The following is a 54,888-nucleotide window of genomic DNA, read 5'->3' as shown; positions in this document are numbered from 1 at the left end:
CGGACGTGATCGCCCCGGATGACTTCACCTCCGGCGGGCCTTACGACGTGATCCTCGAACTCGTCGGCGGCCCGAACATCGCCACCGACCTGCAGTCGCTGGCCACCGGCGGCCGCATCGTCGTGATCGGGGTCGGCGGCGGCTTCAACGCCGACCTCGATCTCATCGACCTGGTGTACCGGCGCGCCAGCATCGTCGGGACCAACCTGCGCACCCGTTCCCTGGAGGAGAAGGCGCTGCTGGCCCGGCAGGTCGAACGGCATGTGCTGCCGGCCGTGAGCGCGGGACGCGTTCACGTGCCACTGGCCGCGGCCTACCCGCTGGACCAGGTCGCCGATGCCTACGAGTACTTCGCCGGCGGCGGCAAGGTCGGCAAGATCGTCCTCACCTTCTGAGGCTTACCCGTCCGATGGCAAGACGCAGGATCGACAAGGGAAACCACTCATGAGCGTTCGCAAGCGCATACTCATCACCGGCGCCAGTTCCGGGCTCGGGGAGCAGATGGCCCGGGACTTCGCCGCCAAGGGACGCGACCTGGCTTTGTGCGCGCGCCGTACCGACCGCCTGGACCTGCTGCGCGAAGAACTCCTCGCCGCGCACCCGGGGATCAAGGTCGCGGTCCGGGCTCTGGACGTCAACGACCACGCGCGGGTCTTCGAGGTCTTCCAAGCCTTCCGCGACGACTTCGGCGGGCTGGACCGGGTCGTCGTCAACGCCGGAGTCGGCAAGGGGCGGCCGATCGGCACCGGCGGCTTCGAGGCCAATGTGCAGACCGCCCAGACCAACTTCGTCGCCGCGCTGGCGCAGTGCGAGGCCGCGCTGGAGATCTTCCGGTTTCAGCAGGCCGGCCACCTCGTGGTCGTCTCGTCCATGACCGCCGTAAGGGGCCTGCCCCGCAATCTGACGACCTATGCCGCCAGCAAGGCCGGGATCTCGGCGCTGGCCGAGGGGATCCGCGCGGACCTGGTCGGCACCCCGATCAAGGTGTCGACGATCCTGCCCGGTTACATAGCCTCCGAACTGAGTTCCCGCTCGGCGGACATGCCGCTCACGGTGTCGACCGAGAAGGGTGTGCGGGCGATGGTCAAGGCGATCGAGGCCGAGCGTGCGGAGGCGAAGGTCCCCGGCTGGCCCTGGATCCCCCTCGGCTTCGTCATCCGCCACGTTCCGCTGCGCTTCGTGGCCAAGATGGGCTGAGCCGGACCCCGGCGTGCAAGGACTTGTGGCTCGCCGTGGCCTACCTTGAACACCGGTGCCGTGCGGTCCTCAATGCCGCTTGACGCCCACCTACCGACAGGACGGATCCGAAGTATGCGCGCTGCACAGGTCACCCGGCTCGACGGCCCCGGCTCGATCGTCATCGCCGAGGTCGACGATCCCCGGCCGAACGACACCGAAGTCCTCATCGACGTGCACGCGGCCGGGGTCACCTTCCCGGACGTGCTCCTGACCCGAGGCGAGTATCAGATCAAGCCCGAGCCGCCGTTCACGCTGGGCTGCGAGGTGGCCGGGGTCGTCCGCCGCGCGCCGGCGGGATCCGGCTTCGGCGAAGGCGACCGGGTCGCCGCCTTTCCCGGCTTCGGCGGCTTCGCCGAACAGGTCGCCGTCGATCCCGGGTTCGTCTTCCCGCTGCCGGAGAACCTGTCGTTCACGGCCGGGGCCGGGCTCGCGATGAACTACCTCACCGTGCATTTCGCTCTGGTCCGCCGGGGCGGGTTGCGAGCCGGTGAATCAGTGCTCGTCCATGGAGCGGCCGGCGGCGTCGGAACCGCCGCCGTACAACTGGCCCGCGCGCTCGGGGCGCGGGTGATCGCCGTGGTGTCGACCGAGGCCAAGGCGGAGGCGGCCCGCCGGGCCGGAGCCCACCACACCGTTCCGGCCGACGGGTTCCGCGCGGCGGTGGCCGACCTCACCGGCGGCCGCGGCGTCGACGTCGTCGTGGACCCGGTCGGCGGCGAGCGTTTCACCGACTCGCTGCGCAGCCTCGCCGTCGAGGGGCGCCTGCTCGTCATCGGCTTCACCGGCGGCGAGATCCCCACCGTCAAGGTCAACCGGCTGCTGCTGAACAACATCAGCGTCGTCGGCGTCGGCTGGGGCGCGTACTGGATGGCGCGACCGGAATACCCGCGCGAGCAGTGGGACGAACTCCTCCCGCTGCTCGCGGACGGCTCGCTCGATCCGGTTCTGGGGTCGATCCACGACCTGGACAGCGCCTCGGCGGCCGTCCTGGAACTGGCCGAACGCGCCGCCGCGGGCAAGGTGGTCCTGCAGATCCGCTGATCGTCCCGCGGCGTCGGCGGTGAACGGATCGAGCGGGGCCGCCTACGTCCCCGAGGACGGTTTCGAGCCGTGGGCGATGACTTCTCGAAGCCTGGCCAGCACCGCGCCGGCTTCGGTCGGTTCCTCGCCGGTCCCGCGGATCGAGTCGGCCAGCCCGGCCAGTTGCTCGGACACGTCGCCCTCGTAGGCCTGTTCCTCGTCGATCGTGCCGCCGGGCAGGCGCAGCCCGACGGTCAGGTCGACGACCTTCCCGATGAGCGAGGTCATGACGAAGGAGAACAGGCCGATGGCGACGACGGCGGTCAGCTGCCGTCCGACCAGGGACCAGCCGCCGCCGGAGAACAGGCCCTTGTGTCCGGACAGCACGCCGGTGCCGGCCAGTCCGAGCATCACCATGCCGAACAGCCCGCCCCAGCCGTGGATGCCGACCACGTCCAGGGTGTCGTCCACACCCAGGCGGTACTTCCAGCTGACGGCGACGGCGCAGGTCAGGCCGGTCAGGAAGCCGATGATGACGGCCCAGGTCGGGGTCACGTCGCCGGCCGCCGGGGTCATCGCGACCATGCCGGTCACCGCACCCATGCACATGTCCAGCAGGCCGACCTCGCGCTTGCGCCACCAACTGGTGACCGCCCAGCCGATCATCGCCGCGCCCGCCGCCATCTGGGTGTTGACCAGGGCCATCGCCGCCCCGCCGGGGACCTCCAGCGAGGAGCCGGTGTTGAAGCCGAACCAGCCGAACCACAGCAGCGACAGCCCGATGACGACCAGCGGGAGGTTGTGCGGGCGGATGGGCTGTCGTTCGAAGTCCTCCCGCTTGCCCGCGACCGCGGCCAGGGCGAGTCCGGCGGCGCCGGAGCCGAGTTCCACGACGGTGCCGCCGGAGAAGTCGACCGCTCCGACCTGTTTGTGGATCCAGCCGTCGGGGTCGAACACCCAGTGCGCCATCGGGACGTAGACGAGCAGGGTCCAGAAGCAGACGAAGACCATCCAGCCGCGCATCGTCGCGCGGCCGGCGACCGATCCGCTGATCAGGGCGACGGTGACGATCGCGAACATCATGTGGAAGAGGGCGAACAAGATGGTCGGGACCGATCCGGTCCTGGTGGTCAGGCCGATGCCGATCATGAAGGAGTGGCTGAGGTCCCCGATCACCCCCGCGCCGCCGACGTCGGGGCCGAAGGCCAGGCTGTAGCCGATCGCGAACCAGATGACCGTGACGAACGCGACGCACCCGAAGCACATCTTGAGCATCGCGATGACCTGGCCGGTCTTGACCATGCCGCCGTAGAAGAACGCCAGACCGGGCGCCATCAGCAGCACCATGGCGGTGGCGACCATCAGCCACGCGGTGTTCCCGGTTCCGAAGTCACTGGTCATGAGCTGGCACCCTCATCCTCGTCCTTGTGCTTCGCTTCGTGGGTCACTTCTCCAGCTCCCGCTGGTCCAGGACCTTGACGACCTGTTCGAGCAGTTCGGCGTCGCCGGCCGCCGAACCGGTCCCGGTCCCGGCCCGGGCCGGTGCCGGTTCCGGCGGGCCCAGGCGCCGGCGGATCTGGTCGAGGGTCTCGGTGTCGTAGGCGATCTCCGCGTCCTGGCCGGGGACGTCCTGGTAGATCTCGCGGGTCCGGAACCCGATCGTCCGGTCGACGGCCTGCGCGATCAGCCAGGTCGCGAGGAACGAGAAGGCCCCGCAGGCCAGGACGGCCACGGCCTGCCGCCACAGCAGGTCCAGGCCGCCGCCGTAGAAGAGCCCCTTCTTGCCGCTGACCTGCGTGGTGGCGAACACGCCGATGGACAGGACGCCGACGATGCCGCCCCAGCCGTGCACGCCCACCACGTCCAGGGTGTCGTCGACGTGGATCTTGTACTTCATGTTGACGGCGAAGCAGCACACGACGCCGGCGGCGAAGCCGATGACCAGCGCTCCGACCGGGTCCACTTCCCCGCAGGACGGCGTGATCGCCACCATCCCGGCGACGGCGGCCGAGGCGACGCCGAGCATCTCCACCCGGCCCAGGCGCCACCGCTCGATCAGCGGCCAGCCGATCATCGCCCCGGCCGCCGCCAGCTGGGTGTTCAGGAACGCGACCGGGGCGACGCCGGCCGTTTGCAGGGCCGAGCCGGAGTTGAACCCGAACCAGCCGAACCACAGCAGGGCCAAGCCGATGACGACCAGCGGCAGGTTGTTCGGCCGCACCTGCCGGCGCTCGAAGTCCTTGCGCCTGCGCAGCGTGATGGCCACGGCCAGGCCGGCCGCACCGGAGTTGAGTTCCACCGGCAGGCCGCCGGCGAAGTCCAGCGCGCCCAGGTGTCCGGTGACCCAGCCGTCCGGGGCGAACACCCAGTGCGCCAGCGGCACGTAGACCAGCAGGGCCCAGATCACCGCGAACCACAGCCAGCCGCGCATCGTCGCCCGCCCGGCGATGGACCCGCTGATCAGCGCGACGGTGATGATCGCGAACGACATCTGGAAGCAGGAGAAGAGGATCGTGGGGACGCTGCCGTGCAGGGTGGTCAGGCCGATGCCGCGCAGGAAGGCGTGGTCCAGGTTGCCGATCAGGCCGACGCCGCCGACGTCGGTGCCGAAGGCGAGTGTGTAGCCGACCGCCAGCCACAGCACCGTGACGACCGCCAGACAGGCGAAGCTCATCTTGATCATCACCAGGACGTGCTTGGTCTGGACCATCCCGCCGTAGAAGAAGGCCAGGCCCGGGGTCATCAGCAGGACCATCGCGGTGCTGGCCAGCAGCCAGGCGGTGTCTCCCGAATCGAAGGCGCGCGGCATGTCAGGGCTGCTTCTCTCTGCTCGGGTCTACGATTTCCGGAGGTCCGGCGCGGGGGCACCGATCACCAGCTGGCGCACCGCGTCCCAGGCCCGGCGCGTCGCTTCGTTGACGGCCGGGGAGAGGTCGCCGAGAATCCGCACCCAGGCGCCGCAGTCGCCGGGCAGGACGCTGACGCCGTACCGGACATCCGCATCAGCCAGGGCATCGTGCAGGGTGTCGGCGACCGCCGCGGCGTCCGCGACCGCGGTGACGACGAAGAGCGTCGCCATGATGTCGTGCCCGCCGAGCACCGCGGGCCCGGTCACGCCGAGCCCGGCGGGCTCCAGGCGGACGGTGTCCAGAGCGAGGAGTTCACCGTCCGGGCGGCGGAATTCGAGGTCTGAGGCGAAGGCGTCGTAGCCGTGGCGCTCGCCCCGGGCGAGCCGTCCGGCCAGGACGGTCTCGCCGGCCAGGACCGTCGCGGACGGATCGGCGGTGATCACCGTGTGCTGATAGAAGCGGGATCCGCCGAACGGGATGATCGCCTCGGGCAGGTATTCGACGTAGGAGTTCGGTCCGGCCCGCAGGTTGACGATCTGCGTGGCGTAGTCGAAGTCCATGCGGTGGACCTTGGTCGCGGCCTGGGTGGTGAAGTGGACGGCGGTGTCCGCGCCGCAGTCCAGGTCGGTGCGCAGCCGGTCCGCTTGCAGGACCCCGCCGCCGGTCGACATCAGGTAGACGAACGCGAGGTCCGGGCGGGCCGGGTCGATGTACAGCGGCCTCATGATCTGCAGCGGCGACTTCTGGTAGTGCGTGACCAACTCGGAGCGTCCGCCGATCCGCTGGAAGCCGAGTTCCAGGACGCCGACCTTGCCCGGGCTTCCGACCGCCAGGGTGTCCGGGCGGCCGGCGTGGCGGAGCACCTCCGGCGGTACCCGCGCCGGTTCGTAGTGCTCGGGGCGGAGTCGGCGTTCGACGGACGGCGGCTGAGGCTGAGGCATCGGTGCCGCCTCCGGTCCGGCTTCGGCGGTCGCCGTCATGCCGGGACCTTGCGGAAGCTGTCGAGGAAGTCGGCGACGGCCTCCAGGCCCTGTCCGGTCAGGCAGTTGGTGAGCGCGACCGGTCGGCCGTCGCGGACCCGGTAGGCGTCGGACTCCATCACGGCCAGGTCGGTCCGTACGTACTGCGCGATGTCGACCTTGTTGATGACCAGCAGGTCGGACTCGGTGATGCCGGGTCCGCCCTTGCGCGGCATCTTCTCGCCCTCGGCGGTGTCCAGGACGAACAGGAACATGTCGACCAGGGCCGGGCTGAACGTCAGGGTCAGGTTGTCGCCGCCGGACTCGAACAGCAGGGTGTCGACGTCGGGGAAGCGGTCCAGCATCTCGGCGCCGGCGGCCAGGTTCATGGTCGGGTCGTCGCGCACCGCCGTGTGCGGGCACGCGCCGGTCTCCACACCGACGACCCGTTCGGGGTCCAGAACGCCGGCCAGCGTCCGGCGGACGTGTGCGGCGTCCTCTTGGGTGTAGATGTCGTTGGTGATGACCGCGGGCCGGTGCCCGCCGCCGATGAGCATCGGCACCAGGGCCTCGATGAGGGCTGTCTTGCCGGAGCCGACCGGGCCGCCGATGCCGACCCGCAGAACGCTGTCCGCCATGGGGATTGCCTTTCCTTGCTGGTTGCGATGGGTGGCCGGGTGCTGCTCAGCTGGCGAACAGCCGGGCCGGGGCTCGTTCGTGGCGTCCGGACATGACGTCGGCGACCGGGACACAGCCGCCGATGTCGGCCGGGTCGCGGCCGAGCGCGGCTCCGGCGACCTCCGCGATGACCGGCGCCATGGCGCGCAGCAGGACCTGCGCCTTGCGGAAGTCGGTCAGCCGCAGGCGCAGCGCCGCGCCGGCGAAACTCGACGAGAAGGCGAACAGATCGCCGGTCACCGCCTGCTCGACGGGGACTGCGGCCGCCGCGTAGGCGACGCCGAGCGCGACGGCCTGCGAACCCGGCGTGCGTTTGGCGGCGACCAGTTCGGCGTACCGGCTGATGCCGGCACCGTCGAGGACTTCCCCGGCCAGGTCCAGCAGCTGCCGTCCGGTGCGCGTCGAGGCCTGCCGCAGCTCCCGGTTCAGCTTGGTCGCGTGCAGCCGCCGGTCGGCGTCCATGACGAGGTCCCAGTCACCGCCGCGGACAGCCCGATGCGCCACCGCCAAAGCGGTGGCGTCGGCCGGGCCGACCGAGTGCCGCAGCAGATCGGCCAGCAGCGCCGGCAGCGATTCCGCCGTCACGGCCTTGGCCTGCGCGTAGCCCTCGAGCCCGTGCGAGAGCGTGTAGAAGCCGCTCGGGAACGCCGAGTCCGTGAGCTGGAGGCTCACCAGCAACGCGTCCAGGCCGGCCCGCGTTGTCGCCGTCGTCGTGACCATCGGGCTCAGGCCAGGAAGAACAGCTGGTTCAGCGGCAGCTCACGGGCCGGCTCGATGGTGGCGGGCACCCCGTCGAGCGTGACCTTGTAGTTCTCCGGGTCGACCACGATCTTCGGCAGCGCGTCGTTGCGGACCATGTGCTGTTTGCCGACCGAGCGGCAGTTCTGGACCGCCAGCACCTTGCTGTCCAGGCCGAGCCGCTGCGGCACGCCGAGCTCGATCGCGGCCTTGGACATGAACGAGACACGGGTGGCCTGCCTGGCCTTGCCGAAGGCGCCGAACATCGGCCGGTAGTAGACCGGCTGCGGCGTCGGCAGCGAGGCGTTGGGGTCGCCCATCAGCGCCCAGTTGATGGCGCCGCCCTTGATGACCATCTTGGGCTTGGCCGCGAAGGAGGTGATCGGCCACAGCACGATGTCGGCCAGCTTCCCGGTCTCCAGCGAGCCGATGTGCTGCGCGGTACCGGTCGCGATGGCGGGGTTGATGGTGATCTTCGCCAGGTAACGCAGGACCCGGTGATTGTCGTTGCGTTCGCTGTCGCCGTCGAGCTTGCCGCGCTTGTCCTTGCAGTGGTGCGCGGTCTGGAACGCGCGGGTCCAGGATTCCCCGACCCGGCCCATCGCCTGGGAGTCCGAGGAGAAGATCGAGATGACGCCTTCGTCGTGCAGGACCGTCTCGGCGGCGATGGTCTCGGCGCGCACCCGGGAGTCGGCGAAGGAGACGTCCTCGGGGATGTCGCGGGACAGGTGGTGGCAGACCATCACCATGTCCAGCAGCTCGTCCACGGAGTTGGCGGTGTACGGCAGCGTCGGGTTGGTGGAGGACGGCAGCACGTTCGGCTCGCCGGCCACCCGCATGATGTCCGGGGCGTGGCCGCCGCCGGCGCCCTCGGTGTGGAAGGTGTGGATGGTGCGGCCGTCGATCGCCGAGCGGGTGTCCTCGAAGAACCCTGATTCGTTCAGCGTGTCGGTGTGCACCGCCACCTGGACGTCGTACTCGTCGGCGACGTCCAGCGCGCACGACAGCGCGGCCGGGGTGGTGCCCCAGTCCTCGTGCACCTTCAGCCCGCACACCCCGGCCTCGACCTGCTCGCGCAACGAGAACGGCAGCGAGCCGTTGCCCTTGCCGAGCAGCCCGACGTTCACCGGCAGGCCCTCGACGGCCTGGTACATCCAGCCGATGTTGTACGGCCCCGGCGTGCAGGTGGTGCCGTTGGTGCCGTCCGAGGGGCCGGTACCGCCGCCGATCAGGGTCGTGATGCCGTTGGACAGGCCGGCCTCGGCCTGCTGCGGGGAGATGAAGTGGATGTGGGAGTCGATGCCGCCGGCGGTGGCGATCAGGTGCTCGCCGGAGATCACCTCGGTGCCCGGGCCGATCACCAGAGCCGGGTCCACACCGCTTTGGGTGTGCGGGTTCCCGGATTTGCCGATCCCGGCGATGAAGCCGTCCTTGATCCCGATGTCGCCCTTGACGACGCCCAGGATCGGGTCCATCACGACCACGTTCGTGATCACCGTGTCGAGCGCGCCGTTGGCGGCGGTGGCCAGCGGATCCTGGGCCATCCCGTCGCGGATGCTCTTCCCGCCGCCGTAGACGGCCTCATCCCCGTAGTGGCCGACGTTGTAGTCCTTCTCCACCTCGACGACCAGGTTCGTGTCGGCCAGGTGGAAGCGGTCTCCGACGGTCGGACCGAACAGGTCCGTGTACTGCTTGCGGGGCAGCGTGGCCATCAGCGCTCACCTTCCTGGTCTTCCAGCCGCGCGCCGCGGAAGCCGCGCTCGACGGCGTTGCGGAACGCCTTGCCACGGGTGTCGGTGGAGTTGACGCCGCCGTCGGTCAGACCGCTGAAGCCCACCAGCCGCTTGTGACCGCTGTATTCGGTGAGCGCCACCTCCTTGGTGTCGCCGGGCTCGAAGCGGACGGCGGTGCCGGCCGGCAGGTCCAGGTGCATGCCGAAGGCCTGGTCGCGATCGAAGTCCAGGGCGCGGTTGGCTTCGAAGAAGTGGTAGTGCGAACCGACCTGGACGGCCCGGTCGCCGGTGTTGTGGACGGTGAGCGAGGCCTTCCTGCGGCCCGCGTTGATCTCCACCGGCTCGTCGCCGTAGATGTATCTTGAGTCACCTGACATCGTGCTCGTCCCTTCCTGCGGTCGGTGGTCAGTGTCCTGATGCGTGGCTGTGGCTGTGGGTATGGCCGTGGGCGGCCGGTCCGTCGGTATGGGAGTGGGTGTGGCCGTGACCGTGCTCCGCGTCCAGTCCCGCGGCGATCCCGTCGTCACCGGCTCGCAGCCGGTCCACGGCGGCCTGGATCCGCGCGGCGAGCACGCCGGAGATCGCGGACGGTGCCAGGAGCGGACCGGCGTCGACCGCTCCGGCCGCCTCGGCCGCCGCCACCTCGGTCCCGCCCGCCGGAGCGAACCCGGCGGGCACCAAGGCGACCCGGCGCGCGCCGAGTCGCCGGCAACGATCGACGCCGGTCTGGACGTCTGGATCGCCCCCGTGGAACGCGACGTCCACCCACGGTGCCCGCCCTTGCACCTGGACCAGGCGCGCGATCCGGAACAGTTCGGCGTCGTCGAAGGGGTTCGCGGGGTTCGCGGTCACCAGAATCGCGACGTCGGCCGGGTCGGCCCCGGCGGCCCCGGCGGCCCCGGCGGCGCCGACGGCGGCCCGGCCCGCCGCGGCCCGAAGCCATCCGATGAGATGCTCCGCGGTCCCGAAGGGCTCAGCCAGCGCGATGCGCGGGGGCCCTGTGGTTCGGGCCACCCACGCCAGCGTCCTGGCGGTGTCCGCGACCAGCTCGGGGTCGCGGCCCAGCGTCATCGGCACGACGCAGACCGGCAGCTCAGAGGTGATGAGTGCGGCGCGGACAGCTTCTTCGAGCTCCTGACCGCAGGCGCGGGCCCGAGTCAGCGGACTGTCCTGGGCCAGCGCGTGCAGCGCCTCGCCACGGTCGCTCTCGTGTCCGCCGACGAGGACGACCGTGGCCTGCGCGGTGAGCTCCACGGCCGGGGCGCTCACCGTCAAGCACCGACCGGGTCGTGGCAGGAGACGAGCTTGGTGCCGTCCATGAACGCGGCCTCGACCTGCAGCAGCGGGAGCATCTCCCGCACGCCGTCCATGACGTCGCCAGCCGAGACGACCTGTTTGCCGATCTCCATGCACTGCGCGACGCTCTTCCCGTCCCGGGCGCCCTCCAAGATGGCCTCGCTGATCAGCGCGCACGCCTCGCTGTAGTTCAGCTTCACACCGCGGGCCCGGCGCTTGGCCGCGAGGTCTGCCACGACGTAGATGTAGAGCTTGTCGATCTCGCGGGGGGACAGGTTCATGCTCGCCTCACATTCGGGGGTGGTCCGGTCAGGTCAGATCCGGTCAGGTCAGATCCGGTCAGGTCCGCCGGAGTCGGGGGAAGGAGGGGACCGCGGCGACGAAAGCCAGCGCGGTCAGGACGAAGGGCCAGGTGAAGGCATGCCCGCCGAAGGTGCTGGTGAAGTTGCCCATCCCCGTGGTCAGCACGGTCGCGACGGCGGCGCCGAGGACGGCGTAGGCGACGCTCCAGCCATTGACCTTGATGAACACCCCGCACAGAGCCATGGCGACCAGGACGGAGTTGTAGCCCATCAGCCCCTGGGCCACGCTGTCGGCCGGTGAGCCGAGCGTCCAGGCGACCAGGATCCCGACGGCGCTGCCGAGACAGGCCATGGCGCCGGCCAGCCGGCTCGCGGCGAAGATGCCCAGCAGGAAGAGCAGGCCGACGTACCACTGGGGCATGAAGAAGATCTGCCCGACGTTGCCCAGGAACGCGTGCCAGATGTCGTGCCAGGTCAGAGCGGTCCTACCGGTCGCCACACCGGGAAACGCCGAGAGGTTCTTATCGCTGTGCCATATGCGCCGGAACCCCGGCGCCGCGACGATCACGACCGTCGCGATGATGCAGAAAGGTGCCGTGAAGGTCGGGATGTTCCACGTCGACAGCACCTGGTCCAAGGCGGCGGTCACGACGGTGACGGTGATCGCGCCGGCCGCGGCGAGCAGCCAGGTCGAGGCGTGGTCCGCGCCGAGGAAGACCGCGAAGCCGACCGCGACCAGGCATCCGTTGAACCCTTCCAGCCCCGCGGCGACCCGGTCCCGGTTGACGCCCAGCACGATCGCCGTGCCGGTGGCCAAAGCGGTGCCGAGGAGCCCGTAGAAGCCGTAGCGCCAGCCGGAGACGAACAGGGCGACGGCGAAGAACACCCCGCACAGCGCGCTGGGCATGAAGTCCACCTGCGCCTGTCCCCGAAGCACTTCGACGATGAAGTGGATCGGCGCGGACTTGGCGGCAGCGCCCGCACGGTTCCCGCCGGCCTCGTCGGTCCGCTGAGTTGCCACAGATCATGTCTAACCTCGGCACGGCCACCGCACCTGGCCGGCGATACAAACGGGTGAGTGGGTCGCTCTACCGTTTCAGTGGTCGGACGATGGCCACGGGCTCTGACCGGACACCGGCGACTCGGCTCACAGCCGGTAGAGATCGACGGCGTTGCCGCGCATGATCATCGAGGCCAGCCGGTCGACGTCGGCGGCGCGGACGACTCGGTCGTGCAGCATGCCGGAATCTCTTGGCGCGTGGACCGGAGCGGCCGGACGGATGGGCCGGGCCGCGGAGCGTCAAGTGAGCCGGTCTGCGATGTCGAGCGAGACGACGATCGACCGCAGGCACGCCAGGAGCGCCGCGATGGAATCGCTGCGAGCCTCGGCGTGGCTGATCGCGCAGATCCGGACGCCGGCGGAGGCGTCGGAGATCGGGCGGAACGTCACCGCGGGCACCGGGCCGGTGAACACGATCGGCCCGGGGTGGATGCCCACATGGCCGCGCGTGGCCACGTGCACCGCCAGCTCGTCGAAGCGTCCCACCTCCTCCAGGTGGGTTCGGGCGATGCCGGCCCGGGTGATGTCCGCCTGCAACTGGCTGTCGAGGTAGGGGTTGTCGGTACGCGGCGTGGTCAGGATCTGGCGGCCGCGCAGGTCGGCGAGCGCCACTTCGCGGCGGCTCGCCAGCGGGTCCGACACCTGGAGCACGGCGACCAGCGGGAACTCGCCGAGTACGGCACTGGCGATCCCCGGCTGCTCGGGGACCGACCAGCACAGGCCGATGTCCACCTCGCCGTTCGCCACGGCGGCGAGTTGCTCGGGGGTGTGCATGGGCACTGGACGCCACCGGCTCCGGGTTTCGTCGTCGGCCGCGGTGGCGGGCCAGGCCTCGACCAGTCGTGGCAGGAGCAGCTGTCCCAGTTCCGGGGTGTGGGCGACGACGAGGTCGCGGTGGTGGGCCGAGCGCAGGCGCGCGCTCCGGTGGGCCTGGTACAGCGCCTCGATCGGTTGTCGGATCGCGGCGGCGAACTCGGCGCCGAAGGGTGTCAGCCGCACCTGGCGGCTCGTACGGTCGACCAGTCGGCTGCCGAGGCTGCGTTCCAGGCCCGCGACGGCCTCGCTGACACTGGGCGGAGCCAGTCGCAGACGGTCGGCGGCCCGCCGGAAGTGCAGTTCGTCCGCGACCGCGAGGAAGCACTCCATCTGACGTAGGTTCACTGCCCGCCTCCCGCCGCACCTCATCGTTCGGCTCGGCCGAACGGTGGCTTCGGCAGCCCGTCGTTGATCAGCCCTTCGATCGGACTGAGAATTCTAGTGCACCACATCCGCCCTGGCCGCGGACTCCAGCGCGACATCGTAGCCCCAGGGAGGGCGAGTGTGACCCAGACCGGTCGGTGGCCGCGGCGAACCTGGCTCGCGCGGCTGGGCCCGCACCGTGAGGTCGATCTCGACCAGGCGGCCTGCCCCCGCGAGATCATCGAGGACGCCGTCGCGCGCGTCGGTGCCGATCCCGTGCGCTGGGCGATGGAGCTCAGTTCGGCGGTCGTGGGGCGGATCCTCGGCGAGGTGCCGGCCCTCGGCGGCGGCTCGGCCGCCGTCGAGATGCTCCGCGCAGGCAACGAAGTCACCACTGTGCGGGCGCTGGTCGCCCTGGTGGAAGGCCAGGCGGCCGGCCCGCCCACCGGCGAGGCCACCTTGGTCGGCATCCGCGAGTTCGTTCACCGGGGCATACCGCTGGAACAGGTGCTCCACGGGGTCCGGGTCGGGCACGCCGCGACGACCGAGGCCTTCCTGCGGGCGTGCGTGGAGCTGGTCGACCCGCGAGCGAGGGCCGATGAGGTCACGGCGATCTCCCGCGAGCTGTTCTCCTACGTCGACGACCTCTCCGACGCGATGATCCGCGCCTACCTCGTGGAGCACGAGGTGTGGAGCACCAGTGCCGCCGCGGCGCGGGCCGACATCGTCCGTTCCCTGCTCAGCGGTGCCGCGGCGGACGTCGGCGAGGCCTCGCGGGTCCTCGGATACGACCTGCGACGGACCCACGAGGCGGTGGTGGCGTGGTCGGACTCGGCGAACGACGGTCCCAGACTGCGGGCGGCGGCGATCGAGGTGCTCCGGGCCCGAGGCGCCACGACGACACTGGTCGTGCCGGTGGCCTCGGGACGGTTGTGGGCCTGGGGCACCGTTCCCCGGGACGGCGCGCGCCGAACCGGTTCCTGGGAGACCGTCGTGCAGACACTGTCCAGCCAGCGCATCCAGGCGGCCTTCGGCACCTCCGGCGACGGCGTCGCGGGCTTTCGCCGCTCGCACCGCGAGGCCGAGCGCGGGGAGCGGGTCGAGCAGCTGCGGCGCGAGGCCGGGCGGGCTCCGAGGCCTGCGACGGCATACGGCGACGTCGCCGCCGTCGCGCTGTTGGCCACCGATCTCGACGCGGCCGGTGAGTTCGTGCGCCGGGAACTCGGCGGGCTCTGCGTCCGCGGCGCGCCGATGGAAGCGCTGCGGACCACGCTCTACCACTACCTCGGCGCCGAGCGCAGCCTCGTGGAGGTCGCCCGCCGGCTGCATGTGGCACGGGGGACCGTCACCTATCGCGTGAAGCGGGCCCAAGAGGTGCTGGGACACGACCTTGACGATCGCCGCTTCGCTCTGCACGCCGCCCTGGCGCTCGCCGAGGAATTCGGGGACGCGGTACTCCTGCCGCGGCAGACCAACGGGCGGCCGGGATTCTGAGCCGGCAGACCAAGCAGCCGCCCGGTGCGCCGGAGTTGACTTCGTGCTGTCGGACGTGGTGATCGACCAGGCCGCGCACACCGACTGACCGATTCGAGCGCACCGGGAGGCGGACAATGATCGACCGAGAGACCTTCGTCGAGTTGATGAGCGGGGTGTGCGCCCCCGTCACCGTGGTGACGGCGACGAGCGCCGACGGACGGCCGCACGGCAGCACCGTGTCGAGCTTCGCCTCGCTCTCGCTCGACCCGCCGCTGGTGAGCTTCGCCCTGGACCGCTCCTCGGCACTGCTGGCCCACCTCCAGCCGGGGGAGCGGGTGGGGGTGAACATCCTCGGTGCCCACCAGCAGGAGCTGGCCTCGACGTTCGCGCGCCGGAGCCGGGGACCGGGCCTGAAGTTCGACGGTGTCGCCTGGAGCGTCCGCGCCGGACTGCCCTACCTGCCGGAGTCCGCCGGGTGGACGGCCGGACGCGTCGAACGCCACGTGGACGGCGGTGACCATGTCCTGCTCGTCGTGGGTGTCGAGGAGGCGGAGCCGACCTCCACGGCGCCGCTGGTCTACGCGCGCCGGGTCTTCGGCACGCATTCCCGTCTCGCTGTCGCGAGCTGACACCTGTCCCGTAAGAACCCTGACACCGGAGTCACGACGATGAGTATCTCCATGGACGTTCCGCACATCACCGACGCTGCCCGCGCATTGCGGGCCGACCTCGTCGAGCGGGCCGCCACGCTGCGACCTGTGCTCGCCGGCAACGCCGATCTGACCGACCGCGAGCGCGGGGTGCCCGCGAAGAACATCGACGCCCTGGCCGAGGCCGGCCTGCTCTCGCTGATGCAGCCGGCCCGGTACGGCGGTCTGCAGACCGATTTCCGCACGCTGCTGGAGGTCGGCCGCGAAGTCGGGCGCGCCTGCGGATCCACCGCCTGGCTGACCTCACTGCTCAACGCCAACGCGTGGTTCGTCGGGCTGTTCCCCGCCCGGGCCCAGGACGACGTCTGGGCCGACACCCCCCACGCGCGGGTCGCCGGCGTCGTGACCCCCTCGGGCACCGCGCGCGTGGTGGAGGGCGGGTACCGGGTGACCGGGCGGTGGGCCCCGGCTTCCGGGTGCGTCCACGCCGACTGGGCGGTCCTGGGGGTCACCCGGCCGGACGCGGAGGGCACGGCGGACGCCGTCGGCATCGTGCTCGCGCCGATGTCGGAGCTGACCGTCGAGGACACCTGGTTCGTGACGGGCATGCGCGGGACCGCGTCGAACACGCTCGTCGGCGAAGACCTCTTCGTGCCCGCGCACCGCTTCCACTCGATCCCTGACGCCGTCGAGGGCCGCTACGCCACGCCTTTCGCCGACGAGGCGCTCTACCGGGCCCCGTTCGTGCCGGTCACGGCGCTGGTGTTGACCGGGCCCCAGCTCGGGCTGGCCGCCGCCGCCGTCGACCTGCTGATCGAGCGGGCCCCGCGGCGGAGCCTGACCCTGACGAGCTACGCCTCCCAGGCCGAGGCACCCACCGTCCAGCTCGCCGCCGCGAACGCGGCGGCGCTCGCCGACTCCGCCCAACTGCACGCCTACCGCGCGGCGGCCGACATCGACGAGGGGGCGCTGGCCGGGGTGTTCCCCGACTACGATGCGCGAGCACGGATGCGGATGGACGCCGGGATGGCGGCGGTCCACGCGCGTGAGGCGGTCCGCATCGTGTGCTCGGCCCAGGGGGCTTCGAGCTTCGGCGAATCCAACCCGTTGCAGCGCATCTGGCGCGACATCGAGGCCGGGAGCCGGCACGCCGTCCTCAACCCCGAAGTGGCCGCCGGCCTGGAACCAGGGAGCACCCCTGCTGCTCCTCGTGTGCTGTCAGCCAGCCCCCTGACCGCTGTGGTGAAGCCGGTAGTGCTGGGCGAGGAGATCGCGTCCGTAGTCGTTGCCGTTGGGCGCTCGCACGATGGTGTGGACGTGGAAGCGGGCCGGCTCGGAATTGGTGAGGAAGACACCGGGGTGGTTGTCGTACTCGACCAGGAGCACGGGGGAGTGGATCCGGTAGTAGAAGGCGCATTCGTCGTCGTGACCGCCGCGCCAGGCGAACCGCGTCTGGTCGAAGTGCTCACGGACGAGTGCCAGGGTGCGCTCGGCCTGCGGGGCCGGGAGGCGGTCGAGGTAGACCCGGATCAGCCCCACCAGCCCGTCGCGCTGGTCGGGCGGCAGGCTCGCCGCGACGATTCCCTCGGGCGGCAGGATGAGGTTGTCACTGCCCGCACCGGCGAGATGCCGTCCGTTCCACGGCCCGGCGAGCTCGGGCGGGAGGTCTTCGGCGCGCAGCGACGATCCGAGAAGGAACTCGTTCTCCCGGTCGGGTTCCAGGGTGCGGCGGAACGCCAAGCCGACGTCGGTCTCGTCGCCGAAGGCGTGCAAGCCTTCGAACCGCCCCGTCCCGGTCGCCGGCTCGGCGCCGAGGAACACGGGGGCGAGAACCGTCTGCCCGCCGACGAACACGCAGTGCAGGTCCACGTGGTGACCCATCAGCTGCCATCCCCACGGGGAATCCGCCGACGGCGTCCCGAACACCGTGAACCAGTAGGCGAACTCCGTGAGCGTGTCCCGGTAGTCGTCAATGAGCTCGCCCAGGTTCTCGTTGAGCGCCATCGCCGTTCGCACTTGGGCGTAGCCGGCCGGGCTGAGGCTGGCCTCGACAACGGCTAGTGCACGCTCCCGGTCATCAGCGGCGAGCCGTTCCAGGCGCATGCCCTTCGGATGCCAGGTCGGGATCGCGTTCGTCCACAGCCGCCATTCCGGGGCGTCCATCGGCAGGGCGCCGACCACCCGCTGGTGCGGCGCCAAGCCTTCGAGATAGGCCTGAGCGGCCTTGACCGCAGAGTGCGGGGACGTCCCGGCACCGTCGAGACGGTAGAGGCCCGGGCGCGGCGTGCCGTTCTCCGTGACGCCGACATAGGGATCGAGATGGCGGCGTAGACCAGCCGTCAGCTCGAAGGCCGCCTCCGGTGGGAGCAGGTCGTCGAACAGATGGGAGTCTGCGATCGGCAGCTCGCTGCGTACCGTCGGCAGGGGGAAGTCTTCCGGGCGTCGGTGGCGTGGCATGTGGCTCCTTACTCGGTAGGGACGGCGAGGACGTCGCCCGGCAGGAGAAAGCGGTTCTCGATCCGCCGGGAAGCGATGAGCCACCGGCGAGCCTCCCCTTCCGCTTCGCCGACCCGGACGAAGCGGTCGGATACGTCGGCGACGAGTACCGGAACGGTCGTCGGTATGGGAGGTTCTCCGTCCTGCGCGTAGAGCACGAGGACAGATACGGCCTCTACGAGGTCGGCCTCCTGACGCAGGATGTGGAAGTCGGACGTCAGGTGGCGTGAGACCCGCGGCCCTCGTGCGGCGCGGTCGCTGTACACGCCGTTGATCTCGTCGGTGCCGCGGAAGGTCCGGCGCGAGAACGTCAGCTCGGCGTCGGGGGTGAAGAAGCCGGAGGCCGCTGAACCGTCGCGGTGGTCGATCTCGAACCACAGTGCCGTCACCAGCATCGACAGCTGGGTGTGCAGGAGGGTGAGGGTCTGCTGTCCGTCGCCGGTCTGAGCGTCGGCGGTCACCGGTCGGCTCCTGTCGTGGCGGTGTGGACAGCGCTGACCAACGTGTGCGCGGCCTGGCGCAGCATCGTGGTGTCGGCCCCCAGGATGAGGAAGCTGTATCCCCGGCTGTCCAGCAGTTCCGCCGCGTTGCCGGAGGCCGTGGTCCCCAGGGTGATGCCATGTTCGGCGCAGCGTCGTTCGGCCGCCCCGATGAGGTCGGCCAGAGCGCTGTCGTTCTCCCCGAACCCGCTGGAGACCGCGAGATCGGTCGGGCCGATGAAGACCGCGTCGACGCCGGGGACCTCGCCGATCTCGGCGATCGCCTTGAGGGCTCCGGCGCTCTCGGCTTGGACGACGAGGCGGACGTCCTCATTGCCTGTCCGCAGGTAGTCACCGAGGGCCTCCAGCCCCCATCGGCCTGCTCGGCCGGAGGTGCTGGCCCCGCGTCCTCCCAGCGGGGGGAACCGGCTCGCGCGCACCGCGTCCCGGGCCCGGTCCGCGTCTTCGATCTGCGGGACGAGCAAGCCGGCCGCACCCGCGTCGAGCGGTACCTGGACGTCGCGCGGTGCGGTGCCGGCCACCCGCACGAAGGGTGCGAGCCCGCAGCCGCGGGCCAGCCCGATCATGGTCGACATCGTGCGGGTGTCGATCGCGCCGTGCTCGGCGTCGATCACGGCGAAGTCGAATCCGGCGAGCGCGAGCAGCTCGACGCTCTCCGGCGCGGGGAGCTTGACCCAGGCTCCGAGCCGGGGGAACGGATCGCCCCTCACAGCTGGGCTCCCTGGTATTCGCCGGCGTTGAGCACCCAGCCCTTGGCGAGGAAGTCCTCGCGCGGCGGGGCGAAGACATCGATGAGCGTGTGCGGTCCCTCGCCCACGGCGCGGGTGGTGTGCACGACGGTCGGCGGGATCAGTGTCATCGAGGGGCTGCCGACCTGGACGTGCTCGTCGTCGCGCCACTCACTCATCCGGGGAGTCCACGGGACCCGCAGATGGTGGGCGTAGTCTCCGAGGAGGGTCACCGACATCTGGTCGAAGTCCTCGTGGGAATGCGGCGAGAGCCGTTCGGTGTCGCGTGGTCCCTCGTGCACCGGGAACCAGTTCACCATCAGCGATGAGGTCCGGAAGATCCGGCCGAGGCGTCCTTCCTCGTCCGGTATATCGCGCAGCCGATGTATTCGGATTCCGTCGCTGTCGGCCTTGCCTGCTTCGGCGTGCCTCGTCTGCTTCCCGTCGCGGGCGGTGAACACCCGGACCACCGTGGTCGGCGTCGCTGCGCGCACAGCGCTGGTACCGGCCGGCACCACGACGAGTGCGGGTTCGGACACGGACACAGGTGCCTGACCCTCGTGCTCCACGCTTACTTCCGCGTCGTCCTGGACAAGCAGCACGAACTCGTCGGGCACATCGTGTTCGGCGAGGCGGTCGCCCGCTTCCAGTTCGGTGATCGCCACCACGAAGTTCCGGCCGCGCGCCGACCACGTCCTGCTGCCACCGGCGCTGACCAGATCCGGGTCACGCTGTGAGATCTCGTCGACGACGGGGGTTCCTGCGATTGCGGCGATACTCATCGGGCCTCTTCTGTGGTGCCGGGTGGACGGTACGAGCCTCCCGTCGGCCCGGCCGGGGAACAATCGCGAGTTTCCGAGCGCACCGATTGGCTGAGCCGAACCATCCCACTGAGCCGAACCATCCCCACCGCCGTCCTCCCCGGCGCTCACCCTCCTTCGAGCTCCTGGCGCACGGTGGCGGCGATGCGCGTGAGCCCGGCGCCGAGCTGTCGGCGCTGCGCGGCACTGAGCGGATCGAACACCAGGCGCTTCACCTGCGCGACGTGTTCCGGTGCGCTCGCGGCGAGCTGCTGCCGGCCGGCGTCGGTCAGCGTGGCCAGGGTGTACCGGCCGTTGGCCGGGTCGGGCCGGCGCACGACCCAGTCGCGGGCCTGGAAGCGGTCCATCACCTTCGACAGCCGGGGCAGGGTGCTGCCGAAGTCCCGGGCCAGGTCGCCCAGGCGCATCGTGGCCGCGTCGGCCATCGACAGGCGGGCCAGCACGCCGTACTCGAAGTTGGAGATGCCGGCATCGCGCTGCAGCTGACGGTCGAGGGCTACCGGGAGGGCGATGACGACGGTGAGCAGCGCCTGCCACAGGTCCTGCTGGTCGTCGTCGAGCCAGGGTGACGGAGTGTCCATGCGGCCCATCATACTTGCCCAGGCAACTCGCGTGACTTGCCAAGGCAAGTGTCACGGGGTTAGCTTTGGACTTGCCCAGGCAAGTGAGGAGGCGCCTTCGTGGAGCTGAACCCTGTGGAGGACCCGATACCGATGACCACCGTGAGCAGCCAGGATTCCCGCTTCGGGGCGCGCATGCCGGACGCGGCGTACCCGGCCGGTGCGTACGACGACCACCTGGCACGCGTCCTGCCCCAGGCGCGCGAGCAGCGGGTGTGGACCCCCGCCGATGGGCCCCTGCCCAGTCTGTTCGTCAGCCACGGGGCCCCGTTCACCCTCGACGATCCGCAGTGGATCGCCGACCTGTTCGCCTGGGCCCAGTCGATGCCCAAGCCCAAGGCCGTGGTCGTCGTCTCGGCGCACTGGGAACACGCACAGGCTGCGATCTCCGGAGCCGCGGCCGGTACCCCGCTCTACTACGACTTCAGCGGCTTCCACCCGCGCTACAAGACCCTTCCCTACGCGACCCCCGACGCCACCGACCTTGCCCGGCGGCTAGCGGGCCTGCTCGGCGGCCGGACGCCGGTGTACGAGTTCACCGACCGCGGTCTGGACCACGGCGCCTTCATCCCGCTCATGGCCATGTACCCGGCAGCCGACATCCCGGTCGTGCAGCTCTCGATGCCCAGCCTCGATCCCGGCGCCCTGCTCGAACTCGGGACGCGCCTGCGGCCCCTGCGCGACGAAGGCATCCTGGTCCTCGGCTCGGGCTTCATGACCCACAGCTTCGCCGTCTTCCGCAGTCCGGCGCTCGCCGCGCACACCGCGGCCTTCGACGAATGGGCCGTCGACGCTCTGGCCCGAGCCGACGTGGACGCGCTCACCGACTACCGCCGCAAGGCCCCCGGCGCCGAGGTCGCCCATCCGACGGCCGAGCACTTCGTCCCCCTGCTGCTCACCGTCGGCGCCGCCGCCGATCCCGGCAGTGCCGTGAGTGCCATCGACCGCATGGTGATGGGCAACTCCACCCGCTCGGTGCAGCTGAACTGAGTGCCCCTGAGCATTCCCGAGCACCCCTGAGCACCTTGACCGCCGGTTCGCGTACGACAGCGAACCGCACAACGGCGCCTGCCCTAGGCGTCGGTCTTTGATACACACACTGGAGGAAAGCGCCATGAAGGCAGTCCGTTTTCACGATTTCGGCGGCAGCGAGGTCCTGCGCTTCGACGACGTCGAGCGTCCGGTCCCCGGCGCCGGCCAGGTGCTGGTGCGGGTGGCGGCCACGTCGTTCAACCCGGTCGACGACCACATCCGCGCCGGTGCCCTGGCCGAGATGATCCCGATCTCCCTGCCGCACGTGCCCGGGCTCGATGTGGCGGGCACCGTCGCCGAGCTCGGCGCCGGGGCGACGGGCTTCTCGGCCGGTGACCGGGTCGTGGCGATGCTGCCGCTGGACGCCGGCGGCGGGGCCGCCGAGTACGCGCTCGCCCCGGCCGAGGCGCTGACCAAGGTGCCTGAGACGATCGAGCTGGCCGACGCCGCGGCGCTGCCGCTGTCCGGCCTGGCGGCCTGGCAGCTGCTCTTCGAGCTCGCCGAGCTCAAGCCCGGCCAGAGCGTCCTGGTCAACGGGGCCGGCGGCGCCGTGGGCGGCATCGCGGTCCAGCTCGCTGTCGACGCGGGCGCGCACGTGACCGCGGTGGACGTCCCCCAGCACGCCGACCGCCTGCGCGCCTACGGCGCGGACCGGGTCGTCGGCCCCCTGGACCTCGCCGAGGGCCCGGCCGCGGTGGGCGGTCCGTTCAACGTCGTGCTGAACATGGTGCGCTCCACCACGGAGGAGGCCGCACAGCTGTCGGGCTACGTCGCCGACGGCGGCATCGGCGCCAGCTCGGGCACCGCGGTTCCCGAGGACCCGGCCCGGTCGGTGCGCTCCGCGGGCCTGTTCGTCCGCAGCGACGCCGCCCAGCTGGCCGAGCTGATCGCCAAGGTGGACGCCGGCAAGGTCCGGATCCACGTCGCCGACCGCCGCCCGCTGGCCGAGCTGGCCGCGGTGCACCAGGACGCCGGCGCCGGCCGGCTGCCTGGCAAGACGGTCCTGATCGCTTCCTGATCGCCCTTGATCACACCCGGCCGGGGCGCCCGCCGTTGGTTCTCCCCCGACGGCAGGCACCCCGGCCGTCACGTCCGTGTGGTCCGCACCGCCAGCGGATGAGTTCGAGGACTTGGATGGGGTGTCGGCGAGGTGTTGCTGGACGCGGGGCAGTCCCGGTCATAGGTGCGCAGCGCTTTCCGGCCGGTCCGCCGCAGAGCTCTGATCGGCCACGGTGCTCGCGGCGTCGGCGTCCTTGACGGTCAGCGCGGGCAGGACGGCGGCGAGGGCGATGAGTGCCGCCACGAGGAAGGCGGTGTGGTAGGCGGTCAGGTTCGCGGTGGTGCGGCCGGCGACTGTGTGCGTGGTGCCTACGGCGGTGAACACGGTGGCCAGGACGGCGATGCCGGTGGCGCTGCCGATCTGCCGGGCCATGGCGAACAGCGATGAGGCGTGGCCGGTGTCGGCCGGGGAGACGGTGGCGAAGGTCGCCGCTTGCGTGGAGACGACGACCTGGCCCATCGCCAGTCCCAGGGCGAGCATGAGCAGCCGCATCCACCACAGCTCGGCCGGCGAGCTGATCAGCGCCATCAGCGCGACGCTGACCGCCGTGCCGGTCAGGCCCAGGACGATGAGCCGGCGTGGGCCGAGGCGGCGGTAGAGGACGCGGGAGCCGAGTTGGGCGCCGAGCATCACGCCGAGTGCTTCGGGCAGGGTGTTGAGGCCGGATTGCAGTGCGCTCAGACCCAGGCCGAGCTGGAAGAACAGCGGGACGACGAACAGCGCGCCGAGGAACGCCGCCATGCCGACGGCCATCGCCGTGGTCGTCGAGCGGAAAAGCCGGTTGCCGAGCAGACGCAGTCGCAGCAGCGGCGCTCCGGCGCGCAGTTCGACCCGTACCAAGACGGCCAGGACCGCGGCGCCCGCGGTGATGCCGCCGATGATCTCAGGGTGCGTCCAGCCGATGCCGGGTCCCTGGCTGATGCCGTACATCACGGCCGCGAAACCCACGCCGGACAACACGAATCCGGGCACGTCGAAACGGCCGGGCCGCGGTTGGCGCTGCTCGGCCAGGAAGAGCAGGCCGAAGACGAAGGCGGCGGCGCCGATGAACAGGTTCACGAAGAACACCCACCGCCACGACAGGCCGGTCACCAATGCGCCGCCGAGCACCGGGCCGAGCGCCGGGGCCATCGCCGTGGGGATGGTCAGGATCGAGGAGGCCCGCAGCCGCTCATGCGGCGGGAAGGCGCGGTAGAGCATCGCCATGCCGACCGGGGTCATCATCCCGCTGCCCGCGCCCTGCAACACCCGGTACGCGACGAGTTCCCCGAGGTTGCCGGCCAGGCCGCAGAGCACTGAGGCGGCGGTGAACACGGCGATCGCGAGCAGCAGGACCCGCTTGGCCCCGAAGCGGTCGCCGAGGTAGCCGGCGGCGGGGATGAACACCGCCAGGCTGACCAGGTAGCCGGTGGCCACCGCGTCCAGCGAGGCCTCGGTGACGGCGAACTGGCGGCCGATCGCAGGCAGGGCCACGTTGACGATCGTGATGTCCATGATGTTCATGAACATCGCCGCCACGAACACGACGCTGACGGCGGCCTTCTGGCTCAACTGCCTGGGCCTGGGCGCTGCCGTGAAGGGCGCGCTCGGGGAGAGTTGTTCGATCATCGGTGCGCTCCTGGATACGGGAAGGAACAGGGAACGGGGCCGTCAGAGGTGCCGACGGCCCCGTGGTTCGTGAACGGTGGCGGCTGCGGCGTACCGCGCTGCCGGGCTACCGCGCAGTTGCCGCGCCGATGAGCGCGTCCATAACGGCCGGGTAGTCCTCGCTGATCCGCGGGCCGAGGTTCGGGCCCACGGTCTGGGCGGCCGGGCGTCACGGACAGCTCGGTGCCGATCGCGAACGGGCCGTGGATCTCGTAGGTGTTGCCGCCGCCGCTCCGGGGTCTGTTTCCGGGATCGGGATCTCATTGAGCTGAATGACGCTGCCGGGGCCGCCGGTGCTCAGGTCGGGGATGGCGGAGATGAACGCGTGGGCGTGGTCGGTGTCCAGGTGCGCGGCGAAGGCGGCGGCGTCGGTGTCGGTCACGGTGACGGTCATGGTCACAGCTCGATGCGGATGCCGGGCTCGACTATGCGAACGCTGGTTTCGGGAGCCAGGGTGCGCGACGCGTCCTGGAAGTGCAGCGGGTTCTTGTCGCTGTGGGTGATCAGGCGGTCCCCGAGGAAGCCCTTGGTGAAGGCGTAGTGGTGCGGGACGGCCAGTTCGGGCTTGAGGATCGCGGTGAGTTCGGCGGCCTCGTCGGCGTTCATGACGACCTGCATGTTGTCGGCGGGCCGGATGTGCAGGCCGTTGGTGGGCAGCAGGGCCAGGGAGATGTGGCCGAGCCGCTTGGGGATTTCGGCCAGTTCGGGGATGAACATGGTGTCGCCGGCGAAGTACACCGCGTCGGAGCCGGCCCGCAGGACGAAGGTGACCTCGTAGACGCCGTGCTTGCCGGGGGCGGCGGTGATGGTGACGCCGCCGACTTCCGCCTGCTCCCACGGGGCGAGGGCGGTGACGTTCGTGAAGCCGTGGCCGCGGGCGGTGCCCACGACGGTCTCGGCGACGAACAGCGGGACCGAGCGGTCGCGATAGGCGGCGAACGCGTCCAGGTCGCAGTGGTCGTAGTGCTCGTGGCTGATCAGCACGCCGTCCAGCCTGGGCAGGTCGGGGATGGCGACGGCGATCGGCTCGCCCTGGTAGTAGCCGGGCCTGGTGGAGAACCAGGGGTCGGTCAGGAAGGTGCGGCCGCCGATCTCGATCAGGTGGCAGCTGTGGGTGATGCGGGTGACGGCGGTCTTGGCCATGGTCGTGGTCCTTAGCGGGTGAAGGCGGAGAAGTCGGTGGTCGCGCTGTCCCAGATCGCATGCAGGACCTGGTCGGGGGTCTCCATTTGCGGGGAGTGGCCGGTGGCGGGCAGCAGCTGGAACTGGGCCATCGGGATCGCGGCGGCGTAGGCGCGTCCGTAGTCGACGTCGACGATCCCGTCGCTCTGGCCCCACAGCACGAGGGCGGGGATCTCCAGCGTCCCGAGACGCTCGCGCAGGGTGGGTTCGGCCATCGCCGAACCCGCGTAGACGGCGATCGCGGCCCGGTTGCCCGCGGCGATCGCTTGCGCCGCCGGCGGCAGCGTGGCCGGGTCGATGCTGAACTTCTCGGGGTCGTGGAAGCTTCGGGCGAAGACCTCTTGCATGGTCAGGGCGAAGAAGTCGGCCACCGGATGGCCCGGCACCTCGATCCCGACGGCGTCGATCAGGACGATGCCGCTGACCCGCGGGGACTTCAGCAGCGCGATCTCCGCGGTGATCCAGCCGCCGATCGAGTTGCCGATGACGGTGACGTCGGCCAGGTCCAACTGCTCGAGCAGGCCCTGATAGAGCGCGGCCAGTCCGGCGATGGAGTCCAGTGCCTCGGGCCGCGCGGTGCCCCCGAAGCCGGGATGGGTCGGGACCAGGACGCGCACCTCGTGCGTGGCGGCGAACTTCTCGGCGAAGCCGGCGACCGACTGCGGTCCGGCCCCGCCGTGCAGGAGCAGGAACGGCTGTCCGGAGCCGTATTCGGCGACGGTCACCTCGACCGGGCCGATGCCGGTCGGCTCCACGGTGTGTGTGACGGCGTTCATGGCGGTCTCCTTCAGCTTGGAGGAAGTTTGCTCTCGTAATAAGAGGTGGCTCTCATGAGAGTAGCCCCGTCGAACACTTCGTGCAAGTGGACTCTCACGAACGCGGTCGAGGGTCGATGGAACTTTTCTAACCGGTTAGTTGAGAACTTAGGTTCGGGTCTTCCGCTTTGTCAACTAACCGTTTAGGAAATATGCTGGGGCGCATGCCCGTCTACGACGCCCAGGCCACCCGCCGCCGCCTGCTGGAGGCGGCCGTCATCGAGTTCGCGCGATACGGGCTCGCCGGAGCCCGGGTCGAGCGGATCGGGGAGGCGGCCGAGTCGAACAAGGCGCAGATCTACCACTACTTCGGCAGCAAGACCCGGCTGTTCGACGCGGCCTGCGAACAGGCGATCCTGCGGATGGAGGCCGAGGTTCCGTTCGATCCCGGCGACCTGCCCGGCTATGCCGGCCGCCTGGTCCGGCTGCACGAACGCCAGCCCGAGATCATGCGCCTGTGCACCTGGCAGCGCCTGGAACGCGGCGGGGGCCAGACCAACCCGGCCGGCGTCGCCTTCGCCCGCGCCCGGATCGACGCGATCGCCCGGGCCCAGAAGAACGGGGACCTGCCCGCGCACTTCCATCCGGGCTTCCTGCTCGGCCTGGTTCTACACCTGGCCACCGGCTGGGTCTCGGTCAGCCCCGAATTCCAGGCCGCCATCGACGTGCCCGGCTCCGAGGAGCGGGCCCGCCACGTCCAGGACGCCGTCCGCATCCTGCTCGCCGCACCGTCGCCGGCGTGAGCGGCGTCGGTGCCGGGACCGGGACCGGGACCCGGGCGGCCGGGTCAGCCCAGTGCGCCGGTCTGGCGCAGCAGGCTGACCCCGTCGGCGACCGCCCAGTGCTCGGCCCACTGGCCGTCCTGGAACCGCACCAGATCCATGACCCGGAACTCGACCGGGTTGCCCGAGGGCCGCAGGCCGAACCACGGTCCGGTGTGCCGGCCGCGGAACATCTTGTGGGTGGCCACCAGGTCGCCGTCCCCGACGCAGTGCAGGATCTCGATCCGCAGACCGGAGAACGCCTGGTGCATGGCCGCCGTGGTCTCCCCGATCCCGGCTCGGTCGGCGGGCTGCCCCGGCTCGACGGTGTGGTTGCGGAAGTCGGGACGCACGAGCCCTTCGATCAGCTCGAACCGGCCCTTCTCCTGCACCTGCTCGATGAAATACCGCATGCGCTCGGTGTTGGATGTGTGGTTGTTCATGCCGCGCCACATTCCTTTCAGACTGCTCTGGCGGTTCGTAGGCCGGTCGTCTCCGATACATCGGGCCCGAACCGGGGACTGCTCGCACTGCCGAGCCTAGGAATACCGGGGGTGCGCGGGCTTGAACCCCGACGCCACCCCGATGGAAGATCGGCGCCATCGGACGCCCGTCCGGGGCGAGGCAAGCCAGGGAGGGCAAGCGATGACGGAGGCTGTTGAGTCACGAGCGTTCGCAGCGTTCCGGCGTGGTTGGGAGGCCGCGTTCGGCGCCGCCGTGCCGCTGCCGACCTTCAGCGCGGAAACGATCAGCGACTTCCGCGTCCGGAACCGGGCCACCAGAGTCGACGATGTGGCGATCGCCGAACTGCACGGCACCTCGCCCATCCGGACCGGCGGCCCGCTCAACACCGTGGAGGACATGGTCCGGCTGTATGTCATCCGACGCGGCGCCTGGACTCTGGGCGGCCCGAACGATCGCGGCGAGCGGACCATATCGGCCGGCCAGTTCCTCCTGAAACACGTCCAGCGGCCGTCACACTTCGAGACGGTGCCGGGCACGACGGCGACGGTGCTCGTCCTGCCCGCCGCGATCCTCAAGCCGATGCTCGGGAACCGGATCATCGCCGGGCCCGCGGACTCGGCCGAACTGCGCCTGCTGACGGCCCACACGAACATGGTCCGGCTGACGATGCCCGACCTCACCCCGGCCGGTGCGCAGGCCGCCCACAGCACCCTGATCGAGCTGGCCAAGGCGGTGGCCAGGCAGCGGTTCGACGACGCCGAACCCGTGCTCGCCCCGGCCCTGGCCCAGGCCGCCAAAGACCTGGCGGACAGCCGGCTCGCCGATCCCGAACTGTCCGCGGCGGTCCTGGCGCGCGAGCTCAACGTCTCGGTCCGCACCTTGCAACGGGCGTTCACCGTAGCGGGGGAGTCGGTGATCTCCTACATCCGGGAGCGCCGGCTGGAAGAAGCCCGGCTCGCCCTGACCGCGCCGCCGGCCGGACGGCTCAGCATCTCAGAGCTCGCCGCACACTGGCAGTTCGCTGACAGCAGCCACTTCATCCGGACTTTCAAGCAGCGCTACGGCCGCACGCCCACCGAATACGCCCGCTCGATGTCGTCGGCTCCGGTCTGAGCTGTCACCGGCGCCCCAGGGGTGAAGGAAGCGTCGAGGCGGCCTCTGGCGGGTCGGCCATCCGGCGGGTTCACCACGGGAGGTTCCCGGACCGGTCGATGAACTGTCCCGTCGGCCCGTCCGGGCCGATCGTCGCGAGGGCCACGATGGCCTCCGTGCCGTCGGCGACGCTGTGTCCGAGGCCGCCGGTGAAGTCGGTCGCGGTCTGCCCGGGGTCTGCGGCGTTGACCTTCACGCCCTTCAGCTCCTTGGCGTACTGCGTCGTGAGCATCGTGACCGCGGCCTTCGAAGCGGAGTAGAGCGGCAGAGCGTACTGCGATTCGATCCGCGCCGGGTCCTGGGTCATGCCGAAGGAGCCCATCCCGCTGGACACGTTGACGATGACGGGGTTCGGCGATGTGCGCAGCAGCGGGAGGAAGGCGTGCGTGACGCGCACGATCCCGACGACGTTCACGGCGAGCACGGCGTGCACGTCGGCCGCGGTGTACTCCTCGACGGGGCCGGCCTTGCCCAGGATGCCGGCGTTGTTGACCAGGACGTCGATCGTCCCCTCATGCGCGGCGACGTCGGCGGCCGCGGCCTGGACCGAGGCGTCGTCGGTCACGTCGATCTGGACGAACCGGGCGCCGAGCGACTCGGCCGCGGCCCGACCGCGCTCACGGTGGCGGGCACCGAGCAGGACGGTGTGCCCCGCCTCGATGAGGCGACGAGCGGTTTCAAACCCGAGGGACTTGTTGGCCCCGGTGATGAAGGTGGTGGTCATGGTGTCTCCTCGTGGTCCGAACAGCACGGTGGTGCGCTGCTCGCGCATTCCATGCTGGGTCCCCGGGAGGGTCGGCGGGAGCTACGGGACTTCCTGGTACGGCGCGTACCACCCGGCAGCCTGGTCCGCCGGACGAGGCGGAACGCGGGCCTTCATTGCCGGGCGGACATCGTCTGGACCCCGATGGCCGCGAGGAGTTCGAGTTTGCCGCGGGCGTCGGTGCCCGGCTGCGGCGTGTAGACCACGAGGCGCAGGTTCGTGTCCTGGGTGGCGAGGATGTCGGAGTCCATGGCGATGTCTCCGACCTCCGGGTGCCGGACGAGTTTGTGCGCGCTCTGGTGACCGCCCACCGCTCGGCGGCTCCACAACCCGCGGAACCGTGGGCTCAGGTTCAGCCTCGCCACCAACGCCGCGAGGTCGGGATCGTCGGGGTACCGGCTCGTCGTCGCGCGCAGGTCGGCGACGAGGGACTCCTCGAACGCCGCCCGCTCGGCCGCCGTCTGCCGGACCCGGGGCAGCTCACCCAGGAACTGCCAGACCAGGACGTTGCGCTCGTCCACACCGGAGACCGTGGGATCGCCGAACGTGGCCGCGAACAGCGGATTCCAGTGCAGCAACTGCCAGGTGGCGTCGTAGATCGCCAGCGGGTTGCCGGCGAGCTGGTCCACGATCCGGTACAGGCTCCCCGGGATCATTCGCGGAACCCGGCTGGGGTCCGCCGCGTGGCCGGCCATGCGCAACAGGTGCGCGTGCTCGTCGTCGGACAGGCGCAGGGCGCGAGCCAGGGCCGAGCAGACCTGCGCCGAGGGTGTCGCCACCCGTCCCTGCTCCAGCCGGACCACGTACTCGACCGAGATGCCGGCCAGCGTCGCCAGCTCCGCGCGCCGCAGACCGGGGACCCGACGGGGTGAGCCGTGGGCGAAGCCCACCGTCGCGGGGTCCAGCCGGTCCCGCCACGCCCGCAGCGCGGGACCGAGTTGATCCATGAACACCATCCTCCCGCAGAGCGGGACCGAGCACAGCGGCCAGGCGTGCGGCTGCCGGTGGGAACCAAGTTGCGGATACTGCAACTTCGGTTGTAGCCGACACCGGCCGGCTCCAGGAGGTCGCCTCGCGTATTTTCCGGCTGCGCGTGCCGGTGGTCGTAGACCACCTCGGCGACGTCGAGGTGCGCGGCGGGCTCGACCAGCCCGGCTGGAAGCTGCTGGTCGACCTGGTGCGCGACGGCGTTTGGACGAAGCTGTCCGGCGCGTTCCGGCTCTCCACTGCCCCCGGATACCTCGACACCATCCCGTTCGCCCGCGAACTGGTCGAGGCGGCGCCTGAGCGCTGCGTGTGGGGCTCGGACTGGCCGCACGTCGGCTTCTTCGGCCGCATGCCGAACGTCGGCGAACTGCTGGACCTGCTGACCGACTGGGTGCCGGATCCGGCTGCGCGGGAGGCGGTGCTCACCACCAACGCGCACCGTTTGTACGGCTTCCCGGTCGCGGGGGCGGCGGTATGACAGGGGACCGCGCGCGTCGCACACCGCTTCATCGTGCGCGACGCGCTGTTCGTCCGGATGGACCCGCGCCTGGAAGTACCCTTATTCCGCGGCGGACCGCAGCGGCCGCAGGGCCTGGCTGACGCGTGCCAGTTCGCCGAACATGCCCTCGGCGGCGGCCACCATGGTGTCGTTGGCCACCAGCTCCCCGGTCGGGCTGATCATCGTGTGGACGAACGGGATCGAGACCGCCTCGTACACCGTGGTCATCCGCAGCGCCGACAGGACCGGCTTGATCATCTGCGCGGCGCGGGTGCCGGCGGCGACGCCGCCGTAGCTGACCAGGCCGACCGGCTTGTAGTGCCACTCGGCGTGCAGGTAGTCGATGGCGTTCTTCAGCGGGGCGGTGAAGCCGTGGTTGTATTCCGGCATGACGAACACGAACGCGTCGCCGGAACCGATCCTCGCGCTCCAGTCCTTGGTGTGCTGGAACTGGTAGTCGCGGAGCCGGGGGTGGTGTGGTTCGTTCATGAACGGCAGGTTCACCTCGGCCAGGTCCACGAGCCCGATCTCGTCGAAGCCGCCGTGCTTCACGGCCTCGGCGTGGATCCACCGGGCCACGGGCAGGCCCACGCGGCCCGGTCGGGTGCTGGCGATGATGATTTCCAACTTGGGCACAGTCGATTCCTGCTTTCGTTCATGCTCGTGCGGTGTTCGGCGCACAACAGTAGGCCACCGGCGACGCCGGCGCGCGTCGGGTTCGGGGCCTGCCGTCCTCAGTGCCGTCGTCAGCCCGCCAGCACCCGCGGGCGATCCGGCGAGTCGGACTCGCTCGGGCCGGGAGCCAGTCGCCGGAGCAGCGACGGGGTCATCCGCCGGTAGGCCGCGGGATTGACGGGATTCAGCCAGTGTGTGGCCCGGACCGCCCTGCTGATATTGAGATCGAGGTCGCCGAGGACCTCGTCGGCGTTGTGCATCGAGAACGGGATGATCTTGGTGCCCCGGCAGTGGTGCGTGTCCGTGGCGTCGTCCATGAACGCCAGCTGCTCCACGACCGCCTCGCGCATCGCCTCGGCGTCGGGCCGGGCCACCGCTCCGGCCAGGTCGGCGGCGATCCACAGAGCTGCCATCTCGGCGTTCAGCGGGCTGAAGAAGGAGGAGTTGTAGCCGTTGAAGTACAGCCCGGGGATGTCCGGAGGCAGGATCTGGCGGTAGAGCATGAAGTTCCCGCGCTCGTCGAACAGCCGGGTCTGGGTGTCCTCGGGGAGGAACGGGACGCCCTGGGTGAAGCCCGTGGCGCAGACCACCAGATCGGCGCGCAGGACGGTGCCGTCGGCGAGTTCGGCCGCGGGACCGTCGTCGCCGGCGAACAGGCGGGTGATGGTCGCGTCCCGGTGGACGGTGATGGTCCCGTCCTGGACGCCCTCGAAGAAGCCTTCGCTGGCCAGGCCGATGGCCCCGCGGACGATGTCCTCCATGTGGCCGGCGGGAACCAGGCCGAGCTTCGCCAGGCCGAACTGCCGGACCGAGACCGAGCCGATCGAGTTGATCATGCTTCGGCGCAGGCCGTTCCCCGGGCCGTGCAGGAACTTCTCGAAGCCGCGCGGCCTCAGGTAGCGGAACAGGCCCTCGCCCATCCGGGTCAGCAGCAGCATCTTGAAGTTCAGGAAGCCGCCGACCTTGCGCGGCACCTTCCACAGCAGCTGGCGGGCGATCACGTCGATCCCCGCCGCGACGCCGCTGAGCGCGACCGCGACGTCGCAGGCCGACTTGCCGTATCCGACGACGAGGACCTGCTTGCCGCGCGCCTGCTCGGCGTCGTGGAACTCCGTGCCCGCGCACAGCCGCCCGCCCGCCGCGGTGAATTCCTCAAGGCCCGGATACCTCGGCACCGAGGGTTCGCAGAACACTCCATTGGCGACGACGAGCCGGTCGAAGACCTCGCTGGACTGCTCGCCCGCGGCGGCGCGGGTTTCCAGCGTCCACCGGCCCTCGCCGGCCGGGCTCGCCGCCGTCACCTCGGTGTCCAGGCGCAGCGCGGAGTCCAGACCGAACTCGGTGGCGTAGGCGGCGAAGTAGGCCTGGACCTGAGCTCCGCTGGGCCACTCCGGGTAGTCCTTGGGCATGGGGAAGTCCGAGAGCGAATACTGCGCCTTCGGGCTCTGCGTCGTCACCCCCGGGTAGCGCCGAGTCCGGCTCCATACGCCGCCGACGTCCGGGCACTTGTCGAACACCCGCACCTCGTGTCCGGCCTGGGACAGCACCTTCGCGGTGGCGAGACCGGCGACGCCGGCACCGATGATCCCGACTCTCATGGCTACCGGACCTCGGGCGGGAGCTGTAGCTCGATGCCGAAGTCGGCCATGATCTTCTTCATCAGCGAGATGTCCTTGGGGCCGGGCGGCATGTCCGCCAGCGCCTGGTAGTAGGCCTCCAGCCCGGCGGGTGAGACCACAGAGATGACGCGGGACTCCTCCTGGTACGGATTGCGGAAGGCGTGCACCACATCGCGCGGCAGGTACAGGTAGTCGCCGTGTTCCAGGACGAAGTCCTCGCCGCCGAGGTGGACGTCGAGGCGGCCGGCCAGGCAGATGAAGGACTCGTCCTCGCGGGTGTGCAGGTGCGGGGGCGGCCCGTCGGTCTTCGCCGGGACCGTGTACTCGAACATGGAGTACGCCTCGCGTGTCGACGCGCCGTCGGTCTTCACCGTGATGCCGAGCCCGATCGCCGCGATCGCCTGCCCCTGGCGCGAGGGCAGCATGTAGCCGCCGCCTAGAGTCATCGTCGTCTCCTTCAGGTCGCCGCACCGGCACGTCGCCGGTGTGTCAGCGGTCACAGCGTGCGGGCCGTCCGGGCCGCTCGGCAATCGGGAGTCCCGCTCAGTGGGACGTTCAGGGCAGTCAGCGGCGCGCGCAGTAGGCGCGCGACGCCGCCGCGGCGGCCAGCCGCACGGCCGGGCCGGCTGCCTGCGGCCGGATCTGGCTGGAGGGTCCGGTGACCGACATCGCGGCGGCGACGTCACCGAGCGGGCCGAAAATCGGGGCGGCCACGCAGCTCACCCCGATGTTGCCCTCCTCGCGTTCGACCGCCCAGCCGCGCGGCGGGATCGCGGTCAGCTCACGCAGGACGGCCACCGGATCGGTCAGGGTGCGCGGCGTCCTGCGCTCCAGGCCGGCGGCCAGCACCGCGTCGATGGTCGCCGGGTCGCTGTAGGCGAGGATCGCGCGGCCCAGTGCCGAGCAGTGCGTCGGGATGATGCCGCCGGTCTGGGAGAGCATGGGCATCGGCCGGTGCCCGGTGATCTTCTCGACGACCAGGATCTGCGCGCCGTCGAGCACCCCGAGCTGCACGGTGTGCTTCGTCGCGCTGTGCAGGTCCTGGAGGAAGGGCAGCACGGCCTCGCGCAGTTGCAGCCGGATCGGCGCCAGGCTGGCGATCTCGAACAAGCGGTTGCCGATCCGGTAGCGGTCCTTCGGCTTGTCGAGCCACCCGAGCCCGATCATGCGGTCGGCGGTGCGGTGCGCGGTCGAGCGCGGCAGACCGGTGCGGGCGACCAGCGCGGCCAGGGTCAGCTCGCGGTGGGCCGCGTCGAAGGCGCCGAGAATCGCCGCGGCGCGGTCGAGCCCGCCGGCGGCCGGGGCCGCCGCGTCCCACTCAGCGGGACTCACCGTTGGTTTCCGGCTTCCATGCGGCTCACGATAGACCCGCTGCGGCCCGCGGCCCAGCAAGCGACGAGGAGGAGGCCACCATCAACGCTCGCAACGCTCTGGTCGGCGGCGGCAGCGCCGGAATCGGATACGCGGTCGCCGAACACCTGCTCGGGTCGGGCCACCGCGTGGTGATCACGGGCCGGCGCGCCGGGCCGCTGGAATCCGCGGCGTCGCGGCTCGCGGAGAAGACCGGCGGCACTATCAACGCCCTGGTGAACGACGTGGCGGAGCCCGAGGCCGCGGCGGCGGCACTGGCTGAGGTCGAAAGCCGGCACGGCCCGCTGGACGTGCTCGTGCTCAACGCCGGGGGACCGCCGCCCGGGCGCGTCCTGGACGTCGACGACGAGCACTGGCAGCGGGCCTTCGAGCTCCTGCTGCTCGGCCCGCTGCGCCTGGCCCGGCTCGCCCTGCCGGGCATGGCCGCGCGGGGTTTCGGCCGGGTCGTCTTCGTGACCTCGGGGGCGGTGCGCCAGCCGCAGCCGGACCTCGCGACGTCCGTGGTCCTGCGGTCCGCGGTCACGGCCGCCGCCAAACTGCTCTCGCGGGAGTTCGCCTCCGACGGGGTCACGGTCAACTGCGTGGCGCCGGGAGCCACGGCCACCGAGCGGCGCCACGAGATCCTCGCCGCCCGGGCCCGAACGACCGGCGTCGGGTTCGAGGACCTCGACGCCGCCGACGCCGCGGGGATCCCGGCCGGCCGGGCCGGGCGGCCCGAGGAGATCGGAGCGGCCGTGGCCTTCCTCGCCTCGGCGGCGGCGAGTTACATCAACGGGACCGTGCTCACGGTCGACGGCGGAAGAACGGAAACCATCTGATGGCTCAATCAGGAGCAGGATTCGCGCTCGCGGACTTCCTCGGCGCGATCTCCGACACCGTGCGGCCCAGCGCCGCGCGGCCGGTCGTCGTGCACGCCGGGGAGCTGGAAACCCTGCCGGCGGACCAGGTGCACAACCCCACCAAACTGTCCATCGCCGGAAAGCTGCCGACCGCCACCTTCGAGATCTTCCGGCAGACCATCCCGGCCGGGCTCAGCTCGGACATGCAGCGCCACCACCACGAGACGGTGCACTTCGTCATCAGCGGCGAGGGGCACAGCGAGGTCGAGGACGAGACGGAGTCCTGGTCGGCCGGAGACTTCGTCTACACCCCGCCGTGGACCTGGCACCGCCACTACAACGACTCGGCCGCCGAGCCGGTCGAGTTCCTGACCATCGAGAACTCCCGCCTGCTCGGTCTGCTCGGCGTCGGCCGGCGGCAGAGCGCGGGACTGGCGACCGTGGCCGAGGCCCGCGCCAGGTTCGGGGAGGACCCGCGATGAGCGCGCTTCCCGAGCACATCAGCATCTGGGGCGAGCTTGCCGACGTCGACCACGAAGTCCGCCACGTCGATGTGGGCGGCGTGCGGACCAGGGTGCTGCGAGCCGGGTCGGGACCCGACCTGATCCTGCTGCACGGCACCGGGGGACACCTGGAGGCGTACGCACGCGACCTCGCCGGACTGGCCGCGGACTTCCGCGTCACCGCCTACGACATGGTCGGCCACGGCTGGTCCGACCTGCCCGACCGGCCCTACACCATCGACGTCCTGTCCGAGCACCTGCTCGGCCTGATGGACGCCCTCGGTATCGAATCGGCGCACCTGTCCGGCGAGTCGCTCGGCGGCTGGGTCGTCGCCTGGACCGCCGCGCACCACCCGGAACGGGTGGAGCGGCTGGTCCTCAACACCCCGGGCAACATCGCCGACAAGCCGGAGGTGATGGTCCGGATGCGGGAGAGCACGCTGGCCGCCGTCCGGGATCCCAGCGATGAGACGGTGCGCCGCCGGGTGGAGTTCCTGTTCCACCACAAGGAGATGGTGACCGACGAACTGGTGAACCTGCGCCGCGCGGTCTACAGCCGCCCCGGGTTCCTGCAGGCGATCACCAACACGCTGGTCCTGCAAGACCCCGAGGTGCGCAAGGATTTCGCCTGGCGCCCGGCCTGGGTCGGCCGGGTCACCGCTCCGACGCTGCTGCTGTGGACCGATCACGATCCCACCGGCGGGCTCGACGAGGCCGAGCTGCTGCTGGGCTGGCTGCCCGACGCCCGCCTGCACGTGATCGCCGACGCCGGCCACTGGCCGCAGTGGGAGAAGAAGGACGAGTTCCTGCGCGCCCACCACGATTTCCTCCTCCTCGGCAAGGACCCGGTATGAGCGAGATCATCGGCCTGGTCGGCATCTCGCACTCGCCGTTCGCGACGATGACCCCGCCCGAAAGCTCCGCCGAGCCCGGCGGCCGGTTCCTCGCCGACGCCGCCCGGGTGGCGGTAGCCGTGGACCGGCTGGCACCCGACGCCGTCATCGTCATCGGCCCGGATCACTTCCACGCCAACTTCTACGACCAGATGCCGCCGTTCGTCCTCGGTGTGGAAGAAGCCACCGGATTCGGCGACTTCGGCAGCCGGTCCGGACCGTTGCCGGTCGCGCGGGCTCTGGCCTGGTCGGTGCGGGACGCGCTCGCGGGAGCCGGCTTCGATCTGTCCCTGTCCTACGCGCTCACCGTGGACCACGGGGTGACACAGAGCTATGAGATGGTCCGGGGCGCGCGGCCGGTCCCGCTCGTCCCGCTGATCGTCAACACCGCCGCCCCGCCGCTGCCGAGCATGCCGCGCTGCGTGCAGCTCGGCCGGGCGCTCGGCGCGGCGGTCCGCGGCGCGGACTTCGCCGGGCGCGTCCTCGTCGTCGCCAGCGGCGGACTGTCGCACTGGCTGCCGTCCAACGACCCGCGTGACCCGGCGGTCGACGGTGCACGGCGCGCGTCGGTGATCCACGGACGTGCGGACCTCCAGGCGTTCGCCGCAGCGCGCGAACCCCGGGTCCGGGCCATGGGAGGCGATCCGAACGCCCCGGTCAACGCCGCTTGGGACACCTGGTTCCTCAAGCAGCTGACCACCCCGGACCTCGCGCCGGTCACCGCACTGGGCGACGAAGGACTCGAAGAACAGGCCGGCAGCGGCGGGCACGAGATCCGCACGTGGCTCATCGGTCGCGCCGCCGTGGACCGGCCGTTCGTGTGGACCGGCTACGAGGCCGTCCCGGAGTGGATCACCGGCATGGGCATCGCCACGACCTTCGAGGTGGACTGATATGCCTCGCTCTGCTGATATGTCTCCGCCCGCCACGGCGCTCGACGTCAACGCCACCGAGGCGCTGCACCGGCTCAGCGCGGCGCGCGCGACGCGGCAGCCGTGTGCCCCGGTACGTGCCTTGCTGCCCGCCGGTGACGTGGATGCGGCCTACGCCGTTCAGTCCGCCTGGGTCGCCGGACAGCAGGCGGCCGGCGCCAGGATCGTGGGGCGCAAGATCGGCCTGACCAATCCGGTCGTGCAGCGGCAGCTGGGTGTCGACCAGCCCGATTTCGGCGTGCTGCTCGACACCATGCAGTGTCGGACCGAGGTGCCCATCGATACCGCCCGCACCCTGCAACCCAAGATCGAGGCGGAGATCGCGTTCGTGCTCGCGCGCGATCTGACCGCCGCGGTGATCGATGCCGCCGAGGCGGCCGCCGCCACCGCGTATGCCGTCGCCGCATTGGAGATCGTGGACAGCCGGATCGCCGAGTGGGACATCGGCATCGTGGACACTGTCGCGGACAACGCCTCCTCGGGATTGTTCGTCCTGGGGGACCGGCACGTCGATGTCGCCGGGCTCGATCTGCCCGGCTGTCGCATGACTCTGCTGGCAGCCGGCGAAGTGGTCTCGACCGGTTCGGGAGCCGACTGCCTCGGCGATCCGCTCGCCGCGCTCGCCTGGCTGGCCACGACCGCGCGCGACCGCGGCCGACCACTGCGGGCCGGGGAGATCGTCCTGTCCGGGGCACTGGGACCCATGGTGCCGGTTACGCCGGGCGACAGCTTTCACGCGCGGATCAGCGGCGTCGGTGAGGTTAAGGCGAGCTTCGCGGGAGGCCCTTCGTGAACAGCGGGAGCGGCGTGAACGACCGAGTGAAGGCGGCCGTCATCGGCTCGGGCAACATCGGAACCGACCTGATGATCAAGATGCTGCGATTCAGCCAAGACTTGGAGATCGCGGCGATGGTGGGCATCGACCCGGCGTCCGACGGTCTCGCCAGAGCCCGCCGGCTCGGGGTGCCGACCACCGATCAGGGCGTCAATGGTCTGATCGCGATGTCAGGCTTCGATGATATCCGGATCGTCTTCGACGCCACTTCGGCCGGGGCGCACGTGGCCAACGCCCGGGCGCTCGCGCCGTATGGCAAACGCCTGATAGACCTGACCCCGGCCGCTCTCGGGCCGTTCGTGGTCCCCGCGGTCAACCTCGAAGAGAACCTGGACGCGGCCGACATCAACATGGTCACCTGCGGCGGCCAGGCGACCATCCCCGTCGTCGCGGCCGTCGCGCGAACAGCGCCGGTGCGCTACGCCGAGATCGTCGCCTCGATCGCCGCCAAATCGGCCGGTCCCGGCACGCGCGCCAACATCGACGAGTTCACCCAGACCACCGCCCACGCCATCGAATCCGTCGGCGGTGCCGAGCGCGGCAAGGCCGTGATCATCCTCAATCCGGCCGAGCCGGCGCTCATCATGCGCGACACGGTCCTCTGCCTGGTGGACGCTCCCGATCCCGCGGTCCGTGCGCGGATCACCGAAGCCGTCGAACGCATGATCGCGGACGTGGCCGCCTACGTGCCCGGCTACCGCCTCAAGCGCGCGGTGCAGATCACGCAGGTCGACGGCCGACCGCACACCCTGGTGGCGGACCGGCCGGTGACCCACCAGGTCACCGTCCTGCTCGAAGTCGAAGGCGCCGGGCACTACCTCCCGGCCTACGCCGGCAATCTGGACATCATGACCTCGGCCGCCCTGCGCGTCGGCGAACAGATCGCGGCCCGGACCCCGCAGGCGGTGAAATGAGCACCCGGCTGTTCATCCAGGACGTCACTCTTCGCGACGGCATGCACGCCACCCGGCACCGCATCGCCCCCGAACAGGCCGCGCGGATCGCCGCCGCCCTCGATGCGGCGGGTGTCGACGGGATCGAAGTCGCCCACGGAGACGGCCTGGCCGGAACCAGCCTCACCTACGGGCCGGGCAGCCATAGCGACTCGGAGTGGATCGAGGCGGTGGCGCAGAGCCTGACCACGGCGCGGCTCACCACCCTGCTGCTGCCGGGCATCGGCACCGTCGAGGACCTGAAGCGGGCGTCCGGACTCGGCGTGCGCTCGGTGCGCATCGCCACGCACTGCACCGAGGCCGATATCTCGGCCCAACACATCGCCACGGCCCGTGAACTCGGCATGGACGTCTCGGGATTCCTGATGATGAGCCACATGTCGCCGGCCGCGGACCTGGCGCGCCAGGCCGCCCTGATGGAGTCCTACGGCGCGCACTGCGTCTACGTGACCGACTCCGGCGGCCACCTGACGATGAACGGGGTACGCGAGCGGGTCCGCGCCTATCGGGACATCCTGGATCCGGCCACTGAGATCGGCATCCACGCGCACGAGAACCTGTCGCTGTCGGTCGCCAACTCGCTGGCCGCGGTCGAGGAGGGCGCCACCCGCGTCGACGCCTCGCTGGCCGGCCACGGCGCCGGGGCGGGCAACTGCCCGATCGAGGCCTTCATCGCCGTCGCGGATCTCGAAGGCCGGGAGCACGGCTGCGATTTGCTGGCCCTCCAGGACGCCGCGGACGACCTGGTCCGGCCGCTTCAAGACCGGCCCGTGCGGGTGGATCGCGAGACCCTCACCCTCGGCTACGCCGGGGTCTACTCCAGTTTCCTGCGCCATGCCGAGTCCGCGGCCGACCGGTACGGCGTCGACGTCCGCACGCTGCTCATCGAGGCCGGTCGGCGAGGTCTGGTCGGCGGCCAGGAGGACATGCTCGTGGACATCGCACTGGGGATGGAGCCCCGCACTCGATAGCGGGACAGCCGCCGGCGCGCACGACCCGGCGCCCGTACATCCGTGAGGAACCGGTACACGAGGTTCCTCACGGAGTTGTTTTTCTGGTCACCGGGCGCCGTGAGACAGAGCCCTGAGTGGTCAGGGTCACCGCTGTGCGCCACGAAGCCAACGATGGACCCCGGTGACCGGGACGACGGGTTGGCCGGAGGTCAGAGATCCTTGTCGTCCGAGGCCAGCTCGACGGGTTCGAGGTCGCGGCCGTTCAGTACCTGGCCGCAGTTGCTGCAGGTCAGCACGGGTACGGCGATCTGGCCGCAGAGCTTGTGCCGCAGCCTGCGCTGAGTGGTCCGCTCGTGGTCCAAGTGCTCGGTGGCCCACTGGGACATCGTGATCCAGGCCGGGACCAGTTCCCGGGCGGCTGCCGTGAGCCGGTAGTCGAACCATTCCTTGTCCGCGCGGTACTGGTGGCGTTCGAGCAGGCCGAGGTCGACCAGGGTCGCCAGGCGGGCGGTCAGCGTCCGGGGGGCGATGTCGAGGGCGCGTTGCAGCGTCCCGAAGCGCTCCACGCCGAAGAAGACCTGGCGCAGGATCGCGTAGTTCCAGCGCTCTCCGAGCAGGGCGAACAGCTCCTGCCCCATCGGCAGCTCCGGCCCTTTCGATGCGGGTCCGTCGCTGTCGCTGCTTCGATCGCTGCTTCGGTCGCTGTCTCGGTCGCTGGTCGGCACGGCGGCAAGCCTACTCATCGCATTCCCCTTACAGTGCTACCGCATCGGTAGTACTATCCAAATTGTAGTACTCGATCGGAAGGAGTACCCAGCGATGCGAGTCATGGTCGATCTGGCGCGCTGCCAGAGCTACGGGCAATGCGTGTTCGCCGCCCCGGAAATCTTCGAGATCAGCGGTCAGGAGGTCCTGGAGTACGACAGCGCCCCGTCGGACGAGTGGCGGCTGCACGCGCTGCGGGCCCGCGCCGCGTGTCCGGTCCAAGCCATCACCATCGGGCCGGCCGCGGGCCCCGGCCAGGACCTCCGGCAGCCCCCGGCGACGCGCCCGGCAGCCGATTCCGTGGGGGTACTCCGGTGAGCGGATACCCGAGCAGCCGCAGCGAGCGCGTGGTGATCGTCGGCGCGTCGCTGACCGGCCTGCACGCGGCCGACGCGCTCCGCGACGGCGGGTTCACGGGGCACATCACGCTCGTCGGCGCGGAGCCCCATCCGCCCTACGACCGGCCGCCTCTGTCCAAGCGAGTGCTCGCCGGCCGCATGTCCGCCGACAGCACCGGTCTGCCCCAACGACAGGACCTCGACGCGCACTGGCGCCTGGGCAACGCGGCGGTCGCCCTCGACCGCGATGCCCGGACCGTGACCCTCGAGGACGGCACGACGCTCGGCTTCGACAAGCTGCTGATCGCCACCGGGACGAGGGCCCGGCGCTGGCCGGACCCCGACGAGGCCGCTCTCACCGGCGTCCTGAGCATCCGTACCCGCGAAGACGCCGTCGAACTTCAGGCGCGGCTGGCCGCGCGTCCCGGCCGCGTGCTGGTGATCGGCGCCGGGTTCGTGGGTTCGGAAGTGGCGTCGGTGTGCCGCGAACTGGGTCTGGACGTCACCGTCGTAGAGCGCTCGGCGGCGCCGCTGGCCGGTGCCTTGGGCGCGTGGGCCGGGACCGCGGCCGGCCGGCTTCAGCGCCGTCACGGCGTGGACCTGCGCACCGACACGTCAGTGGTCGAACTCGAAGGTGACGCCGACGGCCGGCTGCGGCGCGCCCGGCTCTCCGACGGCGCCGTGCTCGACGTGGACGTCGCCGTGGTCGCACTCGGCGCGGTCCGCAATGTCGAATGGCTCGCCGGCTCCGGGCTCACCGTCGACTCCCGGGGCGTCCGGTGCGATCCCTACTGCCGCGCCGTCGACGCCGACGGCCGGCCCTGCGACGACATCCTCGCCGCGGGCGACGTCGCCTGCTGGCCGCACCCGCTCTACGAGGGCCTGCTCGCCGTCGAGCACTGGGACAACGCCGTCCGGCAGGCGCGCGTCGCAGCCACGACCATCCTGCACGGGCCGGTCCGCGAACACACCGCGCTCCCGACGTTCTGGTCCAACCAGTTCGGCCTGAACATCAAGGTGGTCGGAGTGCCCGGGCGTGCGGACCAGGTCGCGGTCCTCCAAGGCTCGGTGGAGCGGGCTGCCTTCGTCGCCGCCTACGGTCGCGGCGGCCGGGTGATCGGCGCGCTGGCGGTCAACACCCCCCGGGCGCTCGACGCCTACGCCGAGATGATCAGCAGGCGGATGAGCTTCCCGCCCGATCTGAACGCGGCCGACGCCCCTGACCCCGTACACGTCCTCGATCTCGCCGTGCCCGCGGCCGGATAAGCCGTCCGCGCCTCACACCAAGCTCCACCGACCAGACAATCGGAGGGTTCATCATGTCGAAAAGCACTGGGGTCGCCTCCCGGCCCGTTTCCGTCTCCGACGTGTCGACTCCGCGGGCCGAGTTGTTCGCCCGCGTCCTCGACCCCGCCAGCCGCGCGAACCCCTACCCGCTCTACGCCGCCCTGCGTTCGGAACCGGTGTCCCGCCAGTCCGACGGAACCTGGGTGGTCAGCGGCTTCGACGAGATCGCCGCTCTGCTCCACGACCCGCGCATCAGCTCGGATATGACCAATGCCGGCCAGTCGGCCGGCGGCCAGTCGCTGATCATGCAGGATCCGCCGAACCACGACCGGCTCCGCGCGGCGGTCATGGGCAGGTTCACGCCGGAAGTGGTCGAATCGTTGCGCCAGGAGGTCCACAACCTGATTGACGGACTGCTGGACGCCGTCGGGTCCGGCACGAGCCTGGATCTGGTCGAGGAGATCGCCTACCCGCTCCCGGTCAGCGTGATCTGCGCGCTGCTCGGCATCCCCCCGCAGGACGAGGCCCGGTTCCACGGCTGGGCGGACACTCTGGCGCGGACCCTCGATCTCGATCCGACCATGTCGCGGGAAGAACAGGCCGCCATCGATCACGCGTTCACCGAGCTGCACCACTACCTTGAGAACCTGGTCGCGGACCGTGCCGAGCACCGGGGAGACGACCTGGTGTCCGGGCTGCTGACCGGTGGCGACCGCGGCGAGCCGCTCCGCGGCCAGGAGCTGCTGATCACGGTGCGCCTGCTGCTCATCGCGGGGCACGAGACCACCGTCAACCTCATCACCAACGGCATGCTCACCCTGCTGCGCCACCCGGACATCCTGGAGCGCTTCCGCCGCGAGCCGGAGTTGGTGGTGCCGATGGTCGAGGAACTGGTGCGCTACGAGCCGTCGGTCCAGTTCCGCTACCGCGCCGCTCTGGCAGACATCGAGATCGCGGGTACCACGATCCCGCGCGGGTCCGTCGTGGTCCTGCTGCTGGCAGCGGGCAGCCGCGACCCCGGGCATTTCACCGATCCCGACAGCTTCGTCCCGGACCGGATCCCCAATGAACACTTCGGTTTCGGCGGCGGGATCCACTACTGCATCGGCGCGCCCCTGGCGCGCATGGAGGCGCAGATCGTTCTTCCCGAGCTGGTCCGGCGCCTCATCAACCCCCGCCTCACGATGGACCCGCCGCCCTATCGGCCGACGGCGGCGCTGCGCGGCCCCCGCCACTTGTGGATCGAGGTGGACGGTATCCGACCCTGACCGGTCGACCTGGTCAGAGTGACATGGTCAGAGCATAGAGTTGACCGCGTGAGCGCTCCCACGATCAGCGAGGTCGAGGCCGACGCCGAAGCCGCTGCCCGCCCGACGACGGGACGGTGACCAGCTGTGGACGCCGGACGGGAATGGCTCGCCGGGCTGGCCCCGGCGGGTCCGTGCGGCCTGGAGCTGTCGTCCTGTTCGCCGGCCACTGTGGCGGGCGCGGTGGCCAGGGTCGGGCTGGATCCGGTGTGTTGGGCCGTCGAGCAGGGCCGGGCCGCGGCTGCGCGCATCGTGCGGGAGGTGCCCCCGCTCGACGGCGGCGGCGCTTCGATCGAGGTGCTGCGCCGCGGCAGCGAGGCCGTCACGCTGCATTCGCTGCTGCGGCTGGCCGAGCCGTCGGCGCGGCACCCCACGGTCGCCGACGAGTCGTTGGACGGAATCCGGGACTTCGTGACCCGCTCCATCCCGCTGGACCGGGTACTGCGGGCGATTCGGGTCGGGCACGCGGACCTGGCGCGGGCGTTCCTGCGCGCCTGTGAACGGCTGGTCGAGCCGGCACGGCTCACCCAGGAGATGGAAGCCGTCAACGACGAGCTGTTCGGTCTCGTCGACGCGTTCACCGACGCGATGACTCAGAAGTACCTGACCGAACGCGACCGCTGGGTCAGCAGCAAGGTCGCGGCGCGAGTGGAGACCGTGCGGGCCCTGCTGGCCGACACCGTGGTCGATGTCGGCGCCGCCACCCGCACCCTGGGCTACGACCTCGAACGCACCCATGTCGGCGTGATCGTGTGGGCCGACACCCCGGCCGAGGACGCCCCGCTCCAGTCGGCGGCGACGAGCCTGCTGACGGGGTGCGGCGCGAGGACGACGCTGGTGGTGCCCATCGGCTCCGGGCGCGTCTGGGGGTGGGGGACGGTGCCCAGGCGGCAGTCCGCGCCTGAAGTCCCTCCGGAGGAGGGAGCCGGGGTGAGTGCGGAGCCTCGTGCGGGTCGCCGAGCAGCTGCACGTCGCACGGGGCACGGTGGCCTACCGCGTCAAACGGGCGCAGGAGATCCTCGGCCACGACATCGGCGATCGGCGGTTCCCCCTGTACGCCGCGCTGCTTCTGGCCGAAGAGCTCGGCGCCGCGGTTCTCTCCCCGGCCCGCCCCACGGCCTGAACCACACGGCCTGAACCACGCGTCCAATCATCCCGCTCGATGTTGGATCCGCAGATCAAGCGGGCCCGGCGGCCGAGGCTGTTCCATGAAGGGCACACGGCCGTAACGCGTTGCCGCCAAGGCACTTGCCAAGGCACCCGTCCGCGGCGTGGCACCGACCCGAGAAGGAGCCAGCTCGATGACGATCGCCCTTGACCGCCCCGGAGCCACCGCCGCCGACCGGGAACAGCGCGCCGATCTGGTGGCGCGCGCCGCGAAGCTGCTTCCGCGGATAGCCGACAACGCCGAGCGCACCGACCGCGAACGGCGGGTGGTGGAGGAGAACATCGAGGCCCTCGCCGGTGCCGGGTTGTTGTCCGTCCTCCAGCCGGCACGTTACGGCGGACTGCAGACCGACATGCGGACCTGCCTGGAGGTGTCCCGCGAGATCGCGCGCGCCTGTGGGTCGACGGCGTGGTCGGCGACCCTGCTCAATGTCTGCTCGTGGTACGTCGGGTTGTTCCCGGGCCAGGCTCAGAACGACGTCTGGGCCGAGGATCCGACCACCCGGGTCGCGGGCGTCCTCGCGCCGACGGGGACCGCCGTCCAGGCCGACGGCGGTTTCGTCGTCACCGGCCGGTGGAGCCCGGCGTCCGGCTCGGCCCATGCCCGGTGGGCGATCGTCGGCGTGCTGCGCGGCAGCGGCGCGGATGCCGAGCCGGGCATGGTCCTGATTCCGATGGCGGAGCTGACCGTCGAGGACACCTGGTTCGTGACCGGCATGCGTGGCACCGCGTCCAACACGCTGGTGGCCGAGGGGGTCTTCGTCCCCGGCCACCGCTACCTGTCGTCGCCGGAGGCCGTGGAGGGCCGGTACCCCACCCCGCACACCGAGGAGGCCGTCTACCGCTCGGCCTTCGTCCCGGTGTCGGCGCTGGTACTGGCCGGACCGCAGCTCGGGCTGGCGCAGGCCGCCCTCGATCTGGTCGTGGCGAAGGCCCCGCGCCGGACCATGACCTACACCTTCTACGACAGCCAGGCCGTCGCCCCCACCTCGCAGCTCGCCATCGCGCAAGCCGCGTCGCTGATCGACTCGGCACAGCTGCACGCCTACCGGGCCGCCGCCGAGATTGACGAGGCCGCCGCGAACGGCGGCTACCCCGACTACGACGCCCGCGCCAGGATGCGGATGGACACCGGGGTCGCCACCGTCAACGCCCGCGAGGCCATCCGCATCCTGGTCTCCGTCCACGGGGCGGGCAGCTTCGCCGAGGCCAACCCGCTGCAGCGGATCTGGCGCGACAGCGAGACCGGCAGTCGGCACGCGATCATCAACCCGGAGGTCAGCACGGATCTCTACGGCAAATCGCTGCTCGGCATCCGGGGCACCGTCACCCACCTCATCTGACGTGCAGCGCCGCCCCCGTGGCCGCGACGATCTGCTCCGTCGTGGCCCCGGGCGCCGTCTCGGCCAGGACCAGACCGCGGTCGGTGACGTCCAGGACGCCGAGGTCGGTGATGATCCGGTGGACGCAGGCCCGCCCGGTCAGCGGAAGGTCGCACTCCTGGACGATCTTGGGGCTGCCGTCCCTGGCGCGGTGTTCCATCAGGACGATGACCCGGCGTGCGCCGTGGACCAGGTCCATCGCGCCGCCCATGCCCTTGACCATCTTGCCGGGGATCATCCAGTTGGCGAGGTCGCCGCGGGCGGAGACCTGCATCGCGCCGAGGATCGCGGTGCCGATGTGGCCGCCGCGGATCATGCCGAACGACAGCGCGGAGTCGAAGAACGCGGCGCCGGGCACGACGGTGACGGTTTCCTTGCCGGCGTTGATCAGGCCGGGGTCCACGGCGTCCTCTGCCGGGTAGGAGCCGGTGCCGAGCGCGCAGCGAACCCGCACCCTGCCGGTGAAGGGCGGAGATGAGAGTGCTCGGGATGCCGCACAGGCCGAAGCCGCCGACTGCCACGGAAGCGCCGTCTTCGATGTCGGCCACGGCGTCGGCCGCGGTGGGTGATGTCTTGTCCATGGATGTCCTTCTAAGAAGCCTGCAAGCTGTACTGCGCTGCGCACGGCGTGCCGAACGGCGTCGTTGTTCGGGGCCCGGCTACCCGGCGATGGCTGAGCGCGGCTCGGGGGTCGGGGCGCGGCCCTTGGCGACGGCCGGTTGGCGCAGTTGCTCTCGCAACTGGCCGATCAGTTCCTTCAGGCCCGGCCCGTCGGTCGCGGCACCGAAGAGATAGAAGTCCGGCCGGATGAGCGCGGCTACGTGGCCGTGCTCACGCATGTGGGGCAGGTATCCGTCGGATCCGTCCAGGTAGCCCTCAGCCTGGGAGGTGCCGTCGTGCAGCGGGACGACGACGGCGCCGATGCCGGCGAGGAAGTCTCGGTCGGTGGCGTCCAGCGCGTCCAGCGCGGCGGTGCCGTCGGTGAGGATCGTGAATCCGCCGCCGGTGAATTCGTCCAGTAGCGCCTTACGGCCTTCATACGTGACCTCGTACTGCGGCGTGAGGTGGCCGACGTTTTGGGCGCGAGTGCCCTCTGCCGCGCGTTGCAGGACGCCGTCGCCCAGCACCGGGGGCGGGGTGGGCGGCAGGGCCAGTCGCGGGTCGGCGCCGGCGGCGATCATGCGCCGGTCGCGGGCGGCGGCGTCCTCGGGGTCCAGGACGCAGATGACCTGTCCCAGGGCCATGGACATGCCGATGGCGTGCTGGACGTGCTCGCTGCGCTCGGAGGTGTAGGTGTCCAGCAGATCGGGTCCGGCCCGGCCGTCGAGGACGAGGTCCAGCTTCCAGGCCAGGTTGATCGCGTCCCGCATCCCGGAGCACATGCCCTGCCCGGCGAACGGCGGCATCTGGTGGGCGGCGTCGCCGGCGAGGATCAGCCGGCCCTCGCGCCACCTGTCCACCCAGCGGGCCTGGAAGGTGTAGACCGTGTGCCGCTCGATGGCGGTGTTCTCCGGGGTGCGTCCCCAGGGCTCCAGCAGGCGCCAGGCCGTCTCGGCGGTGCTGAGTTCCTCGATGCTCTCGTGCGGCAGTCGCAGGAACTCCCAGCGGCGCCGGCCCGGACCGCCGGAGACGATCGTGGTGGGCCGCCGGGGATCGCACAGCTGCCAGTTCATCGGCGACCACTCGGCCTGCTCGTGCGGCCGGGTGTCGACGATCAGCCAGTCGTGGAAGAAGCCGAGGTCGGTGACCGTGGTGGCCATGCGGGAGCGGACGAAGCTGTTGGCGCCGTCGGCGCCGATGACATAGCGGGCCCGCACGGTCTGGGGACCGTCCGATCCGGTGGTCTTCAGCAGGACACTGTCCGCACCGGGTATCAGGTCCACCACTTCGCGACCACGGCGCACGGCGACGGTGGGCCGGCTCTCGGCCGCCTCGGCGAGCACGGCCTCCAGCTCCGGCTGGCTGAAGAAGCTGGCGGTCGGCCAGCCCGAGGGACCGTTGCCGGACCAGTCGATGCGTACCAGCGGCTCGCCGGCCGCGTTGCGCCATTCATAGTGGTCGGGGACCGGATCGGTGACCGCGCGAACCTGCTCGGCGACGCCCGCGGCCTGGAAGACGCGGCCGATCTCGTGGTCGAAGTGCACCGCGCGCGGCCGGTCGTAGGGGCTGGGCCAGCGTTCCAGGGCGACGACGTCGTGCCCGGCCCGGCCCAGGAGCAGGGCCAGCAGCTGGCCGACCGGCCCGAACCCGACGACCGCGACGTCATGGGTCTTCGAAGGGCTGCTGCTCACGGCTCTACCTCGGCTCACTGTGTGATCCGGTCATCAGGGCGGCGAGATCCTCGGGGGCGAGAAAGGACGGCGGGGGCGGCGGGCCCCAGCTGAACAGGCCCTTGGCTCCCTCCAGGACCTCCGGTGTCCACAACTGGTCGTCGACGATGCAGTCCAGGTCGGAGTAGTACTCGCTGAAGTTGCCGGCCGGGTCCTTGAGGTACCAGAAGAAATTGGAGCCGGCGTGGTGCCGTCCCAGGCCCCAGATGTGCCGCTCGGGGTTGCCCTCCAGCATGGCCGCGGCGCCCCGGCCGACCTCGTCCACGTCCTCGACCTGCCAGGAGGTGTGGTGCAGGAACGCGACCGGGGCGGCCAGGACCAGGATGTTGTGGTGGTCTGTGGAGCAGCGCAGGAACGCCCCGTGGTCCTTGATGTAGTCCGAGGCCTTGAACCCGAGCCCGTCGCGGAAGAACGCGGTCGTGGCCTCGAAGTCGGTGGTGCCGAGGACCGCGTGGCCCAGCTTGCGGGGCCGTACCCGGCCGGTGCGCAGAACACCGGGCGCGCGGGCGCCGGTCCGCTGGGCGCGTCCGGGGCCGTTGTATTCGGTGGCCGCGACCGGGTTCTGGACCAGGCGGGGAGCGACTTCCAGGACCGCGCGCACGGCGGTGGTCTTGTCGTACGCGGTCAGCGTCAAGGCGTCGATGACGCCCTGGACGCCGAGCCGTTTCAGACGCGAGGCGGCCGCGGCCAGGTCGTCAGGGGTGTCGACGCCGACGCGGACCTCCACCAGGCGGCGGGTCGCAGTGTGCACGATCCGCAGTTGACGTCCGGCGTCCCGGCTGGTGAACCAGCCTCCGCTGTCCGGGGTGAGACCGAAGTCGGTGTAGTAGGCGGCGGTCTCCGCGACGTTGGGGACCCCCATCGTGATGGAGGTCAGACCGTGTAGTGCCATGGGGACTCCCTTGTCCGTCGAACCGGGTCAGGCCACGAAGGTCTGGCGCAGTTCGCCGATGCCTTCGATGGTGCTGACGAGCTCGTCGCCGGCGGCCAGCCAACGCTGCGGATCGCGGCCCAGCCCCACGCCGGCCGGGGTACCGGTGAAGATGACGTCGCCGGGCAGCAACGGCAGTACCGCCGACAGTCCGGCGATCAGCGCGGGCACGGAGTAGATCAGGTCGCGGGTGCGGCCCTTCTGAACCTGCTCACCGTTGATCGCGCAGCGCAGTTCCAGGTCGTCGGGATCGTCGAACTCGTCGGGGGTGACCAGCCACGGCCCGATGGGGGCGAACCCGGGGAAGGACTTGCCCAGGCTGAACTGGGGCACCGGGCCCGCGAGCTGCGAGACCCGCTCGGAGATGTCCTGGCCCACCGCCAGACCGGCGACGTGGCTCCAGGCATCCTTCTCGGCGACGCCCTCGGCCCGGCGGCCGATGACCGCGACCAGCTCGACCTCCCAGTCGGTATGGCCGCCGGCGGGAAGCTTCACCTGCGTGACCGGCCCGCTGATGCTGGTGACGAACTTGGTGAAGACCGGAGGCAGGCCCTCGGGCGCGGTGAACCCGGACTCCGCGGCGTGGTCGCGGTAGTTCAGTCCGATCGCCAGACTCTGCCGCGGCGCCGGGGCCGGTGAGCCCAGCTCGGCCGGGTCGAACGCCGCCCCCTCGGGCAGGTCTGCGGCCGCGGCCCAGGCCCGGAACCCGTCCCAGCGCTCGTAGACCGCCTGCGGGTCGGCGGAGAAGCCGCCCGCACTGGCCTGCTCGACGTCGACGGCCCGGCCGTCCACGATGAGCGCCAGGCGGCCGGAAACACTAGCGATACGCACGACATATCTCCCACTCGCCGACGACTCCGGCGCCCTGCCGCGCCCGGCGTAATTCGTCATGATGATTACATCGATATTGCGCGCCGCTGGCGGCAGTGTCAAGACCGGTGCCGCGGCTCCGGGGAAAAACCAGTCATGATGAATATGCCCGGCTACCGGTCGCGCGTGGCGCCGATGTTCTGTTCCGTTGGCGCTGTGGTTCAAGCCCGCGCCGGCCCTGTCTTCCTAGGCTTCTGACACAGGGACAAAGCCCTGATCCGACGACTCCTGGAGGTACCGTGTACCGCCGTGCCCTGAGCGCCATCTCAGCCGGGACAGTGCTGACGCTGGCCGTCGTTCTCCCCGGTTCCGCCGCCGGCGCCGCGGGGTCGACGCCGCCGCCGGTGGCGAGCTCCCAGGACCCCAGTGCCGGACCACCCTTCGTCGGCGGCCCGGCCGAGCCGCACCCGCTGCCGGCGAACAGCCCGTTCTACCCCCAGGTCTCCGGCATGCACGGCGACGGCGGCAACACCAACACCAGCCGCTACGCCGGACCCACCGGTACCCGTCCGGTGACGGGCAGCGCCGCGGTGCCCCTCTCGCCGCTGTTGTGGGACTCCGCCGGCCGGCTGACCGCCGGCTACGTGAACACGGCCTCCGGAACACCCGTGAACGCCGTGGCCGCCGTCGATCCGACCACGCTGGCGGTGACCGCCGAATGGGACGCCCCGGCCGGTCAGACGCTCAATTTCGGCTACCTGTACCAGAACGCCGGCGACCAGGTGTTGGTCAGTTCCCGGCAGGGCCACATCTACCTCATCCAGCGCCGGGACGGCAGTGGCGGAACGACGTTCGATCTGGTTCGGGACGTCGACCTCGTCGCCGACGGGGTGTTGGGCCCGGGGCAGAGTCTGCTCAACGCCGCGTTCGACGCCGCGGGGAACATCTGGTTCACCACCGGGGGCATCATCGGCATCGGGCAGAACGCCGGCACCTCGACCATCGTCGGCTACCTTCCGCCCAGCGGTGCGCCCCACACTGTCGACCTGCCGAACCAGGCGGAGGAGAACGGCATCGCCGTCAGCGGGACGACCGCCTACGTCGTGACCGGGCCGGTCGCGGGCGACACCGCGAACGCGACCGGCACGATGTACGCGTTCGCTCCGGGCGGCGGGACCGCCGTGACGACGGTGTGGAACCAGGACTACCAGGCCGGCGACGGGGTCAAGCCGGGCGGATTCGCCCGCGGCTCCGGAGCGACGCCGACCCTGCTCGGTGACAGCTATGTGGCGATCACCGACAACGCGGACAACCAAATCAATCTGCTGGTCTACCGCCAGGGCGCGGCCGGGAACGGAGAATCGCAGCTTGTCTGCGGCACTCCGTTGTTCTCCGCCGGGGCCAGCGCCAACGACGTCGGTCTGGTCGGCGAAGACCAGGGCGGCCGGTACAGCGTGATCGTCCAGAACGACTTCGACGCGCCGCAGTTCCAAGCCGCCCCGTCGGACGTCAACGGGGCGTTCAACAACATGGATCAGATGGCGCCCGGAGTCGAGAAGCTCGCTGTGCCGGGCGCGGGAGGAACCTGCCCGAAGCAGTGGACCGCACCTGTGCGGGTCAAGTCGGTTCCGGTGCTGTCGACGGCGACCGGCCTGCTGTACGGCTACACCCAGGACCCGTCATTGGCCGCCGACGGGACCTACGTCTGGTACTTCACCGCTCTGGACTACTGCACCGGCGCGGTGGTCTGGCGGGTCAGAGCAGGTGGCGGCGGCAGCTACAACGATGACTACAAGGCAGCGACGCTCGGCCCGGACGGAACCCTCTACCAGGGAATTCTCGGCGGCGTCGCGACACTCAGGGACGGCAGCTGAGGCGGCGCGGTCGGCGACGTCTCTTGATATGCGAGGAGTTGAGGGTTTCCCGATGACTGAGAATGAATTCACGGGCAAGGTCGTCATCGTCACCGGCGGCGGATCGGGCATAGGCGCGGCCACCGCTCACCGCTTCGCCGCGGCGGGCGCCACGGTGGTGATCATCGGCCGGACCCGGGCGAAGCTGGACAAGGTGGTGTCCGAGGCGCCGCGGGGCTCGACGGTGATCGCCCGAGTCGGCGACGTCTCGGCGCAGGAGGAGATCACCGGGCTGGTCGACGCCGTGGCCCAGGAGCACGGGCGGTTGGACACGCTGGTCAACAACGCCGCGACCTGCGAGCCGCTGGGCACGATAGCCGACCTCGACGCGGCGGGCTGGCGACACGTCATGGCCACCGATGTCGACGGGGTCTTCTTCGCCTCCAAGGCCGCGCTTCCGCACCTGCGCGCCGTCGGCGGCAGCATCGTCAACGTCGGTTCGGCCTCCGGCCTCGGCGGCGATTGGGGCCTGGCGGCCTACGACGCGGCCAAGGGCGCGGTGACCAACCTGACCAACGCCATGGCCCTCGACCACGGCGCGGAAGGCGTGCGGGTCAACGCCGTCCATCCCAGCATGATCTCCACCGACATGGTCGCGGGCTTCCTGCACAGCGACGAGATCGTCGCCGCCGTGCTCAACCGCGTCCCCATGCGGCGCTTCGGAGAGCCCGCCGAGACGGCCTCGGTCATCACGTTCCTCGCCAGTTCGGCGGCGAGCTTCGTGAACGGGGCCCACATCCGCGTCGACGGCGGGCTCGGCGCCTCGAACGGCAATCCGCACATCGCCTAGCTTCGCGGTCTTGATCCCATCCGGGAGGCCGGTTCGGCAGAGCTGAACGCGCCGGGTCCAGTGCGGGGTGATACCCCTGCGCTGGACCCTTCTGCGCAGGGGCTCAAGCGGACGGCTCGGGTCCTCGGCTGCTTCTTCCTTCTCCAGCCGCAGGCACAGTGCGCCCAGGACCCGTGCGGCCAGGACCCGTGCGGCCAGGACCCGTGCGGCCAGGACCCGTGTGGCCGTGTCGGGTCGGCGTCCGGGATATCCGCGCCGAGCCGGTTGGCCCCCTTGACCGGTCTTCATCAGACGTTGCGCTCGGCGGCCGTGTTGTGCGCTGCCACCAGGCGCAGCGCCGCGTCTTTGTCCCGGGCGTCGAGCGCGTCGACGAGCGCGGCGTGCAGCTCATAGCGCTCCCGGATGTACTCGGCCAGCGGCCGCTCACCCGAGGGCAGCACCGACAGCGTGTGCGATTCGATGAGCTCCAGCAGGCTCTCGTAGAGCGAGCGAAGCAGGGTGTTGGGGCTGATCGCCGCGATCCGCGCGTGCAGGCCCCAGTTCGCGTGGACGAAGGCGACCGGGTCATCGGAGTCGACCGCCCGCGCCATGGCGGCCAGATGCTTCCTGAGCTCGGCGAAGTCGGCGGGGGAGCCGTGCCACAGCGCGTCTTGCACCAGCAGCGGGTCCAAGGCATCGCGCACGCGGACGGCGTCGGCCACATCAGTCTGCTGCGAGTCCAGGGCGAGCACGGAGTTGCCCAGCCGGACCATCGGGGAAGGGGTCGCGGCGAACAGCCCGCCTCCGGGACCCGGCCGAACGGTGACCACCCCCCGCGCCTGGAGCAGGCGCAACGTCTCGTTGAAGGTGCCCACCGATACGCCGCACAGCGTACGCAACTCCTCCTTGGTACCCAGCCGCCCTCCCGGCTCCCGGCCGGCGGCCAGCGCGGCGATCTGCTCGGCGGCCTGCTCGGAGCGGTTGCCCGGCGCCGGCTTCTCCCAGTCCGCGCGGCTGGGCCCCGTCGGGTCGGCGGAGCCGTCGGCCGGGGCCTTGGGGTTGCGTTGGGACACCACGTCTGCTCTCTCCCGGGCTCGGCGAATTGATTATGAACATTAGCACCTCCATCTGCCTGACGTGGCTGGGATTGCGCCGCAAGATGCTCATAATCATCATGGTGAATTGAGTAGCGCGCCGAGGGGGTGCGCCGCCGTCGCTCGGGGGCTGGAGCTTGTGGGCCGGGTTGCGGTTGGGCTGTGGTTTGAAAGGCGATTTTTACGGCCTTCGGTCATGGTTGTGCCGGTTCGGGGTTCGGGGTGGTGGGTGTGTTTGTCGGCTGCCGGTTCGCGCGTTCACAACCCCGCCCCACCTCAGGCCTCTTCAACTCCAGCAAGTCAGAACAAGGGCACAGGCAAGATCAAGAGCAAGATCAACAGCACAGGCAAGGTCAAGAGCTGAAGATCAAAAGCTGAAGATCAAGGGCAAGGTCAAGGGCTAGCCGGAAAATGAGGGTGACCCAGGGCACCATGAGATGGCCCGGCCTCCCAGGCGATGTTGGTGCAGATGACAGTCAAGGATCCGTGCCGTCGCGTGAAGCTTCGGGTTCAGT

General features: G+C 70.7%; 57 protein-coding genes and 2 pseudogenes (1 of these 59 only partly in view). 25 read left to right on the top strand and 34 right to left on the bottom strand.

All coding sequences use genetic code 11. The annotated features are described in order from the left end of the window. The 3 genes from KGQ19_RS14030 to KGQ19_RS14020 all read left to right on the top strand — a co-directional run. Positions 1-395 carry the end of a zinc-binding dehydrogenase gene (locus tag KGQ19_RS14030; RefSeq protein ID WP_212009561.1) on the top strand. Its footprint begins 550 nt before the window's first position, so only the last 395 of its 945 coding nucleotides appear in the window; its start codon lies beyond the left edge, outside the window; it ends in the stop codon at positions 393-395. Positions 396-444: 49 nt separating this feature from the next. Continuing rightward, positions 445-1,197: an SDR family oxidoreductase gene (locus KGQ19_RS14025; RefSeq protein ID WP_212009560.1), complete on the top strand. Its 753-nt coding sequence runs from the start codon at positions 445-447 to the stop codon at positions 1,195-1,197. 114 nt (positions 1,198-1,311) lie between these two features. Further along, positions 1,312-2,280: an NADPH:quinone oxidoreductase family protein gene (locus KGQ19_RS14020; RefSeq protein WP_212009559.1), complete on the top strand. Its 969-nt coding sequence runs from the start codon at positions 1,312-1,314 to the stop codon at positions 2,278-2,280. Positions 2,281-2,322: 42 nt separating this feature from the next. Here KGQ19_RS14020 and KGQ19_RS14015 read toward each other — a convergent pair whose 3' ends face one another. The 11 genes from KGQ19_RS14015 to KGQ19_RS13965 form a co-directional block, all read right to left on the bottom strand. After that, positions 2,323-3,660, bottom strand: a complete 1,338-nt coding sequence (locus KGQ19_RS14015; RefSeq protein ID WP_212009558.1) for an ammonium transporter — start codon at positions 3,658-3,660, stop codon at positions 2,323-2,325. Positions 3,661-3,703: 43 nt separating this feature from the next. Continuing rightward, the gene (locus KGQ19_RS14010; RefSeq protein WP_212009557.1) at positions 3,704-5,068 is read right to left on the bottom strand and encodes an ammonium transporter; all 1,365 of its coding nucleotides are present in this window, start codon (positions 5,066-5,068) and stop codon (positions 3,704-3,706) included. A gap of 27 nt (positions 5,069-5,095) precedes the next feature. Then, complete coding sequence (locus KGQ19_RS14005; protein ID WP_212009556.1) at positions 5,096-6,088, bottom strand: urease accessory protein UreD; 993 nt, start codon at positions 6,086-6,088, stop codon at positions 5,096-5,098. Beyond that, complete coding sequence (gene ureG / locus KGQ19_RS14000) at positions 6,085-6,705, bottom strand: urease accessory protein UreG (RefSeq protein ID WP_212009555.1); 621 nt, start codon at positions 6,703-6,705, stop codon at positions 6,085-6,087. The genes KGQ19_RS14005 and ureG overlap by 4 nt, the downstream gene beginning before the upstream one ends. 46 nt (positions 6,706-6,751) lie before the next feature. Next, positions 6,752-7,465: an urease accessory protein UreF gene (locus KGQ19_RS13995; protein WP_212009554.1), complete on the bottom strand. Its 714-nt coding sequence runs from the start codon at positions 7,463-7,465 to the stop codon at positions 6,752-6,754. A gap of 5 nt (positions 7,466-7,470) precedes the next feature. Beyond that, positions 7,471-9,195, bottom strand: a complete 1,725-nt coding sequence (gene ureC / locus KGQ19_RS13990; RefSeq protein WP_212009553.1) for an urease subunit alpha — start codon at positions 9,193-9,195, stop codon at positions 7,471-7,473. Beyond that, positions 9,195-9,593 (bottom strand): urease subunit beta, encoded by a 399-nt coding sequence (locus tag KGQ19_RS51020; protein ID WP_212009552.1) that lies wholly within the window; start codon positions 9,591-9,593, stop codon positions 9,195-9,197. The genes ureC and KGQ19_RS51020 overlap by 1 nt, the downstream gene beginning before the upstream one ends. Positions 9,594-9,621: 28 nt before the next feature. Continuing rightward, a complete protein-coding gene (locus KGQ19_RS13980) occupies positions 9,622-10,485 on the bottom strand; it encodes a hypothetical protein (protein ID WP_212009551.1) in 864 nt (287 codons plus the stop codon). 2 nt (positions 10,486-10,487) lie between these two features. After that, the gene (locus KGQ19_RS13975) at positions 10,488-10,793 is read right to left on the bottom strand and encodes an urease subunit gamma (RefSeq protein WP_212009550.1); all 306 of its coding nucleotides are present in this window, start codon (positions 10,791-10,793) and stop codon (positions 10,488-10,490) included. Between the two features lie 58 nt (positions 10,794-10,851). After that, a complete protein-coding gene (locus tag KGQ19_RS13970) occupies positions 10,852-11,835 on the bottom strand; it encodes an urea transporter (RefSeq protein ID WP_212009549.1) in 984 nt (327 codons plus the stop codon). Positions 11,836-12,114: 279 nt separating this feature from the next. Continuing rightward, the gene (locus KGQ19_RS13965; RefSeq protein ID WP_212009548.1) at positions 12,115-13,035 is read right to left on the bottom strand and encodes a LysR family transcriptional regulator; all 921 of its coding nucleotides are present in this window, start codon (positions 13,033-13,035) and stop codon (positions 12,115-12,117) included. A gap of 159 nt (positions 13,036-13,194) precedes the next feature. Between KGQ19_RS13965 and KGQ19_RS51855 the strand changes: the two genes are divergently transcribed. From KGQ19_RS51855 to KGQ19_RS52750, 3 genes and pseudogenes are all read left to right on the top strand, one after another. Next, positions 13,195-14,547 carry a PucR family transcriptional regulator gene (locus tag KGQ19_RS51855; RefSeq protein ID WP_212009547.1) on the top strand — a complete coding sequence of 451 codons (1,353 nt, stop codon included), beginning with the start codon at positions 13,195-13,197 and terminating at the stop codon, positions 14,545-14,547. A gap of 116 nt (positions 14,548-14,663) precedes the next feature. Further along, entirely contained in the window at positions 14,664-15,158 is a 495-nt protein-coding gene (locus tag KGQ19_RS13955) for a flavin reductase family protein (RefSeq protein WP_212009546.1), read from the top strand. Between the two features lie 39 nt (positions 15,159-15,197). After that, positions 15,198-16,331 (top strand): annotated as a pseudogene (locus KGQ19_RS52750) (acyl-CoA dehydrogenase family protein); the annotation flags it as partial. 66 nt (positions 16,332-16,397) lie between these two features. On the opposite strand, the gene KGQ19_RS52745 reads toward KGQ19_RS52750, so the two are convergent. From KGQ19_RS52745 to KGQ19_RS13930, 5 genes are all read right to left on the bottom strand, one after another. Continuing rightward, entirely contained in the window at positions 16,398-17,636 is a 1,239-nt protein-coding gene (locus tag KGQ19_RS52745) for a DUF3500 domain-containing protein (protein WP_368862097.1), read from the bottom strand. Positions 17,637-17,644: 8 nt separating this feature from the next. After that, positions 17,645-18,136, bottom strand: a complete 492-nt coding sequence (locus KGQ19_RS13945) for a nuclear transport factor 2 family protein (protein WP_212009544.1) — start codon at positions 18,134-18,136, stop codon at positions 17,645-17,647. Continuing rightward, entirely contained in the window at positions 18,133-18,885 is a 753-nt protein-coding gene (locus tag KGQ19_RS13940; RefSeq protein ID WP_212009543.1) for an HpcH/HpaI aldolase family protein, read from the bottom strand. The genes KGQ19_RS13945 and KGQ19_RS13940 overlap by 4 nt, the downstream gene beginning before the upstream one ends. Beyond that, the gene (locus KGQ19_RS13935; RefSeq protein ID WP_212009542.1) at positions 18,882-19,685 is read right to left on the bottom strand and encodes a cupin domain-containing protein; all 804 of its coding nucleotides are present in this window, start codon (positions 19,683-19,685) and stop codon (positions 18,882-18,884) included. Before KGQ19_RS13935 ends, KGQ19_RS13940 begins: the two co-directional genes overlap by 4 nt. A 146-nt stretch (positions 19,686-19,831) precedes the next feature. Further along, complete coding sequence (locus KGQ19_RS13930) at positions 19,832-20,305, bottom strand: MarR family winged helix-turn-helix transcriptional regulator (protein WP_212009541.1); 474 nt, start codon at positions 20,303-20,305, stop codon at positions 19,832-19,834. Positions 20,306-20,437: 132 nt separating this feature from the next. Here KGQ19_RS13930 and KGQ19_RS13925 point away from each other — a divergent pair, with 132 nt between their 5' ends. Then, positions 20,438-21,334 carry a DODA-type extradiol aromatic ring-opening family dioxygenase gene (locus tag KGQ19_RS13925; protein WP_230418622.1) on the top strand — a complete coding sequence of 299 codons (897 nt, stop codon included), beginning with the start codon at positions 20,438-20,440 and terminating at the stop codon, positions 21,332-21,334. A gap of 124 nt (positions 21,335-21,458) precedes the next feature. Continuing rightward, positions 21,459-22,394 carry an NADP-dependent oxidoreductase gene (locus KGQ19_RS13920; RefSeq protein ID WP_212009540.1) on the top strand — a complete coding sequence of 312 codons (936 nt, stop codon included), beginning with the start codon at positions 21,459-21,461 and terminating at the stop codon, positions 22,392-22,394. Positions 22,395-22,553: 159 nt separating this feature from the next. On the opposite strand, the gene KGQ19_RS13915 is transcribed toward KGQ19_RS13920, so the two are convergent. The 4 genes from KGQ19_RS13915 to KGQ19_RS13900 all read right to left on the bottom strand — a co-directional run bounded on the left by KGQ19_RS13915 (position 22,554) and on the right by KGQ19_RS13900 (position 26,041). Further along, entirely contained in the window at positions 22,554-24,044 is a 1,491-nt protein-coding gene (locus tag KGQ19_RS13915) for a DHA2 family efflux MFS transporter permease subunit (RefSeq protein ID WP_212009539.1), read from the bottom strand. Between the two features lie 208 nt (positions 24,045-24,252). Beyond that, positions 24,253-24,477: a hypothetical protein gene (locus KGQ19_RS13910; protein ID WP_212009538.1), complete on the bottom strand. Its 225-nt coding sequence runs from the start codon at positions 24,475-24,477 to the stop codon at positions 24,253-24,255. 2 nt (positions 24,478-24,479) lie between these two features. Continuing rightward, a complete protein-coding gene (locus KGQ19_RS13905) occupies positions 24,480-25,226 on the bottom strand; it encodes an MBL fold metallo-hydrolase (protein ID WP_212009537.1) in 747 nt (248 codons plus the stop codon). Positions 25,227-25,237: 11 nt separating this feature from the next. Further along, entirely contained in the window at positions 25,238-26,041 is an 804-nt protein-coding gene (locus KGQ19_RS13900) for an alpha/beta fold hydrolase (RefSeq protein WP_212009536.1), read from the bottom strand. A gap of 203 nt (positions 26,042-26,244) precedes the next feature. On the opposite strand from KGQ19_RS13900, the gene KGQ19_RS13895 reads away from it, so the two are divergent. After that, complete coding sequence (locus KGQ19_RS13895; RefSeq protein ID WP_212009535.1) at positions 26,245-26,823, top strand: TetR family transcriptional regulator; 579 nt, start codon at positions 26,245-26,247, stop codon at positions 26,821-26,823. A 44-nt stretch (positions 26,824-26,867) separates the two neighbouring features. On the opposite strand, the gene KGQ19_RS13890 is transcribed toward KGQ19_RS13895, so the two are convergent. Further along, complete coding sequence (locus KGQ19_RS13890; RefSeq protein WP_212009534.1) at positions 26,868-27,284, bottom strand: ester cyclase; 417 nt, start codon at positions 27,282-27,284, stop codon at positions 26,868-26,870. A 202-nt stretch (positions 27,285-27,486) separates the two neighbouring features. On the opposite strand from KGQ19_RS13890, the gene KGQ19_RS13885 reads away from it, so the two are divergent. Continuing rightward, entirely contained in the window at positions 27,487-28,419 is a 933-nt protein-coding gene (locus KGQ19_RS13885; protein ID WP_212009533.1) for a helix-turn-helix domain-containing protein, read from the top strand. A gap of 70 nt (positions 28,420-28,489) precedes the next feature. Here the strand turns inward: KGQ19_RS13885 and KGQ19_RS13880 are convergent, their stop codons facing one another. Continuing rightward, entirely contained in the window at positions 28,490-29,182 is a 693-nt protein-coding gene (locus KGQ19_RS13880) for an SDR family NAD(P)-dependent oxidoreductase (RefSeq protein ID WP_212009532.1), read from the bottom strand. A 152-nt stretch (positions 29,183-29,334) separates the two neighbouring features. Beyond that, a complete protein-coding gene (locus tag KGQ19_RS13875; protein WP_212009531.1) occupies positions 29,335-30,168 on the bottom strand; it encodes a helix-turn-helix domain-containing protein in 834 nt (277 codons plus the stop codon). 146 nt (positions 30,169-30,314) lie between these two features. Here KGQ19_RS13875 and KGQ19_RS13870 point away from each other — a divergent pair, with 146 nt between their 5' ends. Then, positions 30,315-30,686, top strand: coding sequence for an amidohydrolase family protein (locus KGQ19_RS13870; protein WP_212009530.1), 372 nt, complete (start codon positions 30,315-30,317; stop codon positions 30,684-30,686). Between the two features lie 81 nt (positions 30,687-30,767). Here the strand turns inward: KGQ19_RS13870 and KGQ19_RS13865 are convergent, their stop codons facing one another. The 4 genes from KGQ19_RS13865 to KGQ19_RS13850 form a co-directional block, all read right to left on the bottom strand. Continuing rightward, the gene (locus tag KGQ19_RS13865; RefSeq protein ID WP_212009529.1) at positions 30,768-31,343 is read right to left on the bottom strand and encodes an NADPH-dependent FMN reductase; all 576 of its coding nucleotides are present in this window, start codon (positions 31,341-31,343) and stop codon (positions 30,768-30,770) included. A gap of 110 nt (positions 31,344-31,453) precedes the next feature. Then, on the bottom strand, positions 31,454-32,980 hold the full coding sequence (locus KGQ19_RS13860) for a flavin-containing monooxygenase (RefSeq protein ID WP_212009528.1): 1,527 nt from the start codon (positions 32,978-32,980) through the stop codon (positions 31,454-31,456). 2 nt (positions 32,981-32,982) lie between these two features. Continuing rightward, positions 32,983-33,447 (bottom strand): cupin domain-containing protein, encoded by a 465-nt coding sequence (locus tag KGQ19_RS13855; RefSeq protein WP_212009527.1) that lies wholly within the window; start codon positions 33,445-33,447, stop codon positions 32,983-32,985. Positions 33,448-33,565: 118 nt separating this feature from the next. Then, complete coding sequence (locus KGQ19_RS13850; protein WP_212009526.1) at positions 33,566-34,333, bottom strand: IclR family transcriptional regulator; 768 nt, start codon at positions 34,331-34,333, stop codon at positions 33,566-33,568. Positions 34,334-34,335: 2 nt separating this feature from the next. Between KGQ19_RS13850 and KGQ19_RS13845 the strand changes: the two genes are divergently transcribed. Genes KGQ19_RS13845 through dmpG form a run of 7 tightly spaced genes read left to right on the top strand, consistent with a single transcriptional unit; the run spans position 34,336 to position 40,298 of the window. Continuing rightward, positions 34,336-35,190: an SDR family oxidoreductase gene (locus tag KGQ19_RS13845; RefSeq protein ID WP_212009525.1), complete on the top strand. Its 855-nt coding sequence runs from the start codon at positions 34,336-34,338 to the stop codon at positions 35,188-35,190. After that, on the top strand, positions 35,190-35,693 hold the full coding sequence (locus tag KGQ19_RS13840; protein ID WP_212009524.1) for a cupin domain-containing protein: 504 nt from the start codon (positions 35,190-35,192) through the stop codon (positions 35,691-35,693). Before KGQ19_RS13845 ends, KGQ19_RS13840 begins: the two co-directional genes overlap by 1 nt. Then, a complete protein-coding gene (locus KGQ19_RS13835; RefSeq protein ID WP_212009523.1) occupies positions 35,690-36,568 on the top strand; it encodes an alpha/beta fold hydrolase in 879 nt (292 codons plus the stop codon). Before KGQ19_RS13840 ends, KGQ19_RS13835 begins: the two co-directional genes overlap by 4 nt. Then, entirely contained in the window at positions 36,565-37,500 is a 936-nt protein-coding gene (locus KGQ19_RS13830; protein ID WP_212009522.1) for a DODA-type extradiol aromatic ring-opening family dioxygenase, read from the top strand. Before KGQ19_RS13835 ends, KGQ19_RS13830 begins: the two co-directional genes overlap by 4 nt. 19 nt (positions 37,501-37,519) lie before the next feature. Next, the gene (locus KGQ19_RS13825; protein WP_212009521.1) at positions 37,520-38,332 is read left to right on the top strand and encodes a 2-keto-4-pentenoate hydratase; all 813 of its coding nucleotides are present in this window, start codon (positions 37,520-37,522) and stop codon (positions 38,330-38,332) included. A gap of 14 nt (positions 38,333-38,346) precedes the next feature. Further along, entirely contained in the window at positions 38,347-39,288 is a 942-nt protein-coding gene (locus KGQ19_RS13820) for an acetaldehyde dehydrogenase (acetylating) (protein ID WP_212009520.1), read from the top strand. Then, positions 39,285-40,298: a 4-hydroxy-2-oxovalerate aldolase gene (gene dmpG, locus KGQ19_RS13815; RefSeq protein ID WP_212009519.1), complete on the top strand. Its 1,014-nt coding sequence runs from the start codon at positions 39,285-39,287 to the stop codon at positions 40,296-40,298. Before KGQ19_RS13820 ends, dmpG begins: the two co-directional genes overlap by 4 nt. Before the next feature lie 191 nt (positions 40,299-40,489). Here the strand turns inward: dmpG and KGQ19_RS13810 are convergent, their stop codons facing one another. Next, entirely contained in the window at positions 40,490-40,918 is a 429-nt protein-coding gene (locus tag KGQ19_RS13810) for a winged helix-turn-helix transcriptional regulator (protein ID WP_212009518.1), read from the bottom strand. Positions 40,919-41,099: 181 nt separating this feature from the next. On the opposite strand from KGQ19_RS13810, the gene KGQ19_RS13805 reads away from it, so the two are divergent. From KGQ19_RS13805 to KGQ19_RS13780, 5 genes are all read left to right on the top strand, one after another. Next, positions 41,100-41,363: a ferredoxin gene (locus KGQ19_RS13805; protein WP_212009517.1), complete on the top strand. Its 264-nt coding sequence runs from the start codon at positions 41,100-41,102 to the stop codon at positions 41,361-41,363. After that, the gene (locus KGQ19_RS13800; RefSeq protein ID WP_212009516.1) at positions 41,360-42,649 is read left to right on the top strand and encodes an NAD(P)/FAD-dependent oxidoreductase; all 1,290 of its coding nucleotides are present in this window, start codon (positions 41,360-41,362) and stop codon (positions 42,647-42,649) included. The genes KGQ19_RS13805 and KGQ19_RS13800 overlap by 4 nt, the downstream gene beginning before the upstream one ends. 53 nt (positions 42,650-42,702) lie before the next feature. Further along, positions 42,703-43,938, top strand: coding sequence for a cytochrome P450 (locus KGQ19_RS13795; protein ID WP_212009515.1), 1,236 nt, complete (start codon positions 42,703-42,705; stop codon positions 43,936-43,938). A 126-nt stretch (positions 43,939-44,064) separates the two neighbouring features. Beyond that, positions 44,065-45,114 carry an RsbRD N-terminal domain-containing protein gene (locus KGQ19_RS53410; protein WP_230418613.1) on the top strand — a complete coding sequence of 350 codons (1,050 nt, stop codon included), beginning with the start codon at positions 44,065-44,067 and terminating at the stop codon, positions 45,112-45,114. Positions 45,115-45,278: 164 nt separating this feature from the next. Further along, on the top strand, positions 45,279-46,487 hold the full coding sequence (locus tag KGQ19_RS13780; protein WP_212009512.1) for an acyl-CoA dehydrogenase family protein: 1,209 nt from the start codon (positions 45,279-45,281) through the stop codon (positions 46,485-46,487). On the opposite strand, the gene KGQ19_RS13775 is transcribed toward KGQ19_RS13780, so the two are convergent. From KGQ19_RS13775 to KGQ19_RS13755, 5 genes and pseudogenes are all read right to left on the bottom strand, one after another. Further along, entirely contained in the window at positions 46,480-46,980 is a 501-nt protein-coding gene (locus KGQ19_RS13775; protein ID WP_212009511.1) for a CoA-transferase, read from the bottom strand. The genes KGQ19_RS13780 and KGQ19_RS13775 overlap by 8 nt on opposite strands. Next, positions 46,964-47,107: pseudogene (locus tag KGQ19_RS52730) on the bottom strand (CoA-transferase); the annotation flags it as partial. The gene KGQ19_RS13775 and the pseudogene KGQ19_RS52730, both read right to left, overlap by 17 nt. Before the next feature lie 78 nt (positions 47,108-47,185). Beyond that, positions 47,186-48,817 carry a bifunctional 3-(3-hydroxy-phenyl)propionate/3-hydroxycinnamic acid hydroxylase MhpA gene (mhpA, locus tag KGQ19_RS13765; RefSeq protein ID WP_212009510.1) on the bottom strand — a complete coding sequence of 544 codons (1,632 nt, stop codon included), beginning with the start codon at positions 48,815-48,817 and terminating at the stop codon, positions 47,186-47,188. A 4-nt stretch (positions 48,818-48,821) separates the two neighbouring features. Continuing rightward, entirely contained in the window at positions 48,822-49,748 is a 927-nt protein-coding gene (locus KGQ19_RS13760) for a VOC family protein (protein ID WP_212009509.1), read from the bottom strand. Positions 49,749-49,775: 27 nt separating this feature from the next. Continuing rightward, entirely contained in the window at positions 49,776-50,618 is an 843-nt protein-coding gene (locus KGQ19_RS13755) for a fumarylacetoacetate hydrolase family protein (protein WP_212009508.1), read from the bottom strand. A gap of 278 nt (positions 50,619-50,896) precedes the next feature. On the opposite strand from KGQ19_RS13755, the gene KGQ19_RS13750 reads away from it, so the two are divergent. Next, positions 50,897-52,471: an SMP-30/gluconolactonase/LRE family protein gene (locus KGQ19_RS13750; protein WP_212009507.1), complete on the top strand. Its 1,575-nt coding sequence runs from the start codon at positions 50,897-50,899 to the stop codon at positions 52,469-52,471. Between the two features lie 52 nt (positions 52,472-52,523). Then, positions 52,524-53,300 (top strand): meso-2,3-butanediol dehydrogenase, encoded by a 777-nt coding sequence (gene budC, locus KGQ19_RS13745; RefSeq protein WP_212009506.1) that lies wholly within the window; start codon positions 52,524-52,526, stop codon positions 53,298-53,300. 287 nt (positions 53,301-53,587) lie between these two features. Here budC and KGQ19_RS13740 read toward each other — a convergent pair whose 3' ends face one another. Beyond that, on the bottom strand, positions 53,588-54,352 hold the full coding sequence (locus KGQ19_RS13740; protein WP_212009505.1) for a FadR/GntR family transcriptional regulator: 765 nt from the start codon (positions 54,350-54,352) through the stop codon (positions 53,588-53,590). Positions 54,353-54,888 lie beyond the last annotated feature (536 nt).

Source organism: Catenulispora pinistramenti (genome assembly GCF_018274385.1).
Lineage (GTDB): Bacteria > Actinomycetota > Actinomycetes > Streptomycetales > Catenulisporaceae > Catenulispora > Catenulispora pinistramenti.
Note: the sequence above shows the minus strand (reverse complement) of the source record. Positions and strands in the feature narration are given on the sequence as shown.

Bases quoted from the DNA above. Each gene is read 5' to 3' on its own strand.
- KGQ19_RS14025 (WP_212009560.1), top strand. From the start codon at position 445: ATGAGCGTTCGCAAGCGCATACTCATCACCGGCGCCAGTTCCGGGCTC.
- KGQ19_RS14020 (WP_212009559.1), top strand. From the start codon at position 1,312: ATGCGCGCTGCACAGGTCACCCGGCTCGACGGCCCCGGCTCGATCGTC.
- KGQ19_RS14015 (WP_212009558.1), bottom strand. From the start codon at position 3,660: ATGACCAGTGACTTCGGAACCGGGAACACCGCGTGGCTGATGGTCGCC.
- KGQ19_RS14010 (WP_212009557.1), bottom strand. From the start codon at position 5,068: ATGCCGCGCGCCTTCGATTCGGGAGACACCGCCTGGCTGCTGGCCAGC.
- KGQ19_RS14005 (WP_212009556.1), bottom strand. From the start codon at position 6,088: ATGACGGCGACCGCCGAAGCCGGACCGGAGGCGGCACCGATGCCTCAG.
- ureG (WP_212009555.1), bottom strand. From the start codon at position 6,705: ATGGCGGACAGCGTTCTGCGGGTCGGCATCGGCGGCCCGGTCGGCTCC.
- KGQ19_RS13995 (WP_212009554.1), bottom strand. From the start codon at position 7,465: ATGGTCACGACGACGGCGACAACGCGGGCCGGCCTGGACGCGTTGCTG.
- ureC (WP_212009553.1), bottom strand. From the start codon at position 9,195: ATGGCCACGCTGCCCCGCAAGCAGTACACGGACCTGTTCGGTCCGACC.
- KGQ19_RS51020 (WP_212009552.1), bottom strand. From the start codon at position 9,593: ATGTCAGGTGACTCAAGATACATCTACGGCGACGAGCCGGTGGAGATC.
- KGQ19_RS13975 (WP_212009550.1), bottom strand. From the start codon at position 10,793: ATGAACCTGTCCCCCCGCGAGATCGACAAGCTCTACATCTACGTCGTG.
- KGQ19_RS13955 (WP_212009546.1), top strand. From the start codon at position 14,664: ATGATCGACCGAGAGACCTTCGTCGAGTTGATGAGCGGGGTGTGCGCC.
- KGQ19_RS52745 (WP_368862097.1), bottom strand. From the start codon at position 17,636: ATGCCACGCCACCGACGCCCGGAAGACTTCCCCCTGCCGACGGTACGC.
- KGQ19_RS13935 (WP_212009542.1), bottom strand. From the start codon at position 19,685: ATGAGTATCGCCGCAATCGCAGGAACCCCCGTCGTCGACGAGATCTCA.
- KGQ19_RS13930 (WP_212009541.1), bottom strand. From the start codon at position 20,305: ATGGACACTCCGTCACCCTGGCTCGACGACGACCAGCAGGACCTGTGG.
- KGQ19_RS13925 (WP_230418622.1), top strand. From the start codon at position 20,438: ATGACCACCGTGAGCAGCCAGGATTCCCGCTTCGGGGCGCGCATGCCG.
- KGQ19_RS13920 (WP_212009540.1), top strand. From the start codon at position 21,459: ATGAAGGCAGTCCGTTTTCACGATTTCGGCGGCAGCGAGGTCCTGCGC.
- KGQ19_RS13915 (WP_212009539.1), bottom strand. From the start codon at position 24,044: ATGATCGAACAACTCTCCCCGAGCGCGCCCTTCACGGCAGCGCCCAGG.
- KGQ19_RS13910 (WP_212009538.1), bottom strand. From the start codon at position 24,477: ATGACCGTCACCGTGACCGACACCGACGCCGCCGCCTTCGCCGCGCAC.
- KGQ19_RS13905 (WP_212009537.1), bottom strand. From the start codon at position 25,226: ATGGCCAAGACCGCCGTCACCCGCATCACCCACAGCTGCCACCTGATC.
- KGQ19_RS13900 (WP_212009536.1), bottom strand. From the start codon at position 26,041: ATGAACGCCGTCACACACACCGTGGAGCCGACCGGCATCGGCCCGGTC.
- KGQ19_RS13895 (WP_212009535.1), top strand. From the start codon at position 26,245: ATGCCCGTCTACGACGCCCAGGCCACCCGCCGCCGCCTGCTGGAGGCG.
- KGQ19_RS13890 (WP_212009534.1), bottom strand. From the start codon at position 27,284: ATGAACAACCACACATCCAACACCGAGCGCATGCGGTATTTCATCGAG.
- KGQ19_RS13885 (WP_212009533.1), top strand. From the start codon at position 27,487: ATGACGGAGGCTGTTGAGTCACGAGCGTTCGCAGCGTTCCGGCGTGGT.
- KGQ19_RS13880 (WP_212009532.1), bottom strand. From the start codon at position 29,182: ATGACCACCACCTTCATCACCGGGGCCAACAAGTCCCTCGGGTTTGAA.
- KGQ19_RS13875 (WP_212009531.1), bottom strand. From the start codon at position 30,168: ATGGATCAACTCGGTCCCGCGCTGCGGGCGTGGCGGGACCGGCTGGAC.
- KGQ19_RS13860 (WP_212009528.1), bottom strand. From the start codon at position 32,980: ATGAGAGTCGGGATCATCGGTGCCGGCGTCGCCGGTCTCGCCACCGCG.
- KGQ19_RS13855 (WP_212009527.1), bottom strand. From the start codon at position 33,447: ATGACTCTAGGCGGCGGCTACATGCTGCCCTCGCGCCAGGGGCAGGCG.
- KGQ19_RS13840 (WP_212009524.1), top strand. From the start codon at position 35,190: ATGGCTCAATCAGGAGCAGGATTCGCGCTCGCGGACTTCCTCGGCGCG.
- KGQ19_RS13835 (WP_212009523.1), top strand. From the start codon at position 35,690: ATGAGCGCGCTTCCCGAGCACATCAGCATCTGGGGCGAGCTTGCCGAC.
- KGQ19_RS13830 (WP_212009522.1), top strand. From the start codon at position 36,565: ATGAGCGAGATCATCGGCCTGGTCGGCATCTCGCACTCGCCGTTCGCG.
- KGQ19_RS13825 (WP_212009521.1), top strand. From the start codon at position 37,520: ATGTCTCCGCCCGCCACGGCGCTCGACGTCAACGCCACCGAGGCGCTG.
- dmpG (WP_212009519.1), top strand. From the start codon at position 39,285: ATGAGCACCCGGCTGTTCATCCAGGACGTCACTCTTCGCGACGGCATG.
- KGQ19_RS13810 (WP_212009518.1), bottom strand. From the start codon at position 40,918: ATGGGGCAGGAGCTGTTCGCCCTGCTCGGAGAGCGCTGGAACTACGCG.
- KGQ19_RS13805 (WP_212009517.1), top strand. From the start codon at position 41,100: ATGCGAGTCATGGTCGATCTGGCGCGCTGCCAGAGCTACGGGCAATGC.
- KGQ19_RS13795 (WP_212009515.1), top strand. From the start codon at position 42,703: ATGTCGAAAAGCACTGGGGTCGCCTCCCGGCCCGTTTCCGTCTCCGAC.
- KGQ19_RS13780 (WP_212009512.1), top strand. From the start codon at position 45,279: ATGACGATCGCCCTTGACCGCCCCGGAGCCACCGCCGCCGACCGGGAA.
- KGQ19_RS13760 (WP_212009509.1), bottom strand. From the start codon at position 49,748: ATGGCACTACACGGTCTGACCTCCATCACGATGGGGGTCCCCAACGTC.
- budC (WP_212009506.1), top strand. From the start codon at position 52,524: ATGACTGAGAATGAATTCACGGGCAAGGTCGTCATCGTCACCGGCGGC.